Genomic DNA, 45,852 nt, shown 5'->3' with positions numbered 1-45,852 from the left:
GGACACGTTCCGATGTATTACTCACCCGTTCGCCACTCGCCACCAGACCGAAGTCCGTGCTGCCGTTCGACTTGCATGTGTAAGGCATGCCGCCAGCGTTCAATCTGAGCCAGGATCAAACTCTTCAGTTCAAACCTGTTACTGTTTTCGGTTCCGCAGTTTCCTGCTTATGAACCGGTCGCTCACTCAACGTACTGACGATGATCAATCCGTCTTTCGACAGATAAACCTTCCTCTAATACTGTGTGAGGCTTCTGATACTTTTGCCTTGCAGCAGATCCATACGGATCCGCCGCCGCATTCCGCATCAAGCGCCCACACTTATCGGCTGTTAGTTTTTAAAGATCGATCCGCCCAACCCGCAGCGCCTGAACTACCACCACCCGGCACTGCTTCGTTTGCGTCGCTGCGTCTGCAGCAGAGAAGCGAGATTATGGAGAGCGGTCCGCGCCGCGTCAATACCCTTCTCACAAATTATTTTAAAAAGTTGAAGAGCTTAAAAATTGAGCAGTGCCGCGTACAACATGAATTAGTTAGGCGTCCAATTGGATTTCCCTAGGCGCCGCGTCGAGTGGAGTTGCGAAAAGCCGTTAAGCAGCTTTTCCACAGAAAATGTTCGCAAGGCTGTGGATAACTGCTCTACAACCGCGCCAAGTACTTGATCCAAAACCATTCTCGCGCGTTGCGCGCGAAGCGTCGCCGCTTGCGCGGCCACGCGTCACCGTCTTATTCAAGCGGACTTCATCGTCACCCGCGCATTCGTACGCATAAAAGCACTGCGCTCGACCATCGCGCCGAACAACAGCCCGATCGTCGTCCACATGACCACCTGCATGCCGATCGCCGCGACGCGGAACTTCCACAGCAGCACGGCCGGGAACGTGGCCGGCACTTCATTGATGACCGGCATCGACAGTTGTACGGCCGCGATGATCGCGACGAATACGAGCCCCGCGACGATCGAGCCGTTCCATGCACCCAGCTTCGCCGCCGCGCGGCGCCGCACCTTCAGCGAAAACACCATCGTTGCGAGCGAAATCGCGATCATCAGAAAGAACAGGCCCGTGCGCGCGCCGATCGTGTCCGGATCACCGACCGACGGCGGATTGGCCGGATACTTGATATTCGGCACGACCACGATGGCGATGAACGCGCCAAGCGCGAGCCACGCAGACAGCGCGCGCACGCTCAACGAACCCGCGCGTCCATACGCATAAGCAAACACCAGCGAGAACAGACCGCCGAATGCCGCGCCATACGTGACCACGCCAGTCAGCAGGCCGAGGCCAGCCTGCGTCTCACGGCTCACGATTTCGGGCTCGGGCGCCTCGCCGCGCGCCGCGGCCGCTTTCTCTTCGAATGAAATCGCCTGATCGACCTGTGGTTCGCCGACGATTCGCGCGAACGCGAACGTGAGCAAGCCCGCGACGATGCCCGCGAGCATCCCGCGCACCAACAATTTACCTACCATGTCGAACTCCGTTAGTGGCAGGGAAAGCCAAGCAGATGGCGGCCGTCGTGCACGAACTCATGCACGTACATGCCGGGCACGAGCGACGTCGCACCCTGTTCCGCACCAACGAAGTAAAGCGCGAGCAACAGCAGCAAGCCGCCGAATACGACCCACGGCAGCAGTTCACGCAAGGGAATGGGAGTGGGCTGGGCCGCCGGTTGCGCGGCGCGATCGAAAACAGCTTCGGTCATGATGGACATCTCCTGGGGTAACGCGCCCCGATAGTCGATTGCAGAGGAATGGTGCGAAGCTCAGGTCTGGCTTTCGGCTCTTGTGGATTGCAAGGCCGATTACAGTGGCGCGACCGCGCCGGGCTCTCACCGGCTTCCGTGCTTCGCATTGTCGGTATTCTACGCGCTAAACTGCGGCTTCCGCGACGGCGAGGGCTGCGCCGCAACGCGCAACGCACGCCGCGAGCCCGTCAAGCCACGCAGGCAAGTGCGAATGAGGCACCAACGCAAAGAATGGATACGCGACTATTACTGGTGAGCCATGCGGCAACGGCCGCGCAGCGCGCGGGCTGCTTCCCCGCCGACGATCCGCTCGACGCGCGCGGCCGCGCCGAAGCCGAAGCGGCGCGCGCCCGTCTCGCGCTTCCCGCCGACGCCACCGTATTCACCAGCCCCGCCGCCAGCGCCCGCGAAACGGTCGCCGCGCTCGGTCTGAGCGCCACGCCTGCCGACGCATTGGCGGATATCGACTATGGCAAATGGCGCGGCCAGCGCCTCGCGGAGATTGCCGACGAAGCCCCCCGCGAACTCGCCGCCTGGACGCGCGAGCCCGACGCAGCACCGCCCGGGGGTGAATCGTTCGATCGACTCTTGCGGCGGGTCGGAGAGTGGCTCGACGCGCAACAGGCAGACGTACGCTCATGCAACGCGGTCAACGATGCAGGCTTCGCGGCCTCTGCACACGGTCGAACCATCGTCGCGATCACCCACGCAACGCTTCTGCGAGCGGCAATCGTGCATGCCCTCGGCGCATCGCCAACCGTGTTCTGTCGCATCGAGATCACGCCGCTGTCGGTCGTCGAATTGCGCCACTCGCGACGCGGCTGGTCATGGTGGCCGTCTGCCACCGCCTGACCGGAACCGCCGCTTACCTGCCCGACACCACGAGCCGCAACCGGTTCGCCCCCTCGGGAGTCAGCGTGATTTCGGTGCGTCGATCCTTCGCGCCGAGATAAAAGTGCTGACGTCCCGGCGAATTCTGATCGTGCGTTGCATCGGGCAGGCACGACGCGATGTCGGCCGCGACCGCTTCCAACGCATCCGCGTTCGAGCCCGCCGCCTGATGCGGCGTCCACGTGCACTGGAAACTACGATGCGCGGCTGAACATTGCGCGTCGTCGCCATAGGGTTGCGCGACGCCTTTGCCGTCGTCGGGCGTCAGCGAGGTGAAGCCGTCGGGCGCCGCGGCGACGATCCGTTTCAGCGCGCCGCAAGGTCTGAGGCTATCGTCGGCGGATGCGCCGACCGGCAACAGCGCAACGAGCGATGCCGCGGTAAGCGCGATAGCGGAGAGTCGATAGGTTTTCATGTTGCGCGTGAAGCTTCCAGAGGGCTGCTGAAAAAAGCTCGCAGCGAGCCACCCTCAATAGCACGCTTCATGCCCATCCGCGCGAACACCCAGCACGCAGGCGGCGCAGGACGGCACACAAATTGCGTGGCGCCATACCGGCCGCAACATCACGCCGCTTCCGATCAAAGCCACTGCCGACGTCATTTCAACCATCATGTCGACTACCACCGCCGCCCCCACCCGCGCCCGCTTATCGTCGGGCATCGCAGGAATCGACGACATCCTCGGCGGTGGTCTTACGCCGAACCGCATGTACCTGATAGAGGGTGCGCCAGGCACGGGCAAAACGACCCTGGCATTGCAATTCTTACTCAAGGGCCTCGACGAAGGGCAGACCGGTCTTTACGTCACGCTGTCCGAAACCCGTGCCGAACTGCTCGCGATCGGCGCGAGCCACGGCTGGGATCTGAGCCGCTTCAAGATACTCGAACAGCTGCCCGAAGAAGGGCTCGAACCGCAATACGAACAGAGCGTGCTGCACCCGGCCGAAGTCGAACTCGGCGAAAGCGTGCGCAACGTGATCGAACACGTCGACGAACTGAAACCCGCGCGCGTCGTGCTCGACAGCCTGTCCGAACTGCGTCTGCTGGCGGAGAACCCGTTGCGCTACCGTCGGCAGATTCTCGCGCTCAAGCACCATTTCTCGACGCGCGCATGCACGGTGCTGCTGCTCGACGACACGTCGGCCAGCGCCTCCGACATTCAGCTTCACAGCATCGTGCACGGCGTGATCAGACTCGACAACATTGCCCACGATTACGGCGGCAACCGCCGGCGTCTGCGCATCGCGAAGATGCGCGGCATCAAGTTCCGCGAGGGCTATCACGACTTCACGCTGAACACCGGCGGTCTGCGCGTCTATCCACGCCTCGTCGCCGCCGAGCATCACCGCGAATTCGGCACGAGCCCGATGAGCACCGGCACGCCCGGCCTCGACGCGCTGCTCGGCGGCGGCCTCGTTCCCGGCACCAATTCGCTGATCATCGGCCCGTCGGGCGTCGGCAAAACCACCACCGTCGTGTCGTGCCTGCTTGCCGCGCTCGAACGCGGCGAGCGCTGCGCGTACTACGTGTTCGACGAAACTCTCAGCACCCTGGTGACGCGCTGCGCGACGCTCGGCATGGATCTCGCAACGCATGTCGACAGCGGCCTGCTGACGCTACGCCAGATCGATCCCGCGGAAATTTCGCCGGGCGAGCTGTCGAGCGACGTGCGCAACGCGGTCGAAAACGAAGGTGTGCGCTATGTCGCGGTCGACAGCCTGAACGCCTATCTGCAGGCGATGCCCGGCGAGCGCTTCCTGCTGCTGCACATGCACGAGCTGCTCGGCTATCTGAATCAGCAGGGCGTGGTCACGATGCTCGTGCTCGGGCAGCACGGCATCATCGGCGAGGTGCAGACCGAGGTCGACATCAGTTATCTGAGCGACGTGGTCGTGCTGTTCCGCTACTTCGAGCATCACGGCGAAGTGCTGACCGCGGTAACCGCCGTCAAGAGCCGCGCGAACGATCATGAACGCACGATCCGCCAGTTCCGCCTCGGCACCAAAGGCGTCGAGGTCGGCGAAGCGCTGCGTGACTTCGAGGGCGTGCTGTCGGGCCTGCCCTCGTATCGCGGCAGCACCGCGATGCTCGGTGCGGCGAACAATCTGATCGACACGTCGGGACAGTAAGCGATGGAGCAGCGCGTCCTCATCCTCGCACCGTTCGGCCGCGACGCCGAAGTGATCGCCGCTGTGCTGCACAACGACGCACGCGCCTGCGTGACCTGCGACGACGCCGACGCGCTCACCAGCGAGCTCGACGCCGGCGCGGGCACCGCGCTGGTCACCGAGGAAGCGCTCGCGAACGGCCACGGCTCGGGCCTCTTTGCGTGGCTCGAACGCCAGCCCGCATGGTCCGACTTCCCGTTCATCCTGCTCGCCGCGCGCAGCATCGGCCATCGCTCCACGCGTGGGCTCGAAGTGCTCGAACGGCTCGGCAATGTCGTCGTGCTCGAACGTCCGCTCAATTCGGAAACCTTGCGGCGCGCGGTCGCGTCATCGTTGCGCGCCCGCGGGCGGCAATATGAATCGCGACGGCTGCTTGCCGAGCGCATCGAGGCACAGGACGCGCTGGAGCAGCTGAACGATTCGCTGGAAAGCCGCATCGCCGCGCGCACGCACGAACTCGCGTCAGCCAACGACCGGCTGATGGCCGAGATCCACGAACGCGCGAAGGTGCAGGCCGTGCTCGTGCAATCGCAGAAGATGGAGGCGCTCGGCCAGCTGACTGGCGGCATCGCGCACGACTTCAACAATCTGCTGAACGTGATCATGGTGAACGCGGAACTGATCGCGCGCGTGAGCGGCGACGAACGCCTGCGCGGCATGGCCGCCACCGTCAAACGTGCGACCGAGCGCGGCGCGAAACTGACCGGCCAGCTGCTAACCTTCTCGCGCAACAGCAACCCGAATCTGAAAGCGATCGACGTGGTCGCGCTGCTGCAAGGCATGCGCGACATCATCGCGGTGTCGCTTGGCTCCAGCATCCGCTATGGCAACGACTTCGAGCGTAATGAAATGTGGACCCGGGCCGACGCGAATCAGCTCGAGCTCGCGGTGCTCAATCTCGCGATCAACGCTCGCGACGCGATGCCGGATGGCGGCCGCCTCGACATTCACGTGACCCTGCGCGATGCGCCCGACCAGACGCTGAAGCATGGCCGCTACGTCGTGATCGAAGTCACCGATACCGGAGAAGGCATTCCGCCCGACGTCCTGTCGCGCGTGTTCGATCCGTTCTTCACGACCAAGCCTGTCGGCAAGGGCACGGGGCTCGGCCTGAGCCAGGTATATGGCATCGCGAGGCAGGCGGGCGGCACCGCGCGCATCTTCAGCGAAGAAGGCACCGGCACCACGGTGCAGATCTGGCTGCCGATGCGCGAGCGGGTGCTCGCGCAGAACGAAGCGGAGTCCGACGCGGAAGCGAACGCGGCCGGTGACAAGCACGTGCTCGTGGTCGAGGACGACAACGAGGTGCGCGCAATGCTCGTTGAATCGTTGCGCACGCTCGGCTATACGGTGACCGAGGCCGCCGACGGCCAGGCGGGCCTCGACCGCCTCGTCGACGATCATCCCGATCTGCTGATGGTCGACTTCGCGATGCCGGGCATGAACGGCATCGACGTGATCGCCGCGGCGCGCAAGCTGCGTGCCGATCTTCCGGTGATCCTCGCGACCGGTTATGCGGACGTGAACATTTCCGATCTCGCAGTCAAGCATTGCACGATCCTGCGCAAGCCGTTCCAGCTCGACGATCTGGCGCGCACGGTGCGGATCGGGCTGGTCGCGTGATTCGCACCGCAGACTCCTCCGCTTCGGCCACGATTTCCAAATCAATAGTTTGCTAACGAATATTTTGGAAATACAATACCGGCCATGTCGAATCTCGATGCCTTGCGCCGCACCGTCAGCAGCACGCTGGTCGTCGCCGCCAGAAAGTGGCGGCGCACGAGTCACGGTGTGCTCGCGGCCTTCAACGTCTCCGAAGCGTGCGCGACACCGCTTCTGACCGCAAGCCGGCTCGGCTCGGCGGTGCGTCAGGTCACGCTCGCCGATCACATCGGCATCGAGGGGCCATCGCTCGTGCGGCTGCTCGACCAGTTGTGCGCGGCCGGCCTGATGCGCCGTGACGAAGACCCCGAAGACCGCCGCGCGAAGACCGTCGCCCTGACCGACGAAGGCCGCGCCGTCACCGCGAAGATGGAAGAAGAGCTGGTCACGCTGCGCGCGCAGGCGCTCAAAGGTGTATCGCGCGACGATCTCGAAGCTGCGCTGCGCGTGCTCGACGCATTCACGACCGATGCCGCCGCACGTGCCGAACCAGGCGGCGGCGGCGAGCCCGAGACGGCCAAAGGCGAGGCGCTTGCCAGCAAGGTCAAACGGACGAGCGGCAAAAGCGCGGTCAAACCGGCCGACAAATCACGCGGCACCGTCAAGGCGCGCAAGTCCACCAGGCGCGGCGCGCGAGCCAGCGCGCCGCGAAACGCCGATTCCGCGTAACGGCTTATGGTCTATCCCACTCTCCGCGACTGGCTGTTCTCCGTCAAGACGTTCGCCGCGGCCATGCTCGCGCTCTACATCGGCCTCGCGTTCGAACTGCCGCGGCCGTACTGGGCGATGGCCACCGTCTACATCGTGTCGAACCCGTTCGTCGGCGCGACCCGCTCGAAGGCGATCTATCGTGCGCTGGGCACGGTGCTCGGCGCGTCGGGCGCGGTGCTGCTGGTGCCGCCGTTCGTCGAATCGCCGTACCTGTTCAGCGTGATCGTCGCAGCGTGGACCGGCACGATGCTGTACCTCGCGGTATCGGACCGCACCGCTCGCAGCTACGTGTTCATGCTGGCCGCCTATACGATGCCGATCATCGCGCTGCCGTCGGTGACGAATCCGACCGGCGTCTTCGATCTCGCCGTGAGCCGGACCCTCGAGATCCTTGTCGGCATCGTCTGCGCGAGCATCGTCGGCAGCGCGGTGTTTCCGAGCCGGCTCGCGCCGACGATCATCGAGCGCACCGACGCATGGTTTCGCGACGCCGCGTTCTACGCGACCGAAACGCTATCGGGCCGCATCGCAAGCTCGGCGATTTCCGGCGCGCGGCAACGGCTCGCGAGCACGATCAATGGTCTCGAACTGCTGCTGAGCCAGCTCGCCTACGATCACACGCGGCCCGACGTGCTCGCGCGCGCGCGTGAACTGCGCGGCCGCATGCAGTTGCTGCTGCCTATCATGTCGTCGCTCGCCGATCCGCTGCTCGCGCTCTACAACAACGGCCCGCAACACTGGCCCGAAGGGCTGCAGACGCTGATCGACGACGTCATCAAGTGGTTCGACCAACCGCTGCCCGAGCCGAGCGAGGGCTATCGCGCGGACGAAACCGCCAACGCGCTGCGCGCGCGCATCGCCGCGATGCGCCCGCCTGCCGCCGCGCTCGCGCATTGGGACGGCGCGCTGCTGTCGAACGCGTTGTGGCGCCTGGGGCAAGTGATCGACGTGTGGCAGGACTGCCGCTCGCTGCGCATCATCATCACGCGCGAGGAAGGTTCGTGGCGGCCGCATTTCCGTCATTGGCGGCTCGGCGGCACCGAGCGCTTCTACGATCGCGGCATGATGCTGTTCGCGACGCTGTCGGCGGGCGCGGCCGTGGTGCTCGCGTGCGCGCTGTGGATCGGCTCGGGCTGGAACGACGGCGCGAGCGCGGTCACGCTGGCGGCAGTGGCCTGCTGCTTCTTCGCCGCGCTCGACGAGCCCGCGCCGTTCGTGTTCCGCTTCTTCGTCGCGACGGGCGTCGCCGTCGTGGCCGCGGGCCTCTATCTGTTCGTCGTGCTGCCGCAGGTGCACGACTTCGCGATGCTGGTGATTCTGTTCGCCGCGCCGTTCATTCTGGTCGGCACGCTGATTCCACGCCCGCAGTTCAACATGGTGACGGTGCTGGTCGCGGTGAACACGGCCACCTTCATCAGCATTCAGGACGCTTACGACGCGAACTTCCTGACGTTCCTGAACGCCAACCTCGCGGGCCTTTCCGGCCTGCTCTACGCCTATCTGTGGACCCGCGTGACGCGCCCGTTCGGCGCCGAGCTCGCCGCGGCGCGCCTGTTGCGCTCGAGCTGGGCCGACGTCGCGCTGACCGCATCCACGCGGCCGATCGAAGATCCGCGCAACCTTGCCGCGCGCATGCTCGACCGGTTGATGCAATTGATCCCGCGCCTCGCGGCCACCGACGATTACCGCCATCCGTCGATCGAGAGCTTCCGCGACCTGCGCATCGCGTTCAACGCGCTCGATCTGCGTCGCCTCACACGCAAGCTCGGCGGCGAAGCGGCCGGCGCGATCGAGCATGTGCTGGAGGGAGTGCGTGCATACTACGAGAGCTGCGTCGCTCGACGCCACCGCGAGCCGGTACCGGACAGCCTGATGTCGTTGATCGACGTGGCCGTCGCGCGCGTCACCGCGCAGGGGCTCGCCAACGCCGCGGCGCCGACCGAGACCTCGCAAACCTCGGCGCGCCAGTTGCGCGATGCGCTGCACGCGCTGGTCGGCTTGCGTCTTTCGCTGTTTCCGGCGACCCTCACGAAACCAACGCCGACCGAACCGGAGGCCGCCGCTTGATGTACCCATTCTTGCGCCACCGCTCGTACCCGCTGGCGCGCCCCGCCCCCCCCCTTTCCCAGTTCCCGCGATGATCGGTGAAATCGATATCTTCGGCGTGTTCGTACCGTCCGTGCTGGTCCTGATGTTGATCGCGTATCTGATCAACCTCGGCATTCGCACCGTGCTCGATTACGCCGGCTTTTACCGCTTCGTCTGGCATCGCTCCATCTTCGATCTCGGCATCTATGTGCTGGTGCTGGGCCTTGTCGTCGTCGTTTCGCACAGACTAATAACGTGAAAAAAACCTGGTTCTCCGTCGGTCAGATCCTGCTGACCCTGATCGTCGTGGTGGTCGCGGCATTCGTGCTGTGGAAACTCGTCAACTACTACATGTTCGCGCCGTGGACCCGCGACGGGCACGTACGCGCCGACGTGATCCAGGTCGCCCCCGACGTGTCGGGACTGATTTCGTCGGTCGAGGTCATGGACAACCAGCAGGTCAAGCAGGGCCAGGTGCTGTTCAGGATCGACCAGGCGCGCTACACGCTCGCTTTGCGTCAGGCCGAGGCAACCGCGCAGCAGCGCCGCGCGACGCTCGATCAGGCGCGCCGCGAATATGCGCGCAACCGCCAGCTCGGCAATCTCGTGGCCGCCGAAGCGCTCGAAGAAAGCCGTTCGCGCGTCGACGCGGGCGAAGCCGCGCTTGCCGACGCGAACGTCGCGATCGACACCGCCAAGCTGAACCTCGAACGTTCGACGGTCAAAAGCCCGGTCGACGGCTATCTGAACGACCGCGCGCCGCGCGCCGGCGAATTCGTCGCGGCGGGCCGCGCGGTGGTCGCGGTGGTCGATATGCATTCGTTCCGCGTCGACGGCTACTTCGAGGAGACCAAGCTGCGCGGCATCGACATCGGCCAGCCGGTCGACATCATCGTGATGGGCGAGCCGAAGCCGCTGCGCGGGCACGTGCAGAGCATCGTCGCCGGCATCGAAGACCGCGACCGCACGCAAAGCGCCAATCTGCTGCCGAACGTGAACCCGGCGTTCAGCTGGGTGCGGCTCGCGCAGCGCATTCCGGTGCGCGTCGCGCTCGATGAAGTGCCCGCTGATTTTCGCCTGATCGCGGGGCGGACCGCGACGGTGTCGGTGCGTGACCTGTCGCCGGTCAGGACCCGAGCCGTGTCGGGCACGGGCGGCGCATCTGGCTCGGTCGCCGCTTCGGCTGCGCCACTGGCGCCGGGTTCGTCGGTGGGCTCCGGGTCGGCCGGGGCAGCGGGCACCGCATCGGGCGCGTCGCAATGAAGTTCGTGCGTACCTTGTCCTCGCTGGCGCCGCGCTTGCCGCTGCTGCCGCTGCTGCCGTTATTGCCGCTCACCGTCGCGCTGAACGGCTGCATCAACGTCGGGCCGAACTACACGCTGCCGAAACAGGCGCTCGTCAATGCGCCGCTCGCCACCGGAGCGATCGAGGGCGCCGATCCCAAGCTGACGTCGAACCTCAATACGCCGACCGTCTGGTGGAAGCTGTACGACGATCCGGTGCTGAACGGTCTGGTCGAACAGGCGTTGAAATCGAATACCGACGTGCGCGTCGCGGCCGCGAATCTCGCGCGCTCGCGCGAAGCGCTGGGCGTGGCGCAGGCGCAGGGCGGCTTCTCGGGCAACGCGTCGGTGGCGATCCAGCGCGCGCAGGAATCGGCCGAGCAATTCCTGCTGTTCGAGAAACTGCCGGTCGCCAATCTGGGCGACATGGGCATCAACGTCTCGTACGAAATCGATCTGTTCGGCAAGCTGCGCCGCGGTGTCGAAGCGGCGGGGGCGGACACAGAGGCGGTGGAAGCCGCGGGCGACCTCGCGCGCATCACCGTCGTCGCGGACGTGGTGCGCTCGTACGTCGAACAATGCTCGGCGGCGGAGGAATTGCACATCGCGCAGCAATCGCTCGCGTTGCAGAAGCAGCGCGTGGATCTGTCGCGCCGTCTGCGCGACGCGGGCCGCGGCAACCAGACCGCGGTCACGAGCGGCCAGACCCAGGTCGAGACCCTGACGGCCGACATTCCGCGCTACACCGCACGACGCAAGATCGCGCAATACCGGCTCGCAATGCTGCTGGCGCAGTCACCGTCCCAGTTGCCGCCGGCCGTGCTCGCGTGCGACCGGCTGCCGCAAATCCACCAGCCGATTCCGATCGGCGACGGCGCCGGGCTGCTGCGGCGGCGCCCGGACGTGCACGAAGCCGAGCGTCAGCTCGCGGCGTCGACGGCGCGCATCGGCGTCGCGACCGGCGCGCTTTACCCGAGCATCAGCATCGGCGCGTCGGCGGGCTTCACCGGCATTCTGGAAGACATTCCCACCCAGCCGACGGCGCGTTGGGGCTTCGGTCCGCTGATCAGCTGGAACTTCCCGGCCAATGGCGCGCGGCAGCGGGTCCGCGAAGCCGAAGCGTCGAGCCAGGTCGCGCTCGCGAAGTTCGACGGCGTGGTGCTGGGCGCTCTGCGTGAAACCGAGACCAACCTCGCAACCTACGCGTCCGATTACGCACGCGCCGAAGCGCTGCGCGCGGCGCTGAAGTCGGCCGCGCAATCGGCGGATGAAACGCATCGGCTGTATCGCGCGGGGCGCGAGTCGTTCATCGCCGACCTCGACGCGACGCGCACGCTGACGTCCGCGAGGTCGCAGCTCGCGGCGGCGGAAGGGCAGGTGGCGGTCGATCAGGTCAATCTGTTCCTGTCGCTGGGCGGGGGGTGGGAGGTCGGCGGGCAAAGCACGCCGGGAGAAACGCGGCCGCAATTGCAGGCCACACCTGTGGCGGGCAAGCCGAGCGCGAAGTCGGGAGCGTCGGGCGCCGCGACTGCGAAAGCGCCTTGATCGGCCGTCTTACGATTTATTTTTGACAAGCTTTCTTTTTGCTTTCCATTTCGGTTAAATACGTGACACCACTTCAACTACGGGGTCTCGTATGTCGCCATTCATGCAGGGCGTAGTCACGTTGGGCGGATGCATCGGTATCTTCACCGCGGTGGTTGCGGTGGTCGAAATGTTTGCGCGTTGACTTGGGCGGGCGGCGCTCCGCAACAGCGGCTCAGCTCTTGCGCGCCTTCGCCGCCGCCTGATGTATCGCCGCCCGCACCCGCGGATACGTGCCGCAACGGCACACCACCGGCGTCATCGCCTCGTCGATGTCGGCATCGGTCGGATCGGGCTTGTGCTTCAGCAACGCGCAAGCCGCCATCAATTGCGCGCTCTGGCAATAACCGCACTGCACCACATCGAGTTCGAGCCACGCGGTCTTCAGCGCCTGCGCCTCGCGTCCCTGCAAACCCTCGATCGTCGTGATCTTCTGCGTATGAAGGCTCGACATCGGCGTCTGGCAAGCGAGGCACGCGGCATCATCGAGATTGATCGTGCATGCGCCGCAGATGCCCACGCCGCAGCCGAACTTGGTGCCTGTCATGCCGAGATCGCAGCGCAGTACCCATAGCAGCGGCATGTCCGGGTCGGCATTGACCAGCACCCTGCGTCCGTTGATGTTCAGTAGCGCCATGCCTGCCTCCTGAGTCGCCACGCTGCATCGCAAGCTGTTGCCTGTCCGCAGTCCGTCATGCAAGCCGCAACGGCAGCGCCCGCAAACGCTGCCCCGTCAGCGCGAACACCGCATTGCCCACCGCCGGCGCGATCGGCGGCACGCCCGGCTCGCCGACACCTTGCGGATGCAGTTGGCTCGGCATGATGTCGACTTCGATCGCCGGGCACACATTCATCCGCACGACCGGAAAGTCCACGAAGTTCTTCTGCTGCACCTGGCCGTTGACGATCGTGATCTCGTTCTGCAACGCGCTCGACAGCCCAAACACGATGCCGCCTTCCATCTGCTGACGGATCAGGTTCGGGTTCACCGGTAAGCCGCAATCGATCACGCACACCACGCGATGCACGCGAATCTGCCGGTTCGCCCCGATCGACACCTCCGCGACCTGCGCAACGACGCTGCCGAATGCCTCGTGCAACGCGACGCCACGGGCGCAGCGCGCGCCATCGGCGGCGGGTTTGAGCGGACGTCCCCAGTCCGATAACTTCTCGACACGCTCCAGGACCGCCAGATGACGCGGATGCTGGGCGAGCAGCATCGCGCGAAACGCGATCGGGTCCTGGCCGGCCGCGGCGGCGGCTTCGTCGGTGAAGCTCTCGGTGAAGAAGGCCTGATGCGAGTGGCCGACGGAGCGCCAGAAGCCGATCGGCACCGGCAATTCGACGATCTTGTGCGACACGCGCGCGGCCGGCCACTCGTACGGTTGATCGAACGCGCCTTCGCAGGTGGTCTTGTCGATCGGAATGCGGGGCATGCCGTAGTAGCGCGCGAGCGCATCCGGCACGATCGCCTGGCCCGCCGACTTCGCGTGCCACGCGACCAGCTTGCCCTGTTCGTCGAAGCCAGCCTGCAGCCATGCCGCGCACGCGGGCCGGTAGAAGTCGTGCGTGAAATCCTGCTGGCGCGACCAGATGGTCTGCACCGGACGGCCATCGGCCTCGCGCGCGATCGCCGCGGCCTGCGCGACGAAATCGAGTTCGAGGCGCCGGCCGAACGCGCCGCCCAACAACTGCGTCTGCACATCGACGAGATCGACGTCGAGGTCGAGCACTTTCGCCGCATGGTGCCGCGCGAGCCGCGGCATTTGCGTCGATACCCAGACGGTCGCCGCCCCGTCGGCGACCTGCACCGTGCAGTTCAGCGGCTCGACCGCGCCATGCGCGAGGTAGGGCGCGTGATAGACCGCCTCGATCTTGCGCGCCGCGCGACTCATCGCGTTGTCGACGTTGCCGATGTCGTAATACACGTGACCGTCGGTATGGTCGAGCGCGTCGACGAGGTGGCGATCCACCTCCGTGCTCGACAGCTTCGCGGCCTCGCCGTGATGCCAGCTCACGTTGATCGCGTCGACCGCGTTCATCGCGTGAAACGCATTGTCCGCGATCACGGCTACGCCGCCGGTGCCGCCCGCATACGGCCGCACGGCGAGCGCCTTGATGAAGCCCGGCATTTTTTGCGCAGGCGTCGCGTCGAAATGCGCGACCGTGCCGCCGAGCGTCGGGCACATCACGACGCTCGCATAGACCAGGCCGTTCGGCAGCACGTCGATGCCGAAGCGCGCCGCGCCGTCGATTTTCGACGCGGCTTCGATGCGCCGTACGGGCTGGCCGATCAGCTTGAAGTCGGCGGGCTGCTTCAGGACGACGCTGCGCGGCAGCGGCTGGCCCGAGGCCACCGACGACAACTCGCCGAACGTCGCCTTATGTCCCCGCGGATGCAGCACGTAGCCCTGTTCCGCGCGGCATTCGCGGACCGGCACGTCCCAGCGCTCGGCCGCCGCCCCGATCAGCATCACGCGCGCCGACGCGCCGGCCTCGCGCATCGGCGTCCAGAGATCGTTCATGCTCGACGAGCCGCCCGTCATCATCGTGCCGATCTCACGCACCGCCTTGCTCGTAATCCACACGGTGCCGCGCCGGATATAGCTGTCGTCGTCCGGGCGAAACGGCAGATCGTCGACGATGCTCTGCACCGCGTTGTAGATCCGGTCGATCGGCGCCTCTTCGACGTGCACCTGCGACCAGTCGGCGTCGAGCTCTTCGGCGAGCAGCATCGCAAGCCCCGTATGGATGCCCTGCCCCATCTCGGCCTTCGGCACCATGATCGTCACACGGTTATCGGTGTCGATCTTGACCCAGCCGTTCAGCGCGACCTGCGTGCCTTGCGTCGGCAGCGGCGTCGACGTCATCAGGCGCTGGCGCGGCGGCAGCACGCCCCAGCCGACCAGCAGCCCGCCCAACGCACTGGCGCCGCCAAGCAGAAAGGTTCTGCGCGTCAACATGGCATGACTCGCTCGGCTGGCTCGATGGTAGAAAGCGGCGACAGCGCCGATGCACCCGTCTTTGACTGCGAATAGTAATAAGACGAATCGGCGTGCGTGAGACTTAATTGCGCGCGTGAACCTGGAGCGGCCGTGCGGCGTGGAAAGGCGGGGACTGAAAGCGGCGGGGGAAAGTCGTGGGGTGTTTCATTAACTGCCGTCGCGCGGGCCGCGGTGTGCGAGCGTGATTAAAACCGCTGGCACACCGCGAACCTTGCGCTTTGATTCAATCAGGCGATCATGCGACCGGATCAACGGCGGTTCGAACCCGAGACCACATCGATCCATACGGCCAGCACGAGGATGCCGCCCTTCACGATCATCTGCCAGTATGCGTCGACGTCGAGCATCGACATGCCGTTGTCGAGGCTCGCCATCACCAGCGCGCCGATCAGCGCGCCGTAGACGGTGCCAGAGCCGCCGCGCATCGACGTGCCGCCGATGAAGCACGCGGCGATCGCATCGAGCTCGCCCATCGAGCCGGCCGACGGCGAACCGGCCGCGAGCCGCGCCGTGTTGACGATGCCGGCGAACGCGCACATCAGCCCCATCAGCGCGAAGATCGCAAGCTTCACGCGGTCGGTGTTGACACCCGAGAGCCGCGTCGCTTCGAGATTCGAGCCGACCGCGTAGATGCGGCGTCCGAACACGGTCTGCGTCGCGATCCACGTGAAGATGCCGAGCAGCGCGAGCAGCAGCAACACCGGCACCGGAATGCCGCCGTAGTTGTCGAGCATCGCGACGAAGCCGGCGAGAATCGCGCCCGCGCCGACCACCTTCGCGACGTCCTGCCAGAACGGCACGACGCGCAACTGATAACGCTGCCGGTTGGCGCGCTGGCGGATCGTCAGGAAGGCCAGCAGCACGAACAGCACGACGGCGAGCGTGTCGCCGGCGAGCCGCGGCAGATAGCCCTGGCCGACGAACACGAAGCTGTCCGACACCGGCGCGATCGTCGAGCCGCCGGTAATACCGAGCAGAATGCCGCGATACGCCAGCATGCCGCCGAGCCCGACGATAAACGACGGCACGCGCCGATACGTCGACCACCAGCCGTTGAACAAGCCGACCACGATGCCGAGCAGCAGCACGACCGGAATGGTCACGCCGATCGGCCAGTGCCGGTTCACGTCGAGAATCGCCGCGACGCCGCCGAGCAAGCCGAGGAGTGAGCCGACAGACAGGTCGATTTCACCGGCGATGATCACGAACACCATGCCGCACGCCAGCATGCCGGTAATCGACATCTGCCGCAGCAGATTCGACAGGTTGCGTGGCGTGACGAACGCACCGTGCGTAAGCGCCGAAAAGAAAATCCAGATCACGGCCACGGCAATCAGCAGCGCGAGAATCTTGTAGCGCGCGAACAGTTGCTGGAGCCGTTGCGAGCCGCCGAATGTGTCTCGCGGCGCGGCGTTGTCGGTGCGTTGGGAAGTTACGTCGGGAGTCATGCGGCACTCGCTGCGGTTGAGTTCGTAGATAGATGCACGGGGCGGATCGCGGCGCCGAGAATGTCTTCCTGCGTGAGACCGTCGTTGACGAAGTCGCCGCGCAACTCGCCTTCGCCGATCACCAGCACGCGGTCGCTGATGCCGAGCACTTCCGGCAATTCGGACGACACCATCACGATCGACATGCCGCGCTGCGCCAGCTGGAAGATCAGCTTGTAGATCTCGTACTTGGCGCCGACATCGACGCCGCGTGTCGGTTCGTCGAGGATCAGCACGGTCGGGTTGGTCAGCAGCATGCGCGTGAGCACGGCCTTCTGCTGATTGCCGCCCGACAGACTTGCAATCGATAGCATCGGATTCGCCGCGCGCACGGAAAGCCGCTTCATTTCCGTATGAATCGTGTCGAGTTCGGCTGCGGAATCGATGCGTCCGCCCGACGCGAAACGCTGCAATACCGCAAGCGTGATGTTATGGCCGACGCTCATGCCCGGCACGATGCCGTGGCGTTTGCGGTCCTCGGGCACCATCGCGATGCCGGCGCGAATCGCGTCGATCGGCGCGCGGATCTTCAGCGGCTTGCCGTCGAGCACGACATGTGCCTCGCTGATGCCCGCATACGCGCCGAAGATCGCCTGCATCAGCTCGGTGCGGCCAGCGCCGACGAGCCCGGCGACGCCGAGAATCTCGCCGCGTCGCAACGAGAACGACACGTCGTCCACGCGCTTGCGGCGCGGATTCGTCACGTCGAAACAGGTGACGTTGCGGGCTTCGAAGATCACGTCGCCGATCGGATGCGGCTCGCGCGGAAACAGATTCTTGATCTCGCGGCCGACCATCAGCGCGATGATCCGCTCGGTCGTCAGCGCGTGCATCGGCTCGGTCGCGACATGGCGGCCGTCGCGAATCACGCTGATCGTGTCGCAGACTGCCGCCACTTCGTCGAGCTTGTGGGAGATGTACACGCAGGCGATGCCGCGCCGTTTCAGATCGCGCACGATGTCGAGCAGAATCGCGATTTCGGAGGCGGTCAGCGACGACGACGGTTCGTCGAGAATCAGCAGCTTCGCGCGCTTGTTCAGCGCCTTCGCGATTTCGATCAGCTGTTGATGGCCGCCGCCGTAGTTCATCACGGGCTGCGCGGCGTTGATGCCGCTGATGCCGAGTTCGCGCAAGAGTTCGTCGGCGCGCTGATACATCGCCGCGTAATTCATGCGGCCGCCCGGCAGCGTGATTTCGTTGCCGAGAAAGATGTTTTCCGCGACCGACAGCTCCGGCACGAGCATCAGTTCCTGGTGGATGATGATGATGCCCGCGCGTTCGGTGTCGCGTACGCTCGCGGCCTTCAGCGTCTCGCCTTCCCAGGTTATTTCGCCATCCCAGGTTCCATGCGGATACACGCCGGACAATACCTTCATCAGCGTCGATTTGCCCGCGCCGTTTTCGCCGCACAGGCCCACGCATTCGCCCGGCGATACGGTCAGATCGATGCCATCGAGCGCCTTCACGCCGGAAAAAGCTTTGACGATGCCGCGCATCGTCAGAAGAGGTTGCGTCATTCGCTATGCCTCGCTGCAAGTTGGGCCGATGTTCGGGCACGCTCCCGGGCGCGATGGCCCGGGAGCGTGGCGTTCACATCACACCCGTCTCAGTGTTATTTGCTCGCGAGTTGCTCTTGCGTGTAGAAGCCGTCCTTCACGACGGTGTCGAGGTTCGCCTTCGTCAGCTTGGTCGGCTGCAGCAGCACCGTATCAACCTTCTTCTTGCCGTTGTCGTACTGCGCGTTGAACGCCGGCTTGTCACCCTTCGCCAGAGCGACCGACAGCTTCGCCGCTTCGCCCGCGATCAGCTTCAGCGGTTTGTAGACGGTCATCGTCTGCGTGCCGGCAGCCACGCGCTTCACAGCCGCGAGGTCGGCATCCTGACCCGAGATAGGTACCTTGCCCGCGAGGCCTTGCGCCGCGAGCGCCTGGATCGCGCCGCCAGCGGTGCCGTCGTTCGACGCGACGACTGCGTCGATCTTGTTGTTGTTCGCGGTCAGTGCGTCTTCCATTATGCGCAGCGCGGTCGATGCGCTCCACTCCGGCACCCACTGCTGGCCGACGACCTTGATGTCACCCTTGTCGATCGCCGGTTGCAGCACCTTCAGCTGACCTTGGCGCAGCATCTTCGCGTTGTTGTCGGTCGGTGCGCCGCCGAGCAGAAAGTAGTTGCCCTTCGGCCGCGCGTCGTAGACGCCCTGCGCCTGCATTTCGCCGACCTTCTCGTTGTCGAACGAGATGTAGGCGTCGATATCGGCGTCGAGGATCAGGCGGTCATACGACACGACCTTGATGCCCGCTTTGCGCGCTTCGGCCACCACGTTGCCGAGCGTCTTCGAGTTGAACGGCACGATCACGATTACGTCGACGCCACGCGAGATCAGGTTTTCGATCTGCGAGATCTGACGCTCTTCGCTCGCATCGGCCGATTGCACGGACACCTTCGCGCCGAGCTTTTCCGCCGCGGCGACGAAATAGTCGCGATCGCGCGACCAGCGCTCGACGCGCAGATCGTCGATGCAGAAGCCGATTTCCGGATGATCCTTGCTGGCGTGCGCGAGCGGCGCGGCGAGCGACAGGCTGGCGAGTACCGCGCCGCACAGCAGCGAGCTCAGTACGTTACGACGCATTGCGAACTTCATTTTTGTCTCCTTCGTTAGTGATCGCCGGAATACCGGACGTATCGGTCTGCGCTGCGAGCCGCAGACTCGGACAAGCGACAACCCACAGCTTGCTGGTGCGCGCGGTCCACGTGGCCGCGCAATCTTTATTCAACGTCCGCTATAAATCGCCTGATTTACGATGTTTTCCATGTGTTCCTGCTGCCCGCTCACATGCCGCGGATTCAGATCGCGCGCCAGCGTGTCCTCCGCGAGCGTCGACAGCGAATACTCGCCGGACAGGATCTTGCCGCCGAATTCGCCATCCCAACCCGCGTAGCGTTGCCGCTTGAACTGTTCGAGGCGCTCGTTTTCGACCAGCACCGCCGCGCGTTCGAGGCCGAGCGCGAGGTTGTCGATCGCGCCGATGTGGCCATAAAACAGGTCTTCGGGATCGACACTCTGGCGCCGCAATTTCGCATCGAAGTTCATGCCGCCGGTCGTGAAGCCGCCGTGGCGCAGAATCTCGTAGAACGCCAGCGTCAGTTCCTCGACGCTGTTGGGGAATTGGTCGGTATCCCAACCGTTTTGCGGATCGCCACGATTCGCATCGATGCTGCCGAAGATGCCGAGCGCAAACGCGGTCGCAATTTCGTGATGGAACGAGTGGCCCGCGAGCGTCGCATGATTGGCCTCGATGTTGACGCGGATCTCCTTGTCGAGACCGTGCTGCAGCAGGAAGCCATGCACGGTTGCGACGTCGTAGTCGTATTGATGCTTGGTCGGCTCCTGCGGCTTCGGCTCGATCAGCAGTGTGCCCTTGAAACCGATCTGGTGCTTGTGCTCGACCACCATGTGCAGGAAGCGCGCGAACTGCTCGCGCTCGCGCACGAGGTCGGTGTTCAGCAGCGTGTCGTAGCCTTCACGTCCGCCCCACAACACGTAGTTCTCACCGCCGAGGCGCAGCGTCGCGTCGAGCGCATGACGCACCTGGGTCGCCGCAAAGGCGAACACCTCCGGATTCGGATTGGTCGCGGCACCGGCCGCGTAACGCGGATGCGAAAACAGATTCGCGGTGCCCCACAGCAATTTGATACCGGTATCCTGCTGCTTGCGCGCAAGGTAGTCGGACACGCGCAGGAAGTTCTCGCTGTATTCCTTGACGCTCGCGCCTTCGGGCGCGACGTCGGTATCGTGGAACGTGTAGTACGGCGTGCCGAGCTTCGAGAAGAATTCGAACGCGGCGTCAGCCTTCTGAAGCGCCCGCTCCATTGCGTCGCCGGGTTGCTGCCACGGCCGCCGGAACGTGCCCTGACCGAAGATATCGACGCCGGGCCAGACGAACGAGTGCCAATAGCACACGGCGATACGCAGATGCTCCTCGAGCGTCTTGCCGAGTACCTTCCTGGTTTTGTCGTAGTGACGGTACGCGAGCGGGTTGTCCGATTGCGGGCCTTCGTAACGAATCTCGGGAATGTGTTCGAAGTAGGACATCGGCGTCTCCAGTTGGCCCGAGTTGCCGCAAGGCGACTACCCGGATCCTATGAAAGGTTTTCTTTGCATTCTTCACCGCGACCCGCGCGGCTTGGCCGTGCAGGCCGACGAGGTGACGCCATGCTGCCGCTTGCACGATGTGCCGGCAATTGCGAAATTTCGCAGCGCGCTTGATGTTTCTTACCGCCGGCGCGTTTGTTTACTGCCGGCGCGCGATTCGACGCCTAGAATAGCCAGACGCTTAAAAACGGAGTTGCCCCAGGCACCCGACACAATGGAGACAAAGGCGCGTGGTCCATCGTCCGCACGCCGCACACCGCCATGACCCGTCCACAAGCACCTCAGACAACCCATCGGATCGCGCTGCTGTTCAACGCGAACAAGGTCTACGATCGCGAGATCATCACCGGGATCGGCAACTACCTGCTGTCGACCCGCGTCGCATGGGATCTCTTCCTCGAAGAGGACTTCCGCTGCCGGCTCGCCGGTATCCAGCGCTTCGACGGCGACGGCATCATCGCGGACTTCGACGATCCCGCCGTCGGCGAAGCCCTGCGCGACTGCCCGCTGCCGGTGGTCGCGGTCGGTTCGTCGTATGAGGATCCGACGCAGTACCCCTCGGATTTACCCTATATCGCGACCGACAACAGCAAGCTCGTGTCGCTCGCGTACACGCATCTGATCGGCGCGGGCCTCGAAAACTTCGCGCTGTACAGCCTGCCGCAGGCGCAGGAAAACCGTTGGGCGCAACAGCGCGAACTCGCCTTCGCGCATCTGCGCAGCGCGGACGGGCACAGCGCGGCGCAGATCGATAGCGAAATCTATCGCGGTCTGTCGACAAGCGCGCCGTCCTGGAACCAGGCGATCGAACAGCTGACCACGTGGCTGCGGCAACTGCCCAAGCCGGTCGGCATCATCGCGGTGACCGACGCGCGTGCACGGCATTTGCTCCAGGCCTGTCTGATCGCGGGCATTCCGGTGCCCGAGGAAGTCGCGATCATCGGCATCGACAACGATCCGCTCACGCGCACGCTGACGCGCATTCCGCTGTCGTCGGTGATTCAGGGCACTGAGGAAATGGGCCGTACCGCCGCGCACATCCTGCATCAGATGCTGCACGGCGCGCGCTTTCCGGGGCGCCGCATTCTGGTGCCGCCGGTCGGCATCAACGTGCTCGAATCGACGCGGCATCAGCCGCTCGCGAGTCCGTACGTGATGCGCGCGCGCCATTTCATCCGCCAGTACGCGTGCCAGGGCATCCGCACCGAGCAGGTGGCCGACTATGTGGGCGTTTCGCGTTCGTCGCTCGAAGAGTATTTCCGGCGCGAGCGGCAATGCACCGTGCATCAGGAGATCCTGCGCCACAAGCTCGACGTCGCGAAGTCGCTGCTGGCGAAACGCGATGCGTCGAGCGCGGAAGTCGCGATTCGTTGCGGCTTCACGTCGCTGCAATACATGTACGCGGTATTTCGCCGCGAACTCGGCTGCACGCCGCGCGAATACCAGGAGCGCGTGGGCCCGAAGACGAAAACCACTGGCTGAGCATGCTTTTCTATTTTTTCTTCGCACTGACCACATGATCAGCATCGCACAACTCTCTTCCGAACCATGGGGCACGCTGCAGGGCGGCGATCGAGTCCGGCTCTATACGCTGCGTAACGCACACGGCATGAAAGTCGCCATCAGCGACCTCGGTGCGACGCTGGTTTCGTGGCACGCGCCGGATCGCGCCGGGCGTCTCGGCGATATTCTGCTCGGCCACGACACGCCCGCCGAATACGTGGCGGCCTCGACCTACATGGGCGGACTGATCGGCCGCTGGGCGAATCGCATTGCGGGCGCGCGCTTTTCGCTCGACGGCATCGAGTACACGCTGGATCGCAACGAAGGTCCGAACCTGCTGCACGGCGGCACAGTCGGTTTTCATCGCGCGTTGTGGGACGTCGCCGAGGACGACGGCGCGTTGCTGATGCGCCTGGAGTCGCCCGAGGGCGACGCCGGTTTTCCGGGCAACGTGACGGTGCAGGTGCGCTATTCGCTCGACGACGACGGCACGCTGACGATCGGCTACGAAGCGATCACCGACGCGCCGACGCCGCTCAATCTGACCAGCCATCCGTACTTCAACCTGACCGGGCGCGCGGGCACCGACATTCGCGGCCACGTGCTGTCGATCGACGCCGAGCGCTTTTTCGAAGTCGACGCGACGATGATTCCGTGCAAGCTCGCCGACGTCGCGGGCAACGCATTCGACTTCCGGCAGAGCGCGCCGATCGGCGGACGGCTCGACTGGCCGCACTCGCAACTCGCGCGCGCTGGCGGCTTCGATCATTGCTACGTGCTGCGCGAGGCGCCGGCAGACGCGATAAACGGCGACGATGGCCACGCGCTGCCGCTGCGCGAAGTTGCCTGCGCATACGATCCAGGCAGTGGACGCGAACTGACCGTCGCGACCGATCAGCGGGGCTTGCAGTTTTACACGGGCAACGCGTTGAACGGCAACCCGGGACGCGGGGGCGTTCGCTATCAACGGCACGCCGGCTTGTGCCTCGAGGCGGGCGGTTTTCCGAACGAGGTCAATATGACGGGCCACGACGAAGTGATCGTGCGCCCCGGCGATACCTACCGCCAGGTCACGACTTACCGCGTCGATGTACGCGAAGGTGTGTGACTGGATTTACGGGCGCTTTTCCGGTGTTTTACGAACACCGCGACGGCCAGATTACAGTTCGCCGACTAGCCGTTCTCTGCAATACTGAATTAGTCGACTAGTGGTTTTCCCGAAGTACGCACCCTTCTAGACTGTTTTTATGGCGCCGGCATCCCTGCGGCGCCGGATACACAACTACGGAGGGAAACATCATGAAATCGCTTATCCAGGCAGTTGCGCTTACCGCCGTGATCGCTGCTGCGCCGGTCGCGTCGTTCGCACAATCGGAACAGCCGGTCACGCGAGCCGAAGTCAAAGCGGAAGTGCAGCAACTCGAACAGAATGGCTATAACCCGGCCCTCTCGCTCGATGCCCAGTATCCCGCGGACATTCAGGCGGCCGAGGCACGTGTCGCCGCGATGAACGGGAACGGACAAGCCAATACCTCGGGTTACGGGTCGCCGATGGGCGGATCGTCGCAATCGGGCCATCATCCGATGGTAGTAAATCCGGACGGTCAATAACGAGTCGCAAACGCGTTGCGAATGTCCGCAGCGAGGAAAGATTCGTGAGTTAGCGGCTTTTCCGTCTTTGCGATTTTCGCCGTTTTGTACCGATATGAAGCGAGCGCATGTTTTCAACGCATGCGCTCGCTTTTTTACTTATATGCGGCGCTAACAACGTGCCGCTAATTCCGACGCCTTCATTTCTGAGCCGACTTGTTCGCTGTCGGCATTTTGAATTAATCGCAACGCCTGAGAAAATCGCCACCAATTTCATCAGCCGCTCTTTCGATACGGACATAGACTTTCCCCTTGTGAATGCCGTTTTGCCCAAGCATCGGTTGACCCGACGTTTTCCCCTCAGCGAGGGAGCCGCGCTCCCTCATTCCCAGGAGACATGCGATGCCCCGCACCGCCGCTGAAAAACGCGCCGCTTTCCGCGCGCTGCACTCGTCTGGCTGTTTCGTGCTGCCCAATCCGTGGGACGTGGGCAGCGCCCGTTATCTGCATACGCTCGGCTTCAAGGCGCTCGCCACTACCAGTTCTGGTTTTGCGTGGTCGACCGGACACGCGGATAACACCTTGCCGCGCGAAACGATCCTCGCCCACCTGCGCGCGATCGTCGATGCGACCGATCTGCCGGTCAATGCCGACTTCGAAAACGGCTTCGGCCGCGATCCGGAAGAAGTGGCCGAGAGCGTGGCGCTCGCGGTGGCAACGGGCGTCGCGGGTCTGTCGATCGAGGACTCGACCGGCAACCCCGCCGCGCCGCTGTTTCCGGTCGACGTCGCGGTGCAGCGGCTCAGCGCCGCGCGCCGTGCGATCGATCAGAACGGCGGCGATACGCTGCTGGTCGGCCGCGCGGAGAATTTCCTCGCCGGCAAGGCCGATCTCGACGATGCCATCGCGCGTCTGAAGGCCTATGCGGCGGCGGGCGCGGACTGCCTGTATGCGCCCGGCATCCAGACGCGCGAGCAGATCGAAGCGGTGGTCGCGGCCGTCGCACCGAAGCCCGTCAATCTGCTGATCGGCTCGACCTCGACGCTGACGTTGCGGGACGCGGCCGCGCTCGGCGTGCGGCGGATCAGCGTCGGCGGCGGGCTCGCGCGCGCGGCGTGGGGTGGCTTCATGCACGCCGCTCAGGCGCTGGCCGATGGCCGCTTCGACTTCACCGGCGCGGTGGCGGGCAAGCAGCTCAATGAGCTTTTCAATCACAACGCGTGAAAAACGCCGTGCACGCAAGTGTTCGCGCGCCGCATCGACGTGATTGGAACGTGGCGGCGTTTCCGATGAGAAAAGCGCGCGAACGCATGAATCGGCGCACAGAGGCACCCGTCAAGCCAAATGTTATGATCGGAAACATTGTTCGCCCCGATCAAGCGCATATCTGACCCGCAGCAAGCCTCATGGACACCCATCTCACCAAATCCGCCGACACCGCGTCCTCCGATCTCGGCCGGCGCGTGCGCGCCGCCCGTCAGGCGCAGGATCTGACGCTCGAAACCGCGAGCCGCCTGTGCGGCGTCTCGCGCTCGACGCTGTCGAAAATCGAAAACGGCCTGATGTCCCCCACTTTCGACGTGCTGCAAAAAATCGTGCTGGGCCTGAAGATCGAAATCGGCGAACTGTTCGGCTCGACGCCGAAAGTCAGCGCGAGCGGCCGGCGCGCGCTGACGCGCAAAAACGAAGGCCAGCGCCACGCGTATCGCGGCTACCAGATGGAGTTGCTTGCCACCGATCTCGCGCACAAGGCGATGCTGCCGTTTCGCATCCGCATCTCCGCGCACACGCTCGACGCCTTCGACGACTGGGGCCGCCACGAAGGCGAGGAGTTTCTCTACGTGATCAGCGGCAGCGTGTGCCTCTATTCGGAGCTGTACGCGCCGACACATCTGAACGCGGGCGACAGCCTCTACTTCGACAGCCGCACGGGTCACGCGGCGGTGTCGACCAGCGAGGAAGACGCCGAAGTATTGTGGATGGCGACCAATGCGGACCTTCCGCATACACCGCCTGCCGCGAACGATTCAGCGAAGAAATAGCGCCCCCTGCACGGCGCGCGCGCACTCAGCGCGCCGCCAGCGCCCGTTGCGCGAGTTGCGCGATATGCAGTGCGTGTCGGCCCGTACCGTGCTCGATCTGCTCGCGACAACTGAAGCCGTTGGTCAGCACGATCGTTTGCGCATTCGCCGCCATCGCGTCGCGCACGGACGGAAATAGCTTGTCCTCGCCGATCTTTTCTGACAACGCGTGATGCTCGACATTGAAGCCGAACGATCCCGCCATCCCGCAGCAGCCGGTATCGAGCAGCTTCCATCTGACGCCGAGCTTGTTCAGCAGCGCCGTATCGCCCTGCATGCCGAATAGCGCCTTCTGATGACAATGGCCATGCACGATCACATCGGCCTCGAGCGTCGGCCACTCGAACGGCTGACGCGCGACGAAATCGGCAAACAGATAGGTTTGCGTGGACAGCTTCTTCGCCAACGCATGATTGGGGAGTTGCTTCAGCAACTCGTCCTTGAACACCGATAGACACCCAGGCTCCAGACCGACCAGCGGCACGCCGGCAGCGATGTCGTCCGCGAGATCGTCGACGATATGCGTGAGCAGTTCGCGCGCGCGTTCGAGCAGACCAAAGTCGTACAGCGGACGTCCGCAGCACAAACGCTTCTTCGGCAGGACGACGCGCCAGCCCAGTTGCGTCAGCACATCAGCTGCGGCCCGCGCGATCTCGGGCGTGAAGTGGTCGTTGAACGTGTCCACCCACAGGATCACTTTCTTTGCGTCGCCGCCGCGCGCATCAAGCGCGGATGCTTGCGACGATGCGCTCCGTCTATAAGTCGTAGCGGCAAAGCGCGGCAACGCACGGGTCTGCGCCACGCCCGCCATCCATTTGCCGAGCGCGGACAAACCGGGCGCCGTCGTCAGAAAGTTGGTCACGCGTGGAAAACGCGCGGCCCACGGCGCCCATTCGCCGATCCGCCCCATGAACAGCGCCTGACGCGGCCGACGATTGTTTTGATAGTAGTGAGAAAGGAACTCCGCCTTGTACGACGCCATGTCCGTATGCGTCGGGCAATCGGACTTGCAGCCCTTGCATGCGAGGCAGGTATCGAGCGCTTCTTTCACTTCGCGGCTGTTCCAGCCATCGGCGATCACGTCGCCTTGCAGCATTTCCCAGAACAGATGCGCGCGCCCGCGCGTCGAGTACATTTCTTCGCGCGTGCCGCGATAACTCGGACACATCGTGCCGCCTTCGAGCGAGCGGCATTTGCCCATGCCGATGCAGCGTTCGATCGCACGCTGAAAGCCGTCGCCTTCCTGGCTCGCGAACGCGAGCTTCGTATGCAGCGTCACCGGCTTGTACGCGGGACCCGTGCGCAGGTTTTCGTCGGCGCGGTATGCATGCACGACCTTGCCCGGATTCAAACGATTCGCCGGGTCCCAGATCGCCTTGAACTGCTCCATCGCCTGCATCAGTTCGGGGCCGTACATGATCGGCAGAAACTCGGCCTTCGCCTGGCCATCGCCGTGTTCGCCCGACAGCGAGCCGCCGAATTCGACCACCAGTTCCGCCGCTTCGCGCAAGAACCCGCGCCACGTCGCGATACCTTCCGCGCTGCGCAGATCGAACGTGATGCGCGCGTGCACGCAGCCGTCGCCGAAATGGCCGTACAGGCTCGTCTCGTAGCCATAGCGATCGACGAGCGCCTGAAACGCGCGCAGATAATCGCCGAGCCGCAGCGGATCGACCGCGGCATCTTCCCAGCCGACCACCGGATCGGGCTTGTCGCGATCCACCGATAACGCGACCGCCGACGCGCCGGTCTCGCGAATCGACCACACCTTCGCCTGCAATGCGCGATCTTCGACGAGCACCGTCGAGAGTTCCGGCCCCGCCGCGCCCGACTGAAAATACGCGGCGGCGTCGCGTGCCTGTTGCAGTGCTTCATGCTGCGTATCCGCGCCGAATTCGAGCACGACCCATGCATCGCCTTCGGGCAGCAGTGTGATCTCATCCTTCTTCAGCCCGCGCGCCTGCAGGCCGCGAATGATCGCGCGGTCGAGTCCCTCGACTGCGATCGGCCCGCAGCGCATGAAATGCGGCACGGCGTCCGCCGCCGTATAGATGTCGGGGAAGCCGACCACGACGATCACGCGCCTCGCCGGACTCTTCACGAGTCTCACTTTCGCCTGCAACGTGACCGCGCAAGTGCCTTCGCTGCCAACCAGCGCACGCGCGACGTTGAAGCCGTTTTCCGGCAGCAGTTGATCGAGATTGAAGCCCGACACGCGCCGCTTGATCTTCGGGAATTTCGCGCGAATCCGTTCCGCGTACGTGTCGCGCAGTTGCTTGAGCGCCGCGTAGATTTCGCCTTGACGACCACCCGCCGCGATGATGCGTTCGAGTTCTTCTTCGGAGGTCGGGCCGACCCAGAAACGCGCGCCGTCGAAGGTCGCGATTTCGAGCGCCTCGATGTTCTCGACGGTCTTGCCGGCCATCACCGAATGCGCGCCGCACGAGTTGTTCGCGATCATGCCGCCTAGCGTGCAGCGGCTATGCGTGGCGGGATCGGGCGCGAACGTGAGGCCGTGCTGTTCGGCGGCATCGCGCAACGAGTCGCACACGACGCCCGGCTCGACGACCGCGACGCCCGCGAGCGGATCGATCGAAACGACGCGGTTCAGATACTTGCTCGCATCGGCGACGACCGCGACGTTTACGCACTGGCCGTTCTGCGAGGTGCCGCCGCCGCGCGGGAGAAACGGCACGTCGTTGCGACGGCATGCGGCGAGTGCCGCGAGCAGATCGTCGATATCGGCCGGTACCACCACACCGAGCGGGACTTGCCGATAGTTCGACGCATCCGACGCGTACAGTGCTTTGGAACCCTGATCGAAGCGCACTTCGCCGCGCACATGCTGGCGCAGATCGCTTTCGAGCGCCTGCAATACCGCGGCGCTGCCCGCGAAAGGCCTGGCGACACGCGGTTCATTCGAAGCGCCGCGCTCGTCGACCCGGCGCTCTTCATCCAATGACAATGACGTCCCCACTGCGCTCCTCGTCTGCGATGCCGGCGCTTGCGCCGTCGTATGCGCTCAGGCCGCCTGGCTTGCGGTCATCCGGAAGATGCCCTGTGCGTTGCCCGCGTCGAAACGCAGGTCCGTTTCCCAGCGGCGCGCGTCCTGATCGAAACTGCGCTTGCGCGTGATGAATTCGTAGAACGAGCCCGGCACATCGCGCGTGACGACGCTGCCGTCGGCCGCGCGAAATTCGCGTTGCACGAGATCCGCGCGATACGCGGTCTGGAACACGCGCCCGGAACGCGAATGCTCGACGTCCGGCTTCATTGGCCGACCCTTCGCCTTCTGTTCGTCCGACAGCTTGAACACATCCGCGACGCGATCGGTCGCGTGATTGAACGCGTTACCTTCGGTCGCGATCCACGCCATCTCCGCCGACTCCTTCAACAATACTTCGTAGTCGGCTTCGCGTGGCATCTCGTGCTGACGCGCGAACGCACCGACTATTACTCGTAGCAACTCTTGCGCCGCATCGATCGGCAGCACGCCGTCGCGTTCGAGTTCCCACAACAGGCCACTAGCGCGCGGCGTCAACGGATCGCGCGATGCACCGATCACATTCGTCACCGCCTGCTGGAACGCCGCGGAAAAACGCTCCGGGTGCAGTTCGCTGACGAAGAACTGCGCGATCTCGTCGGGCGCGTCGTCATGCGCCCATGCGCGGCCGGTCATGCCGAGCCGATCGAGCGGATAACGGCCGTTGATCCGAAAGCCGAGCGGCCGCAGGATGCGCGCGAACGCGGCCTCGCCGGGCGGCAGCGCGCCGCTGTGCGGCCAGCGCACGGTGCGCAGCGCGCCATGATCGAAGTACACGCTGCCGCCGGCGGCGACGGTTTCCTCCGTATAGCGGCGGCCGTTTTCCGAGCGCGCGAGCAGGTCGTCGAACAGCGCCATGTTCATCGCCTGTGCGAGTTCGGCACGCGTGACGCTGCCGCTTTCCCACTCGTTCAACACATGCGGATGATTCAGCGTCGCAAACAGGCGCGCGGTCTTCCCCCCGCCCAGCAGCTTCACCAGCAGTTGTTCGACGTTCGCATTCTTCAGGTTTCGCATTCGGCTTCTCCACGCTAAACGTTGAGCGCCCGCACGAGCGCCACATGACGGGCGAGATTATTCAAAATCCGCTCCGCCCCCGTAAAGCGAGATAAAATCGCCACTTGATGCGTTTTTGGAATTAACGTGCGAAAGTTCAAGATTCCCAACATGGGCGCGCTGCTCGCGTTCGAAGCCGCGGCGCGGCACGAGAGCTTCACGCACGCGGCGCGCGAGCTGTTCCTCACCGAAAGCGCGGTGTCGCGACAGATCAATACGCTCGAAAGCAATCTAGGCGTGCGGCTGTTCGTGCGCGTCAAGCAACGCGTGGTGCTGACGCGCGCGGGCAAGGTCTACAGCGCGCAGGTGCGACGCTCGCTCGAACACCTCGATCGCGACACGCTGTCGATCATCGCGCACGGCAGCGGCGGCGGCTATCTGGAACTCGCGGTATTGCCGACGTTCGCATCGCAATGGCTGATTCCGCGCATGGCGACATTCAATGAACAATACCCGGACGTGCGCGTGAACATGGGCGTGCGTACCGCGACGTTCCCGTTCGCCGACACGCATTTCGAAGCGGCGATTCACTACGGCAAGCCGACGTGGCCGGGTACGTCGGCCGATTTTCTGTTCAGCGAGGAAGTGGTGCCGATCTGCGCGGCGAGCCTGCTGAAGCGGCCGGTCCGTAACGTCGCCGAACTACTCAGCTATCCGCTGCTTCATTCGACGACGCGACCCGATGGCTGGGCGAGCTGGTTCGCAAATTTCGGCGTCGACGACAATCGCACGATGCAGGGCGTGCGCTACGAACTGCACACGATGCTGATCAGCGCGGCCGCGGCCGGACTCGGCATTGCACTGGTACCGCGCTTCTTCGTCGACACGCAGTTGCAGCAGATCGGTCTCGTGATTCCGTTCGACGGACCCGCCGTTGCCGACGCCGCGTACTACCTCGTTTACCCAACCGAGTTGAGCCACGGCAAACCGCTCGCGAATTTCCGCGAGTGGCTGCTGCGCGAAGCGGCCGCGTACGGCGCGATTTATCCGGAGTTGGCGGAGCGGCCCGAGGGGGCGTGAGGAAACGCCAGTCGCATGGGTGATTGGATCAATCACACATGCGACCGTGTGAGACTCAGTTGGAGGCGCGCGCCTGCGCCAATGCGGCCAAATTGCCTTCGCCGAAGCCATGATGTCCCTGGCGTTGCACGATCTCGAAGAAGATCTCGCCGGCGCGACGGCGTACGAAGGTCTGGAAAAACAGCAGCGGCACGCCGTCCGCGCCGATCTCACCGTCCACGAGCACATGCGTGCGCCGCAGCCGCTCGACATCGAGCCCGTGGCCCGGCAAGCGTGCATCGAGCTGCTCGTAGTAGCGCGGCGGCGGCTCGACGAATTCGACGCCGTTCGCGAGCAGGCGCTCGACGCACGCGAAGATGTCGTCGGTGGCGAGTGCAATGTGCTGCACGCCTTCGCCCGGATGATCGGGCAGATACTCGTGCATCAGGTTGGTCCGGCGCGTGCCCTCCTCGTACAGCGGTATGCGGATCGCGCCGCACGGCGACACCATCACGCGCGATTCCGCCGACACGTGCCAATTCGCGTGCAACTCGTGAATCTCGCGGAAATTCAGCAGGTCGCGATAGAAGTCGATCCACTCCTGCATGCGGCCTTCGCCAACGGTTTGCGTCAAATGATCGACCGCGACCAGGCCGCTGCCCGCGTGACTCAGATCGGCTTCGGCCGTGTCGATTTCGATGGGGCGGAAGTCGATGTCGAAGATCGAGATATCACCGAGGCCGCCGCGCTGACCGCCGCGTCCGCGCCAGCGATCGACGAAATAGATGTGGGAATCGCCGATACCTTGAATCGCCGGAATCAGCAGTTCGCCGGCCCCGAGGCGTTCGCCCTCGAACTCCCACGCGCCGAGTTCCACCGCGCGTGCGAACGCGCGCTGCGCGTCGGCGACCCGAATCCCGATCGCGCAGATGCCGACCCCGTATTCCTCCGCGTAGCGCGCCGCGAACGAATCGGGCTCCGCGTTGATCAGGAAATTCATCTCGCCCTGACGGTACAGCGTCACGTCCTTGCTTATATGACGCGCGATCGCCTTGAAGCCGAGCCGCTTGAAGGTCTCGCCGAGCGCCTGCGGATCGCGGGCGGCGAACTCGACGAATTCGAGGCCGGCCGTGCCGAGCGGATTGTGCTCCGGCGCGATCACGGCGCGCTGCGCGGCCTCGGGAGTGGGCAAGTCGCTGGGCATGGCAATCTCCTTGTACGGTCTTTCGATGCGGTGGCCGGTCTTTCCGGGGTTCGGCGCGAACCGTTCCGGCCGCTCACGATGGGCTGCGTGACGCGTGCCCGCTCGTGGCGTGCACGCGGCGTGCCGCGGAAAAAAACGGACCGCGGCGGCTTTCGCACCGTGTTTTTACACCGGGTCGCGGGGCATTCGCAACCGTCATTTTGTACTGGTTGGTTCATACGGAGAACGGCATGCCGATGGGCGCCCGGGGCATGCGTGCGGCAGGCCGCCGGATCACTCGAGCGGCGCGTCGCCCGGGCCGCCTTTGCGCGCCGTTTTGCCGGCGGTTTTACCGATGCTTTTGCCCGCATCCTTTCCCGACACCGCCGCCATTCTGCCCCGCGCGACCTCGCGCACCGCCTCGATAAACGCGCGCCCCACCGCCGACGGCTGCGTATCCGAGCGACGGATCAGCCCCACCGGCTCGCCAGTGCCCGCAAACGGCAGCGGCAAGCGCACCAGCATGCCGTGCGCGAGTTCGTATTCGACCGCGCTTTGCGGCACGAACCACACCGCGCCGTTTTCGAGCGTCAGCGCACGCCCCGTCGATACCGACAATACCTCGACGAACCCTGACAACGGCGCCACGCCCCACGCGCTCAGCAGGCTTTCGGTCGACTGGCGGATCAGCGTGCCGAACGGCGGCAACACGATGGGAAAATCCTCCAGCGACGTGGCCGGCAAGGCCGTTCCCTGCGCGAGCGGATGCCCGGCGCGCACGACCGCGATCAGCGGCTCGGTAAACAACTGCTCGAAGCTCAGGCCGACCATCCGCTCGGGGTCCGCGAGACGGCCGATCGCGAATTCGATCGAACCCGCTTTCAGGCGTTCGAGCAATTCCGGATTTGCGCCGGTCGCGAGGCGCACGATCACGCGCGGCCACTGCGTCGAGAACTGTCTCAGCACGGGCGGAACCAGCGCCGCGGCGACAGTGGGCAGCACGCCGACTTCGAGCGTCGCGGCGGCTGCGCCCTCGGCGCGCGCCAGCAGATCGACGCCCTGGCGCAGCGCGCTCACGCAGGCGCTTGCGTGAGGCATGAAAAGCTGCCCCTCGCGCGTCGGCACCGCGCCGTGACGGCCGCGCTCGAACAGCTTCACGCCGAGAATGGTTTCCAGCTCGGCGACCGTCTTCGATACCGCCGGCTGGGTGATCGACAGACTGTCCGCCGCCCGCTGGACGCTGCCGAACTGCGCGACGGCCAGAAAGCACTGGAGATGACGAAATTTGACGCGGCTATCCGCGAGACTGCGTTGCATAACGGAAGGTTATACGAAACGGACAAAAACGTCATTTTTCATAACCGCCTGCTTTGTATAAAGTGCGAGTCATAACGCCGCATCCCCCGATTCCTCCAACGGAGACACTTCATGGAAGATTCAATTCTTTCCCCGCGAGATTTCGCGTCCCATCCCGAGTACGTCTATCCGCCGTACGGTTCGTCGGTCAAGCGCGGCCCGACCCGTCCGCTGATTCCGCTGAAAGAACGTCTGCGCGACCAGCGCGTGCCGGTCTACGGCAGCGACGACCTCGATCCGCTCGACAACGACCTGACCCGCAACGCGGTGCGCAATGGCGAGCCGCTCGGCGAGCGCATCATCGTGACGGGCCGCGTGCTCGACGAAGGCGGCCGTCCGGTGCGCAACACGCTCGTGGAAATCTGGCAGGCGAACGCCGCCGGCCGCTATGTGCACAAGGCCGACCAGCACGACGCGCCGCTCGATCCGAACTTCCTCGGCGCGGGCCGCTGCATCACGGACAACGAAGGCCGTTACCGCTTCCTGACCATCAAGCCGGGCGCGTATCCGTGGGGCAACCATCCGAACGCATGGCGTCCGCAGCACATCCACTTCTCGCTGTTCGGCGACCACTTCGGCTCGCGTCTCGTCACGCAAATGTACTTCCCCGGCGATCCGCTGCTTGCGTTCGACCCGATCTACCAAGGCACTCCGGAAAACGCCCGTGAGCGCATGATCTCGAAGTTCTCGCTCGACATTACGCAAGAGGCCTATGCGCTCGGCTACGATTTCGACATCGTGCTGCGCGGCCCGAACGAAACCCCGATGGAGCGCTAAGCCATGACGACTCTCAAGCAAACGCCTTCGCAAACCGTTGGTCCGTACTTCGCCTACGGTCTTTGCCCGCAGCAATACGACTTCGACTACAAGAGCCTGTTCACGCACGTGCTTGCCGACATGGAAGCGGCCGGCGAGCACATCACGATCGTCGGTCAGGTGTTCGACGGCGACGGCAAGGTGGTTGGCGACGCGATGATCGAAATGTCGCAGGTCGACTCGAACGGCCACTATCCGGAATCGCGCGAGGACATCCTGAAGACCGGCTTTCACGGCTTTGCGCGCGTCGGTACCGGTACGGACCCGCACAAGCGCTTCATCGTCGAGACGGTGAAGCCGGGCCGCGCGAATCCCGACGAAGCGCCGCACATCGACGTGATCCTGACGATGCGCGGCATGCTGCTGCACACGTTCACGCGCATCTATTTCGAGGACGAAGCGCAGGCGAACGAGCAGGACGCCGTGCTGGCGTCGGTGCCGGCCGAGCGCCGTGACACGCTGATCGCGCGACGCGTTGCCGGTACGGCCAACGTGTACCGCTTCGACATCCACATGCAGGGCGATCAGGAAACCGTGTTTTTCGACCTGTGATGCGCGATTCGTCGCGAAGCTCCGAGCAGTAAAAATCGAGCCCGCCTTGTGCGGGCTTTTTTTTGCGCGGACGTTTCGCGGTGCACCTGCGCGCGTTAGCAGCGGAAGTGATCGATGCTTTGTCCGGCGTGAATCGCGCGCGCGAGCCACGCCGGTTTATCGCCCTGACCGTCCCACGTGTTGCCGAACGCGTCGCGGTACAGCACCGCGGCCACGGCGTTCGCATCGGCTTCGAGCGATTCGGCCAGCGCTTCGAGGGTGATGTTGTGGTCGTCCATGCGTCGGCGAATCCACGCGATCATGCGCTCCCGGAGGTTCTCGTCGCGTTCGAACAGTCGTTGTTGTCCTTCTCGTTCTTTCATAACGTATTGGTGTCGCAGCTCTTGCTGGCATTAGACAAACTGGCAACTCGCATAACAACGCGAGGCTCGTGCTTAATTCAATTTTGAACGAAAGCAATTCGACGAATTCGCGCGATCCCTGCAAATGCGTAAAAACCCGCATTTGCAACTGATGCCTGTCAGATTCTGAATTAAAGCGCTGGGATCAAGCGAATCGGCTACTCGAAGAATAGAAGGCGCTCGAATTGCGCCCGTGTTTCGCTTCGTGCGTCGCCTCGTCGTGGCGAGGGAACTTCAGCGGATCGAAAGTGATTCTAGCATTCGATGTATTTTGGCCGCAGCAAAGAAGTTTTTCTAATTGTACTAATTGCGGGACTTCCGGGTTTTCGGTAATCGTGGCTTCCACCACCCGATTGGCGGACAATGCGAAACCCGGGATTCGCCAGAACATCTCGCATCGGCCCGACCTCAGGAGACACGACCATGCCCGCCTCGACCGCCATCCTCACGATCCTCGCCGCGCTGCTATTGGGCGCGATGAGTCCGGGACCCAGCTTCGTCATCGTCGCGCGCAACGCGATCGGCCTGTCGCGCGGCGACGGTCTCGCGACGGCGCTCGGCATGGGCATCGGCGGTGTGTTTTTTAGCGGCATCGCGCTGCTCGGTCTCTATACGCTGCTCGCGACGGTCGAATGGCTCTACGTCGGGCTGAAAGTAGCCGGCGGCGTCTACCTGGTTTATCTGGCGTCGAAAATCTGGCGCGGCGCCGCGAAGCCGCTCGCGTTCAGCGAAACGCAAACCGGCAGCGGCGTCAATCCGCGCAAGTCGTTCTGGGTCGGCCTGAGCACGCAGCTGAGCAATCCGAAGACGGCCGTCTATTACGGCAGTATCTTCGCCGCGCTGCTGCCGCAGCATCCGCCGGTGTGGTGCTATTTCGCGCTGCCGCCGGCGATCTTCGCGATCGAAGCGGGCTGGTACACGATCGTCGCACTGTGCTTTTCGAGCCAACGGCCGCGCGAAATCTATCTGCGCTGGAAGGCGTGGATCGATCGCATCGCCGCGGGCGCGGTGACCGCGCTAGGTCTGCGGCTGATCTTGAATGCGCACAAGGTCGGGATTTGACGCCAACATGAAGCGGCGCGCGCCGGCGTGACTCGCTGCGCGCCGCCCTGAAACAGCGTTAATCGCGGCGCGTTACGCTTTTCCCTCCGCCTTGATCCGCGCGCGCAACTCGAACTTCTGGATCTTCCCCGTCGATGTCTTCGGCAACTCGCCAAAGCGCACCGCCTTCGGCAACTTGAAGCCGGCCAAAAACAGCCGGCAGTGCGCGATGATTTCCTCCTCGGTCGCCTGCGCGCCTTCCTTCAACTCGATGAACGCGCACGGCACCTCGCCCCACTTCGGATCGGCCATCGCGACCACCGCCGCCACCGACACGGCCGGATGCCGGTACAGCGTGTCCTCGACCTCGATGCTCGAAATGTTCTCGCCGCCCGAAATGATGATGTCCTTGCTGCGGTCGCGGATGCGGATATAGCCGTCGGCCGTGCGCACGCCGAGATCGCCGGTATGGAACCAGCCGCCATCGAAAGCGGCTTCGGTCGCGCGCTCGTTCTTCAGATAGCCCTTCATGCAGATGTTGCCGCGAAACATGATCTCGCCGATCGTTTCGCCGTCATCCGGCACCGGCGCGAGCGTGTCCGCATCGAGCACCGCGACCGCCGCCTGCAGGTGATACCGCACGCCCTGGCGGGCGGTCAGGTCGGCGCTGAGTTGCTCGTCGAGCGCGTCCCACTCCTGCTGCTTCGCGCAGACGGCCGCCGGGCCGTAGGTTTCTGTGAGCCCGTACACGTGCGTCAGGTCGAAACCGATCTGCTTCATCTTCGCGATCACCGCGGGCGGCGGCGCGGCGCCCGCGACCATCGTCGACACGCGATGCGTGATGCCCTCGCGCCATTCGGCCGGCGCGTTCGCGAGCGAACTCTGTACGATCGGCGCTCCGCAGTAGTGCGTGATGTGCTCGCGTCGAATCAGCTCGAACACGGTCTTCGCGTCGAACTTGCGCAGACAGACGTTGACGCCCGCGCGCGCGGCCACGGTCCACGGAAAGCACCAGCCGTTGCAGTGGAACATCGGCAGCGTCCACAGATAGACCGCGTGCTTCGGCATATCCCATTCGAGAATGTTGCTCAGCGCGTTCAGATACGCGCCACGGTGATGGTAGACCACGCCCTTCGGGTCACCGGTCGTGCCCGACGTGTAGTTCAGCGCGATCGCGTCCCATTCGTCGGTGGGCGGAGTCCACTCGTAGGACGGGTCGCCGGTTTGCAGGAACTGCTCGTAGTCGGTCGCGCGGATGAACTGCGCGGCGTCGGCGGGCTGCGCATCGGCCACGCTGATCACGCGCAGTTCCGGGAATTCGAGCGCAGCGCGATGCGCGAACTCGCCGTATTCGGTATCGACGATCAACGCCTTCGCCTCCCCGTGGCGCAGCATGAACAGCAGCGTCGCGACGTCGAGCCGCGTGTTCAGCGTGTTCAGCACGGCGCCGGCCATCGGCACGCCGAAGTGCGCCTCGACCATCGGCGGAATGTTCGGCAGCAGCGCGGCGACCGTATCGCCGCGGCCGATACCGGCCTCGTGCAGCGCGCTCGCGAGCCGCCGCGCGCGCTCATACGTCTCGCGCCAGTTACGGCGGATCTCCCCGTGGACGATCGCGAGCCGCTCGCCATACACTTGCGCTGCGCGCACGAGGAAATCGACCGGCGTCAACGGGACATAATTTGCCTCGCGCCGCCCGAGGCCTTCGTCGAACATGTGCTGTGTCATTGCTTCGTCTCCTGAGGCGCGAGCCGCGCCGCCGATTGTTGTGATCGTTTTCTATGAATAACCAGGGCCTAGCCTAGCAATTGTCGTCATGAACTGTCTGTCATTCAAATGACAGAGTGGCGCCGCTAGCGCCCCGCCTTGACCTGGCTCAGCCGGAACCGCTCCCAGGACGCTTATCTCCAATGACCGTCGCTCCTTTCACCGATCGCGCCGACTCCCGCCCGCCCCAACGCGTCGCGGCCGCCGACCTCGCGCGGCTGTTCGCCACCTGCGCCTGGTTTCGCGCGCTCGCCGCCGAGCATCAGGCGATGGTGCTCGCCAGCGCGCACGCCGAGCACTTTGAAGGCGGCGCGTGGATCGCGCGTCGCCAGCAACCGTCCGACTATTGGATCGGCGTGCATTCGGGGCTCATCAAGCTCGCTATCTACAACGCGTCGGGCCGCAGTTGCACGCTGTCGGGGGTGCCGCCGGGCGGCTGGTTCGGCGAAGGCAGCGTGATCAAGCGCGAGTTGCGCAAGTACGACGTCGCCGCGATCCAGCCGTCGCTCGTGATGTTCGTGCCGTCCGCGACCTTCCATGCGCTGCTCGAATCGAGCCTGCCGTTCACGGGTTTCGTGATCCGGCAGTTGAACAACCGGATGGGGGAATTCATCGCATCGATCCAGAACAGCCGGCTGCTCGATGTGGACGCACGCGTCGCGCAATCGCTCGCGCAGCTGTTCAACCCGGATCTGTATCCGGACACGGGCCACACACTGGCGATTTCGCAGGAAGAGGTCGGTTTGCTCGCGGGGGTGTCGCGGCAGCGCATCAATCAGGCGCTGCAGAACCTCGAGAAGCTGCGGATTTTGGGTCTGTCATATAACCAGATCGAGGTGCTCGATCTCGAGCGGCTAGAGGCGTACGGACGAGAGCAGATCTAGCGACGCGGCGGGCGCGGGCTACCCGGCGCGCACGCCGCACTTGCGTGTCGCGCGCGTTTCGAGAGCGGCGTCGGTCTTGAACAGCGCGAGCATGATCGCGCTCAACACGCCCGATTTTTTCCAGCGCAGATAGTAGCGATGCGCGGTCTGGTACGGCACGTAGTGCCCGGGCATCGCGCTCCACGGTGCGCGCGTGTGCAGCACCCACATCACGCTATTGAGCACGTGGCGAATATCGATCGGTGGACGACCACGCCGCGGGACGTCGTCATTCAGGGTTTCGGGCAATAGCGGCGCGACCTGCTGCCATTGCTCGTCGGTCAACTCCTGAACGACCGGCCTCGTCCCGATGGATTCGGAAGATGGGCTATTCATGCGTGAAAGCACACGCGCCAAGCGCGTGTCGGCGTCGCTCCAAAAGTAGTGTCGATACGTCAACTCGTTCGAGACTACTCGAAGCTTGCCTGGGAGAAAGTCAACTTTTGTGATCCGAACGGCGCAATGTCAAAAATGGCAATAGGCTATTGCGTCGACGCGCTGATGGCTCGACGCGGATCGTGGTCTATCATCGGCCCGCCCGGCGCCGCCGCCCCCCGGCGCGCGCCGCGGCCGAACTAAAAGATCTCTCTCCCCACGCAGGAAATCCCTTGAGACACATCCGCTTTATCAAGACCGCCGCGCTCGTCGGCGGCGCCGCGTTTGCCGTGACGTCCGAACAGGCTTCGGCACAAAGCTCGATTACGCTGTACGGCGTCGCCGACGTCAGCGTGCGCTATCTGACGAATTCGAACGCCAAAAACGACGACCGTCTGTACATGACCAACGGCGCGATCACCAACAGCCGCTGGGGTCTGCGCGGCTCGGAAGATCTCGGCGGCGGTCTCAAGGCGATCTTCGACCTGGAAAGCGGTATCAACCTGCAGAACGGCTCGGCCTCGGATAGCCAGCGCATTTTCAATCGAAACGCATACGTCGGCGTCAGCAGTCAGTACGGCACGCTGACGCTCGGTCGCCAGAAGACGCCGCTGTTCGACCTGCTCGGCGACACCTACGACCCGCTCACGGTGGGCAACTACAACGAGAACTCGTGGCTGCCTGGCGCGCTCGGCGCGGGGCTGTACGCCGATAACGCGGTCAAGTACACGGGCACGTTCAACGGCCTGACGGTGGCCGCGATGTACTCGTTCGGCACGAACTCGGCATCGACCGGCGCGGGCGGCTTCTCGGGCCAGGTGCCGGGCCATCTCGGCGCGGGCAACATGTACGGCTTCACGCTGTCGTACGTGGCGGGTCCGCTGTCGGTCGCGGCCGGCGTGCAGCAGAACAGCGACAACAGCAATCACAAGCAGACCATCTTCAACGCGAACGCGGTTTATGCGTTCAGCTCGACGAAGCTGTACGTCGGCTATCTGCATTCGAAGGACGACACCGGCTTCGTCGACAGCGCGCTCGCGCAGCAGACGCTCGTGCCGGGCGTCGATATCGTCCAGGGCTCGGGCCGCATCGACAACGGACCGTTCGCCGGTGTCACGTGGCAGGCCACGCGCGCGCTGACGCTGACGGGCGCCGCGTACTACGACCACATGTCGAACGCGGCGATCGGCAATGGTCAGGTCGGCGGCGGCTATCGCTATACGTTCGTCGGGCTGGCCGAGTACGCGCTGTCGAAACGCACCGAGGTGTACGGCACCGTCGATTTCGACAAGGTGTCGGGCGCGGCCTCGGTCGAACTGCCGGGCCGCAATAACCAGACCGGCGTTGCGCTCGGTCTGCGGACGATTTTCTAAGGCTACGGGTCGTCATCGAAAAACGGGCGTCCCCAGGGACGCCCGTTTTTTTGGCTCTCGCATACGGAAACCGGCTTACCGGTCTGCCGCGGGCATAAAAAAAGGTGCCGCGAACGGCACCTTTCTGTACTACAGGCAGCTTCTGCTGAAGCTTAGAAGCGGTGACGCAGACCGACCGTAGCAGCCGTCTGGTTCTTCGACGACGAGGTCGGAACCGTGTTGTCGCCGCTGTAGATCGAAGCCACACCGCCGTCGCCCATTGCGTGCTGGTACACAGCCTGAGCGTAGACGTCGGTGCGACGCGACAGCGAGTAGTCAGCCTGCAGGCCGATCTGGTGGTAACGGGTCTTCATGTCGTTACCGTCGGCGTTGATGCCGTAGCCGCGTGCGTCGGTGAACGTGTACGCAACGCCGAGAGCCATCGCCGGGGTCAGGTTGTACTTGCCGTTGATTTCGTAGTTGTTGGTGTGGCCTTGACGCTGAGTAGCCGCTGCGCCGACCAGGTTGTCGATGCGCGATTGCGTCCATGCCACGCCGACCAGCGCCGGGCCGAAGCCGTACGAAGCGCCTGCGCCGAACTGACGCTGACGGAAGTTGCCGGTGATCGGGCCTGCCGAGTTCGCTACGACGCCGTCCGATGCGCCGGTCAGGTTCGTGCGAGCGTTCGGGTTGTTTTGCTGAGCGTAGGCAGCACCGAGGTGCAGGCCTTGCCACTGGTACGCTGCGCCCAAGCTGTACTGACGGTTGTTTGCGAAGCCGCCAGCCTGGTTCGAGAAGCCGTACGTGCCGCCGAACGTGAAGCCAGCGTAGTTAGCGCTCGAGTACTTGATCGAGTTGTTGACCGACAGACCACCGTTGGTGTTCAGGTTGTCGTTGTTGAACGGGTGCGCGAAGTACGTGCCGCCCCAGCTGCCCGTTGCGGTCAGCGGTGCGAGGTAGTCCTGCGCTGCGTCGTACTGGCGACCCAGCGTGACCGTACCGAATTGCGCGCTCGACAGGCCGACGAAGGCCTGGCGGTTGAACATGCCCTTGTTGTTGGCGAACTGGCCGTTGTTGATGTTGAAGCCGCTTTCCAACGTGAAGATTGCCTTCAGACCGCCGCCCAGATCTTCCGAGCCACGCAGGCCGAAGCGGCTCTGGTCGATGCCGCCGCTGTTTGCTGCCCACTTGGAGCTGCCAGCAATGTTGCTGGTGTAGGTCAGACCTGCGTCGATCAGACCGTACAGGGTCACGCTGCTTTGTGCGTGAGCGACCGAAGCGAACGATGCGGCAGCCGCAACGACGATGAGACTCTTTTTCATGGGAACTCCAATTCGAAAAATTTATACGGGGAGCAGGACCTGCCTCAGCAGCCGATGCATCGCATCCGCCGCCGCCCGCTTGGCCGACCCGTTCGGATCGACCGGGCACCCTTGAAGCGAAGCGTGAGTGTAGGGGGACACCCTGGTATCGACGCCGACAATTCACGCAACAGGATTTTTCGAATTTCGCAACAATGTTGGGGCCGGCGGGAATAACTTGTTGTTTTTCCAACGTTTATCGCAAGATCTAAGTGCCGGATCGCCAGCCCCAGCCAAAACGAATTTGCAACGCGCCAATATTCTAAGTTGTGCGTTTGCAACAGTGGTTTAATACGCGTGACGTAATCGGGTCGGAGCAAACTGACGAAAAGTCCGTCGATATTTCTTGGAATCGAACGGTTCGAATGATGGTTTTCCGCGTTTGTTTGAAATTTATTTTGCGATGGCCGGAACTTAATGGAGTTAATGCAGTCACTTTCGCGCATATAGCAATTAATCGTTTCAGGCGGGGCCGATTAACTTGTCGAATCGATAAGACCGCTTATTCACTTGATCTTTATTGGCCAGCTCAAGCAGTTGCTGCCACTCCCCGGCAGCACATCGGTTCGAGCCTGCCTCGTCGAATCAGCATTCACTTTTGGGAAACCGCCATTGCGACGGTCTTCTATTTCACGCTTTGTCACGTCTCTATAAAATGCGCTCGCGACTAAGCGAAGAAGCCTTCAGCACGGGCATTGCCCGGAGGTGAATTGCGGGCGCCGGCCGCCGCGTGACAAGACCCGTGCTGAAAGCGGACGGCGTGCATCAACAAGCCTTCCTCATTCAATTAACGGCCGGGCGGCACCCGCATTTACACGGACTTTCCCTGATTACGCGCGAGCACCGCTTATGGCTTGCGGGGAGCGCGCTTGAGCGCCTCCTCGTCCTCGGGCGAGGAACCCGGCGCGAGCGGGTCAGTGTCGGGCGGCGTGTCGGGCAATGGACGCGGCTCGCCGTCGGATTCCTCCAGCGGCCGGTTCGGAGGCGCGACGGGATCGATGGTTGGGTCGGTTTGCATGACGACCTCCAGGCGGACGGGAATAGCTCCCTACGCTGGATGCGCAACGGCTATTCCTGCGATCGCTGGCAGTTCGCCCGCGGGGGCGCCTGTAGAAATTGCGCTGGCTCGAAACCGAACTTGCAACGCCATGCCCGATGAAGGCCGCCCCAAAAACAAAAAGGGTTCCGGAATTCGGAACCCTTTTTTCGATACTTTGGTGGGCCGGGTGGGGTTCGAACCCACGATGTCCTTTCGGAGGTGGATTATGAGTCCACTGCCTGCAACCAACACGGCGTCCAGCCCAAGAAAAAAGACCCGGTCGTGAAGGCCGGGCCCGTTTCGTCGATTGGCCGACATACTACACGAAAAAGGGGCCTGCGCAACCGCTTCGCTTCCGCGAAACGACCGGGCGTCCCCTTCCATCGCATCATGTGCGGCCAGCCGCGGCCGCCGCCGTCAATTCCCTTCGAGGAACGACTTCAGCTTGTCGGAACGGCTCGGATGACGCAGCTTGCGCAGCGCCTTCGCCTCGATCTGACGAATCCGCTCACGCGTCACGTCGAACTGTTTACCGACTTCTTCGAGCGTGTGATCGGTGCTCATCTCGATACCGAAACGCATGCGCAACACCTTCGCTTCGCGCGGCGTCAGCGAGTCGAGCACATCCTTCACGACGTCGCGCATGCTCGCATGCAGCGCGGCATCCGCCGGGGCGACCGTGTTGGTATCTTCGATGAAGTCGCCCAGATGCGAATCGTCGTCGTCGCCGATCGGCGTTTCCATCGAGATCGGCTCCTTCGCGATCTTCATGATCTTGCGGATCTTGTCTTCCGGCATTTCCATCTTCTCGGCCAGCGTTGCCGGATCCGGCTCGAGACCGGTTTCCTGCAGGATCTGACGCGAGATGCGGTTCATCTTGTTGATCGTTTCGATCATGTGAACCGGAATCCGGATCGTGCGCGCCTGGTCGGCGATCGAACGCGTAATGGCCTGGCGAATCCACCACGTCGCATACGTGGAGAACTTGTAGCCACGACGGTATTCGAACTTGTCCACCGCCTTCATCAGGCCGATGTTGCCTTCCTGAATCAGGTCGAGGAACTGCAGACCGCGGTTCGTGTACTTCTTCGCGATCGAGATCACGAGACGCAGGTTCGCCTCGGTCATCTCACGCTTTGCCTGACGCGCCTTCAGTTCGCCGGCCGCCATCTGACGGTTGGTTTCCTTCAGGTCCTTCAGCGGCAGTACCACGCGTGCCTGCAGATCGAGCAGACGCTGCTGCTGTTCGCGGATCGCTGGAATGTTGCGCGTGAGGATCGCGCTATATACATGCCCCTCCCCGACGATCTTGTCGGCCCATTCGAGATCCGTCTCGCTGCCCGGGAAACGCGCGATGAATTCCGCGCGCGGCATGCCGCACTTGTCGACTACGGTATGCAGGATCTGACGCTCGACCTGACGCACTTCATCGACCTGCGCGCGCAGCGTGTCGCACAGACGCTCGACGGTACGCGCGGTGAAGCGGATCGTCATCAGCTCGTTCTGGATGGTTTCCTGCGCCTTCAGGTACGACTTGGACTTGTAGCCTTCCTTCTCGAACGCGCGACGCATCTTGTCGAACCATTCGCTGATCAACGCGAATTTTTCGAGCGACGCGCGCCGCAGCGCTTCGAGCTGTGCGGCGTTGGCGGTGGCTTGCGCCGAGCCATCGTCCTCTTCCTCGTCCTCTTCGTCCTCTTCCTCGGCTTCCTCGTCTTCGTTCTCGATCGCTTCCGCTTCCTGCGCGGAGAAGCCGTCGGCGTCTTCCGCGTCGGCGTCGATCAGACCGTCGACGAGTTCGTCGATGCGCACTTCGTCGTTGGCGACGCGCTCGGCCATCGCGAGGATGTCGGCGATCGTGGTCGGGCACGCGGAGATGGCCATCACCATGTGCTTCAGGCCGTCTTCGATGCGCTTCGCAATTTCGATTTCGCCTTCGCGCGTAAGCAGCTCGACCGTGCCCATTTCGCGCATGTACATGCGCACGGGGTCGGTAGTGCGGCCGAATTCGGAGTCGACGGTGGACAGCGCGACTTCGGCTTCCTCTTCGACTTCATCGTCCGACGAAGCCGCGGGTGCGTTGTCGTTGAGCAGCAGCGTTTCGGCGTCAGGGGCCTGTTCGTAGACGGCGACGCCCATGTCGTTGAACGTGCTGATGATGCCTTCGATCGCCTCGGTCTCGGTGAAGTTGTCCGGCAGGTGATCGTTGATTTCAGCGTACGTGAGGAAGCCGCGCTCCTTGCCGAGCTTGATCAGCGCGCGCAGCTTGGAGCGACGCTCCTCGAGTTCCTCCACCGTGCCAGGCTGCGACGACGCGAACGCATCCTTCAGCAGCGCTTTTTCCTTTGCACGACGGTCGCGAGCCTTGACCTTTTCCACCTTGCCCGGTGCGGCGGCAGCGGTTTCTTCGGCCTGGGTTGCATCGTCATCGACGGGTACTTCATTCAGCTTTTTCGTCATGGAGTTCGCCGTACCGGCTGTAGTCTCGACCCCCGGCTGTTGGACAACAGCCGGATGAACCGTGGATACTGAAGTCACGCGCGCTGCCGCATCGTCCTGAACGGCAGCCGCTTCCCTTGCGCTTCTGACACCCGCCCGCTTGGCAGCCGGCGGTGCTACAGCTTTCGCCGCCCGAA

The 45,852-nt window shown here is 64.0% G+C and carries 38 protein-coding genes, 1 tRNA gene, 1 rRNA gene and 1 riboswitch (2 of these 41 cut by a window edge); of the genes, 19 read left to right on the top strand and 21 right to left on the bottom strand.

Features of this window, described 5'->3' with window-relative positions:
* The 3 genes from AB3X94_RS05955 to AB3X94_RS05945 form a co-directional block, all read right to left on the bottom strand.
* Nucleotides 1–131, bottom strand: a 16S ribosomal RNA gene (locus AB3X94_RS05955); its annotated part reaches 1,007 nt to the left of the window's first position; the annotation flags it as partial.
* Between the two features lie 599 nt (nt 132–730).
* On the bottom strand, nt 731–1,471 hold the full coding sequence (locus AB3X94_RS05950) for a CbtA family protein (RefSeq protein WP_176107268.1): 741 nt from the start codon (nt 1,469–1,471) through the stop codon (nt 731–733).
* Nucleotides 1,472–1,482: 11 nt separating this feature from the next.
* The gene (locus AB3X94_RS05945; RefSeq protein WP_013093044.1) at nt 1,483–1,704 is read right to left on the bottom strand and encodes a CbtB-domain containing protein; all 222 of its coding nucleotides are present in this window, start codon (nt 1,702–1,704) and stop codon (nt 1,483–1,485) included.
* A 41-nt stretch (nt 1,705–1,745) separates the two neighbouring features.
* Nucleotides 1,746–1,893: riboswitch (cobalamin riboswitch) on the bottom strand.
* An 84-nt stretch (nt 1,894–1,977) separates the two neighbouring features.
* Between AB3X94_RS05945 and AB3X94_RS05940 the strand changes: the two genes are divergently transcribed.
* On the top strand, nt 1,978–2,598 hold the full coding sequence (locus AB3X94_RS05940) for a histidine phosphatase family protein (RefSeq protein ID WP_368611014.1): 621 nt from the start codon (nt 1,978–1,980) through the stop codon (nt 2,596–2,598).
* 13 nt (nt 2,599–2,611) lie between these two features.
* On the opposite strand, the gene AB3X94_RS05935 is transcribed toward AB3X94_RS05940, so the two are convergent.
* Nucleotides 2,612–3,052 carry a hypothetical protein gene (locus AB3X94_RS05935; protein WP_368611013.1) on the bottom strand — a complete coding sequence of 147 codons (441 nt, stop codon included), beginning with the start codon at nt 3,050–3,052 and terminating at the stop codon, nt 2,612–2,614.
* 196 nt (nt 3,053–3,248) lie between these two features.
* Here AB3X94_RS05935 and AB3X94_RS05930 point away from each other — a divergent pair, with 196 nt between their 5' ends.
* The 7 genes from AB3X94_RS05930 (at nt 3,249) to AB3X94_RS05900 (ending at nt 12,094) form a co-directional block, all read left to right on the top strand.
* The gene (locus AB3X94_RS05930) at nt 3,249–4,766 is read left to right on the top strand and encodes an ATPase domain-containing protein (RefSeq protein ID WP_368611012.1); all 1,518 of its coding nucleotides are present in this window, start codon (nt 3,249–3,251) and stop codon (nt 4,764–4,766) included.
* Between the two features lie 3 nt (nt 4,767–4,769).
* Complete coding sequence (locus AB3X94_RS05925) at nt 4,770–6,428, top strand: ATP-binding protein (protein ID WP_368611011.1); 1,659 nt, start codon at nt 4,770–4,772, stop codon at nt 6,426–6,428.
* A gap of 84 nt (nt 6,429–6,512) precedes the next feature.
* Nucleotides 6,513–7,136: a MarR family winged helix-turn-helix transcriptional regulator gene (locus AB3X94_RS05920; RefSeq protein ID WP_176107263.1), complete on the top strand. Its 624-nt coding sequence runs from the start codon at nt 6,513–6,515 to the stop codon at nt 7,134–7,136.
* A gap of 6 nt (nt 7,137–7,142) precedes the next feature.
* Nucleotides 7,143–9,245, top strand: coding sequence for an FUSC family protein (locus AB3X94_RS05915; protein WP_368611010.1), 2,103 nt, complete (start codon nt 7,143–7,145; stop codon nt 9,243–9,245).
* A 70-nt stretch (nt 9,246–9,315) separates the two neighbouring features.
* Nucleotides 9,316–9,525, top strand: a complete 210-nt coding sequence (locus AB3X94_RS05910; protein ID WP_176107261.1) for a DUF1656 domain-containing protein — start codon at nt 9,316–9,318, stop codon at nt 9,523–9,525.
* Complete coding sequence (locus tag AB3X94_RS05905) at nt 9,522–10,529, top strand: efflux RND transporter periplasmic adaptor subunit (protein ID WP_368611009.1); 1,008 nt, start codon at nt 9,522–9,524, stop codon at nt 10,527–10,529. Before AB3X94_RS05910 ends, AB3X94_RS05905 begins: the two co-directional genes overlap by 4 nt.
* Entirely contained in the window at nt 10,526–12,094 is a 1,569-nt protein-coding gene (locus AB3X94_RS05900; RefSeq protein ID WP_368611008.1) for an efflux transporter outer membrane subunit, read from the top strand. Before AB3X94_RS05905 ends, AB3X94_RS05900 begins: the two co-directional genes overlap by 4 nt.
* A 214-nt stretch (nt 12,095–12,308) precedes the next feature.
* On the opposite strand, the gene AB3X94_RS05895 is transcribed toward AB3X94_RS05900, so the two are convergent.
* From AB3X94_RS05895 to xylA, 6 genes are all read right to left on the bottom strand, one after another.
* Nucleotides 12,309–12,770, bottom strand: coding sequence for a (2Fe-2S)-binding protein (locus AB3X94_RS05895; RefSeq protein WP_176107258.1), 462 nt, complete (start codon nt 12,768–12,770; stop codon nt 12,309–12,311).
* 55 nt (nt 12,771–12,825) lie between these two features.
* Nucleotides 12,826–15,096: a molybdopterin cofactor-binding domain-containing protein gene (locus AB3X94_RS05890; protein WP_368611007.1), complete on the bottom strand. Its 2,271-nt coding sequence runs from the start codon at nt 15,094–15,096 to the stop codon at nt 12,826–12,828.
* A gap of 290 nt (nt 15,097–15,386) precedes the next feature.
* A complete protein-coding gene (locus tag AB3X94_RS05885) occupies nt 15,387–16,586 on the bottom strand; it encodes a sugar ABC transporter permease (RefSeq protein WP_176107256.1) in 1,200 nt (399 codons plus the stop codon).
* The gene (gene xylG, locus AB3X94_RS05880) at nt 16,583–18,142 is read right to left on the bottom strand and encodes a D-xylose ABC transporter ATP-binding protein (RefSeq protein WP_176107255.1); all 1,560 of its coding nucleotides are present in this window, start codon (nt 18,140–18,142) and stop codon (nt 16,583–16,585) included. The genes AB3X94_RS05885 and xylG overlap by 4 nt, the downstream gene beginning before the upstream one ends.
* Nucleotides 18,143–18,237: 95 nt before the next feature.
* A complete protein-coding gene (xylF, locus tag AB3X94_RS05875) occupies nt 18,238–19,266 on the bottom strand; it encodes a D-xylose ABC transporter substrate-binding protein (RefSeq protein WP_176107254.1) in 1,029 nt (342 codons plus the stop codon).
* A gap of 129 nt (nt 19,267–19,395) precedes the next feature.
* The gene (gene xylA, locus AB3X94_RS05870; RefSeq protein WP_368611006.1) at nt 19,396–20,718 is read right to left on the bottom strand and encodes a xylose isomerase; all 1,323 of its coding nucleotides are present in this window, start codon (nt 20,716–20,718) and stop codon (nt 19,396–19,398) included.
* Between the two features lie 321 nt (nt 20,719–21,039).
* On the opposite strand from xylA, the gene AB3X94_RS05865 reads away from it, so the two are divergent.
* The 5 genes from AB3X94_RS05865 to AB3X94_RS05845 all read left to right on the top strand — a co-directional run bounded on the left by AB3X94_RS05865 (nt 21,040) and on the right by AB3X94_RS05845 (nt 25,913).
* The gene (locus tag AB3X94_RS05865) at nt 21,040–22,260 is read left to right on the top strand and encodes a DNA-binding transcriptional regulator (protein WP_176107252.1); all 1,221 of its coding nucleotides are present in this window, start codon (nt 21,040–21,042) and stop codon (nt 22,258–22,260) included.
* 34 nt (nt 22,261–22,294) lie between these two features.
* Nucleotides 22,295–23,389 (top strand): aldose epimerase family protein, encoded by a 1,095-nt coding sequence (locus AB3X94_RS05860; RefSeq protein ID WP_368611005.1) that lies wholly within the window; start codon nt 22,295–22,297, stop codon nt 23,387–23,389.
* A gap of 191 nt (nt 23,390–23,580) precedes the next feature.
* The gene (locus tag AB3X94_RS05855) at nt 23,581–23,892 is read left to right on the top strand and encodes a DUF4148 domain-containing protein (RefSeq protein ID WP_368611004.1); all 312 of its coding nucleotides are present in this window, start codon (nt 23,581–23,583) and stop codon (nt 23,890–23,892) included.
* 381 nt (nt 23,893–24,273) lie between these two features.
* Nucleotides 24,274–25,095: an oxaloacetate decarboxylase gene (locus AB3X94_RS05850; RefSeq protein WP_368611003.1), complete on the top strand. Its 822-nt coding sequence runs from the start codon at nt 24,274–24,276 to the stop codon at nt 25,093–25,095.
* 182 nt (nt 25,096–25,277) lie between these two features.
* On the top strand, nt 25,278–25,913 hold the full coding sequence (locus AB3X94_RS05845) for a helix-turn-helix domain-containing protein (protein ID WP_176107248.1): 636 nt from the start codon (nt 25,278–25,280) through the stop codon (nt 25,911–25,913).
* Between the two features lie 25 nt (nt 25,914–25,938).
* Here AB3X94_RS05845 and AB3X94_RS05840 read toward each other — a convergent pair whose 3' ends face one another.
* Both AB3X94_RS05840 and AB3X94_RS05835 read right to left on the bottom strand, forming a co-directional pair.
* Nucleotides 25,939–28,911 carry an FAD-binding and (Fe-S)-binding domain-containing protein gene (locus AB3X94_RS05840; protein WP_368611027.1) on the bottom strand — a complete coding sequence of 991 codons (2,973 nt, stop codon included), beginning with the start codon at nt 28,909–28,911 and terminating at the stop codon, nt 25,939–25,941.
* 63 nt (nt 28,912–28,974) lie between these two features.
* A complete protein-coding gene (locus tag AB3X94_RS05835) occupies nt 28,975–30,012 on the bottom strand; it encodes a DUF1338 domain-containing protein (protein ID WP_368611002.1) in 1,038 nt (345 codons plus the stop codon).
* Between the two features lie 126 nt (nt 30,013–30,138).
* On the opposite strand from AB3X94_RS05835, the gene AB3X94_RS05830 reads away from it, so the two are divergent.
* On the top strand, nt 30,139–31,071 hold the full coding sequence (locus tag AB3X94_RS05830) for a LysR substrate-binding domain-containing protein (protein WP_368611001.1): 933 nt from the start codon (nt 30,139–30,141) through the stop codon (nt 31,069–31,071).
* A 55-nt stretch (nt 31,072–31,126) separates the two neighbouring features.
* On the opposite strand, the gene AB3X94_RS05825 is transcribed toward AB3X94_RS05830, so the two are convergent.
* Together AB3X94_RS05825 and pcaQ are read right to left on the bottom strand one after the other, a co-directional pair.
* Nucleotides 31,127–32,254 (bottom strand): 4-hydroxyphenylpyruvate dioxygenase family protein, encoded by a 1,128-nt coding sequence (locus AB3X94_RS05825; protein WP_176107245.1) that lies wholly within the window; start codon nt 32,252–32,254, stop codon nt 31,127–31,129.
* Between the two features lie 273 nt (nt 32,255–32,527).
* On the bottom strand, nt 32,528–33,550 hold the full coding sequence (gene pcaQ, locus AB3X94_RS05820) for a pca operon transcription factor PcaQ (protein WP_368611000.1): 1,023 nt from the start codon (nt 33,548–33,550) through the stop codon (nt 32,528–32,530).
* A gap of 111 nt (nt 33,551–33,661) precedes the next feature.
* Between pcaQ and pcaH the strand changes: the two genes are divergently transcribed.
* On the top strand, nt 33,662–34,366 hold the full coding sequence (gene pcaH, locus AB3X94_RS05815) for a protocatechuate 3,4-dioxygenase subunit beta (protein WP_176107243.1): 705 nt from the start codon (nt 33,662–33,664) through the stop codon (nt 34,364–34,366).
* Between the two features lie 3 nt (nt 34,367–34,369).
* Nucleotides 34,370–34,957: a protocatechuate 3,4-dioxygenase subunit alpha gene (gene pcaG, locus AB3X94_RS05810; RefSeq protein ID WP_176107242.1), complete on the top strand. Its 588-nt coding sequence runs from the start codon at nt 34,370–34,372 to the stop codon at nt 34,955–34,957.
* 95 nt (nt 34,958–35,052) lie between these two features.
* Here pcaG and AB3X94_RS05805 read toward each other — a convergent pair whose 3' ends face one another.
* A complete protein-coding gene (locus tag AB3X94_RS05805; RefSeq protein WP_176107241.1) occupies nt 35,053–35,319 on the bottom strand; it encodes an H-NS family nucleoid-associated regulatory protein in 267 nt (88 codons plus the stop codon).
* A gap of 462 nt (nt 35,320–35,781) precedes the next feature.
* Here AB3X94_RS05805 and AB3X94_RS05800 point away from each other — a divergent pair, with 462 nt between their 5' ends.
* Nucleotides 35,782–36,420 carry a LysE family translocator gene (locus tag AB3X94_RS05800; protein ID WP_176107240.1) on the top strand — a complete coding sequence of 213 codons (639 nt, stop codon included), beginning with the start codon at nt 35,782–35,784 and terminating at the stop codon, nt 36,418–36,420.
* A gap of 72 nt (nt 36,421–36,492) precedes the next feature.
* Here AB3X94_RS05800 and AB3X94_RS05795 read toward each other — a convergent pair whose 3' ends face one another.
* Nucleotides 36,493–38,127, bottom strand: coding sequence for an acyl-CoA synthetase (locus tag AB3X94_RS05795; protein WP_368610999.1), 1,635 nt, complete (start codon nt 38,125–38,127; stop codon nt 36,493–36,495).
* Between the two features lie 182 nt (nt 38,128–38,309).
* Here AB3X94_RS05795 and AB3X94_RS05790 point away from each other — a divergent pair, with 182 nt between their 5' ends.
* Entirely contained in the window at nt 38,310–39,050 is a 741-nt protein-coding gene (locus AB3X94_RS05790) for a Crp/Fnr family transcriptional regulator (RefSeq protein ID WP_176107238.1), read from the top strand.
* 18 nt (nt 39,051–39,068) lie between these two features.
* Here the strand turns inward: AB3X94_RS05790 and AB3X94_RS05785 are convergent, their stop codons facing one another.
* Nucleotides 39,069–39,425 carry a transposase gene (locus AB3X94_RS05785; protein ID WP_368610998.1) on the bottom strand — a complete coding sequence of 119 codons (357 nt, stop codon included), beginning with the start codon at nt 39,423–39,425 and terminating at the stop codon, nt 39,069–39,071.
* Between the two features lie 281 nt (nt 39,426–39,706).
* On the opposite strand from AB3X94_RS05785, the gene AB3X94_RS05780 reads away from it, so the two are divergent.
* Nucleotides 39,707–40,837, top strand: coding sequence for a porin (locus tag AB3X94_RS05780; protein WP_368611026.1), 1,131 nt, complete (start codon nt 39,707–39,709; stop codon nt 40,835–40,837).
* Between the two features lie 152 nt (nt 40,838–40,989).
* Here AB3X94_RS05780 and AB3X94_RS05775 read toward each other — a convergent pair whose 3' ends face one another.
* The 4 genes from AB3X94_RS05775 to rpoD form a co-directional block, all read right to left on the bottom strand.
* A complete protein-coding gene (locus tag AB3X94_RS05775; protein WP_368610997.1) occupies nt 40,990–42,138 on the bottom strand; it encodes a porin in 1,149 nt (382 codons plus the stop codon).
* A gap of 886 nt (nt 42,139–43,024) precedes the next feature.
* Nucleotides 43,025–43,195, bottom strand: coding sequence for a hypothetical protein (locus AB3X94_RS05770; RefSeq protein ID WP_176107235.1), 171 nt, complete (start codon nt 43,193–43,195; stop codon nt 43,025–43,027).
* A gap of 197 nt (nt 43,196–43,392) precedes the next feature.
* Nucleotides 43,393–43,480, bottom strand: a tRNA-Ile gene (locus tag AB3X94_RS05765).
* 153 nt (nt 43,481–43,633) lie between these two features.
* Nucleotides 43,634–45,852, bottom strand: partial view of an RNA polymerase sigma factor RpoD gene (gene rpoD / locus AB3X94_RS05760; protein ID WP_176107234.1) — the 3' portion only. Its footprint extends 172 nt past the window's final position; only the last 2,219 of its 2,391 coding nucleotides appear in the window; its start codon lies beyond the right edge, outside the window; the stop codon is at nt 43,634–43,636.

Source organism: Paraburkholderia sp. BR10923 (assembly GCF_040948765.1).
Lineage (GTDB): Bacteria > Pseudomonadota > Gammaproteobacteria > Burkholderiales > Burkholderiaceae > Paraburkholderia > Paraburkholderia youngii.
The sequence above is the reverse complement of the archived record's forward strand: the minus strand, read 5'-3'. Positions and strand labels throughout refer to the sequence as shown.

Coding starts and splice junctions, on each gene's coding strand:
- AB3X94_RS05950 (WP_176107268.1), bottom strand. CDS start 1,471: ATGGTAGGTAAATTGTTGGTGCGCGGGATGCTCGCGGGCATCGTCGCG.
- AB3X94_RS05945 (WP_013093044.1), bottom strand. CDS start 1,704: ATGACCGAAGCTGTTTTCGATCGCGCCGCGCAACCGGCGGCCCAGCCC.
- AB3X94_RS05940 (WP_368611014.1), top strand. CDS start 1,978: ATGGATACGCGACTATTACTGGTGAGCCATGCGGCAACGGCCGCGCAG.
- AB3X94_RS05935 (WP_368611013.1), bottom strand. CDS start 3,052: ATGAAAACCTATCGACTCTCCGCTATCGCGCTTACCGCGGCATCGCTC.
- AB3X94_RS05930 (WP_368611012.1), top strand. CDS start 3,249: ATGTCGACTACCACCGCCGCCCCCACCCGCGCCCGCTTATCGTCGGGC.
- AB3X94_RS05925 (WP_368611011.1), top strand. CDS start 4,770: ATGGAGCAGCGCGTCCTCATCCTCGCACCGTTCGGCCGCGACGCCGAA.
- AB3X94_RS05920 (WP_176107263.1), top strand. CDS start 6,513: ATGTCGAATCTCGATGCCTTGCGCCGCACCGTCAGCAGCACGCTGGTC.
- AB3X94_RS05915 (WP_368611010.1), top strand. CDS start 7,143: ATGGTCTATCCCACTCTCCGCGACTGGCTGTTCTCCGTCAAGACGTTC.
- AB3X94_RS05910 (WP_176107261.1), top strand. CDS start 9,316: ATGATCGGTGAAATCGATATCTTCGGCGTGTTCGTACCGTCCGTGCTG.
- AB3X94_RS05900 (WP_368611008.1), top strand. CDS start 10,526: ATGAAGTTCGTGCGTACCTTGTCCTCGCTGGCGCCGCGCTTGCCGCTG.
- AB3X94_RS05895 (WP_176107258.1), bottom strand. CDS start 12,770: ATGGCGCTACTGAACATCAACGGACGCAGGGTGCTGGTCAATGCCGAC.
- AB3X94_RS05890 (WP_368611007.1), bottom strand. CDS start 15,096: ATGTTGACGCGCAGAACCTTTCTGCTTGGCGGCGCCAGTGCGTTGGGC.
- AB3X94_RS05885 (WP_176107256.1), bottom strand. CDS start 16,586: ATGACTCCCGACGTAACTTCCCAACGCACCGACAACGCCGCGCCGCGA.
- xylG (WP_176107255.1), bottom strand. CDS start 18,142: ATGACGCAACCTCTTCTGACGATGCGCGGCATCGTCAAAGCTTTTTCC.
- xylF (WP_176107254.1), bottom strand. CDS start 19,266: ATGAAGTTCGCAATGCGTCGTAACGTACTGAGCTCGCTGCTGTGCGGC.
- xylA (WP_368611006.1), bottom strand. CDS start 20,718: ATGTCCTACTTCGAACACATTCCCGAGATTCGTTACGAAGGCCCGCAA.
- AB3X94_RS05865 (WP_176107252.1), top strand. CDS start 21,040: ATGACCCGTCCACAAGCACCTCAGACAACCCATCGGATCGCGCTGCTG.
- AB3X94_RS05860 (WP_368611005.1), top strand. CDS start 22,295: ATGATCAGCATCGCACAACTCTCTTCCGAACCATGGGGCACGCTGCAG.
- AB3X94_RS05855 (WP_368611004.1), top strand. CDS start 23,581: ATGAAATCGCTTATCCAGGCAGTTGCGCTTACCGCCGTGATCGCTGCT.
- AB3X94_RS05850 (WP_368611003.1), top strand. CDS start 24,274: ATGCCCCGCACCGCCGCTGAAAAACGCGCCGCTTTCCGCGCGCTGCAC.
- AB3X94_RS05845 (WP_176107248.1), top strand. CDS start 25,278: ATGGACACCCATCTCACCAAATCCGCCGACACCGCGTCCTCCGATCTC.
- AB3X94_RS05835 (WP_368611002.1), bottom strand. CDS start 30,012: ATGCGAAACCTGAAGAATGCGAACGTCGAACAACTGCTGGTGAAGCTG.
- AB3X94_RS05825 (WP_176107245.1), bottom strand. CDS start 32,254: ATGCCCAGCGACTTGCCCACTCCCGAGGCCGCGCAGCGCGCCGTGATC.
- pcaQ (WP_368611000.1), bottom strand. CDS start 33,550: ATGCAACGCAGTCTCGCGGATAGCCGCGTCAAATTTCGTCATCTCCAG.
- pcaH (WP_176107243.1), top strand. CDS start 33,662: ATGGAAGATTCAATTCTTTCCCCGCGAGATTTCGCGTCCCATCCCGAG.
- pcaG (WP_176107242.1), top strand. CDS start 34,370: ATGACGACTCTCAAGCAAACGCCTTCGCAAACCGTTGGTCCGTACTTC.
- AB3X94_RS05805 (WP_176107241.1), bottom strand. CDS start 35,319: ATGAAAGAACGAGAAGGACAACAACGACTGTTCGAACGCGACGAGAAC.
- AB3X94_RS05800 (WP_176107240.1), top strand. CDS start 35,782: ATGCCCGCCTCGACCGCCATCCTCACGATCCTCGCCGCGCTGCTATTG.
- AB3X94_RS05795 (WP_368610999.1), bottom strand. CDS start 38,127: ATGACACAGCACATGTTCGACGAAGGCCTCGGGCGGCGCGAGGCAAAT.
- AB3X94_RS05790 (WP_176107238.1), top strand. CDS start 38,310: ATGACCGTCGCTCCTTTCACCGATCGCGCCGACTCCCGCCCGCCCCAA.
- AB3X94_RS05785 (WP_368610998.1), bottom strand. CDS start 39,425: ATGAATAGCCCATCTTCCGAATCCATCGGGACGAGGCCGGTCGTTCAG.
- AB3X94_RS05775 (WP_368610997.1), bottom strand. CDS start 42,138: ATGAAAAAGAGTCTCATCGTCGTTGCGGCTGCCGCATCGTTCGCTTCG.
- AB3X94_RS05770 (WP_176107235.1), bottom strand. CDS start 43,195: ATGCAAACCGACCCAACCATCGATCCCGTCGCGCCTCCGAACCGGCCG.